Genomic DNA, 57,671 nt, shown 5'->3' with positions numbered 1-57,671 from the left:
AAAGCCTAAAGCAAATACAATGAACAACGTTTACATCATAGACTACATCAGAACACCAATTTCAAAATTATCCGGAGGGCTTTCAGAAGTTCGTGCGGATGATTTGGCAGCGGTAGTTATTAAAGAAATCATGGCAAGAAACCCGGAAGTTCCCGTGGAGGAAATTGAAGATGTTATTTTCGGGTGTGCCAATCAAGCAGGTGAAGATAACAGGAACGTAGCGAGAATGGCGCTACTTTTGGCTGGGCTTCCTTATAAAATTGGCGGTGAAACGGTAAACAGACTTTGTGCTTCGGGAATGTCGGCGGTGGCTAATGCTTTCCGTGCCATTGCTGCAGGAGAAGGCGAAATTTATATTGCGGGCGGTGTAGAACATATGACACGCTCACCTTATGTAATGTCAAAACCAAGTGCGGCTTTCGGTAGAGACAGCCAGATGTTTGACACTACTTTCGGATGGAGGTTTGTCAACCCCAAAATGAAAGAAATGTATGGTGTTGACGGTATGGGAGAGACGGCTGAAAATTTAGCTGATATGCACAACATCAGTCGTGAAGATCAGGATAAATTTGCCCTTTGGTCACAGCAAAAAGCAACAAAAGCACAAGAAAGCGGAAGATTGGCAGAAGAAATTGTAAAAGTTGAAATTCCGCAGAAAAAAGGTGATCCTAAAGTTTTTGATACTGATGAATTCATTAAACCGACTTCCTCAATGGAAGGATTAGGAAAACTTCGTCCGGCTTTCAGAAAAGAAGGAACAGTAACCGCAGGAAATGCTTCTGGAATGAATGACGGTGCGGCGGCTCTAATTTTAGCAAGCGAAGAAGCCGTAAAAAAATATGGTTTGAAACCTAAAGCTAAAATTTTAGGATCAGCCGTTGCCGGTGTAGAGCCAAGAATTATGGGAATTGGTCCTGTGGAAGCAGCTCAGAAAGTGTTGAAAAGGCTGAATCTTTCATTGGACGATATGGACATTATCGAATTGAATGAGGCCTTTGCCGCTCAGGCTTTAGCCGTAACAAGAACATTAGGATTACAAGATAACGATTCCAGAGTTAATCCAAACGGAGGAGCCATCGCAATCGGTCATCCACTCGGCGTTTCCGGTGCGAGAATCGTAGGTTCTGCTGCCATGGAATTGCAGAAACAGAATAAAAAATATGCCTTGTGTACCCTTTGTATCGGTGTCGGACAAGGTTATGCGATGGTGATTGAAAAAGTTTAAATCAATTTGAAAATGAGCTAATTTGAGAATTTGAAAATGATATTTAAAACAGGATAAATTTTCAAGTTAGCTCTTTAAATTAATCTTTAACCTTTGCTGAGTTAAATCTGCGATTCGACGAAGCCAAACACCTTTGCGAACGAAAAGGATGCAGGAAAATTTTCAAAAAAGCTTTGCGTTAAAAATAATTTTCAAATTAGCTCATTCTCAAATTTTCAAATTAAAATTATGAATATTTACTCATATCACGGAATTCGACCTATCATAAAACCTTCTGCTTACATTCATCCACAGGCGGTAATTATCGGGAATGTGGAAATCGGTGAAGAAGTTTATGTGGGCCCCAATGCGGTAATCCGTGGCGACTGGGGAAAGATCATCGTTAAAGATGGTGCCAATGTTCAGGAAAACTGTACGCTTCATGTTTTTCCGGGAATTGAAACCATTTTGGAAGAATCTGCGCACATTGGTCATGGCGCAATCATTCATTCCGGACATATCGGGAAAAACTGTTTAGTGGGAATGAATGCTGTTGTGATGGATAAGGCCGTTATTGGTGATGAATGCATTATCGGGGCTTTAGCTTTTGTTCCTGCAAATTTTACATGTGATCCAAGAAAATTAATCGTAGGAAGCCCGGCGAAAATTATCCGTGATGTTTCAGATGAAATGATCAAATGGAAAACGGAAGGAACAAGATTATATCAGGAATTGGCGAGAGAAGGAAAAGAAGCCATTTTACCTTGCGATCCTTTTACGGAATACGTTCAGCAGACTCCTACAAAAGTTGTTGATTATAGCATTTGGGATGATATTAAATAATTTTTTGTTCTTTACTAAACCTCATAGGTTTCCAAAACCTATGAGGTTTGAAATATAAAAACACAAATGAAAAAAAAATGTCAAACACAGAAAATTTTGAATGTGAATATGTATACCATATCTACACTCATGCAAATGGAAAAGATTTAATTTTTAGAGAAGAAGAAAATTATAAATATTTTTTAGATAAGCTTGTAAAATATATTGTTCCAATAGCTGAAATATATGCATACTGTTTAATGCCAAATCATTTTCATCTATTTGGTAAGATTTAAAAATCTGAATGATCTTCTTAATGAAGACGAGCATAAATATTTAATGAAACAATTTAGTAATCTGTTGAATGCTTACGCAAAAGCTTATAACAAAAGATATAACCGAAAAGGTTCTCTCTTTCTTGATTATCTGAAGAGAAAAAGGATAAACGATGAAAAATATTTTATTAAATTACTTCACTATATCCATAATAATCCTGTCAATCATGGATTTGTTGAAGATATTGGTAAGTGGAAATATTCATCTTATCATTCTTATATTAATTTGGCTAAAGAAAGTAAAATTGAAAGAACTGAAATGATGCAGTATTTTGAAACAGTAAATAATTTTATAGAATATCATAAATCAAATATAGAATATGATTTTCTATCAATTGAATAAATTATAGTAAAACTCAAACCTCATAGGTTTCTAAAACCTATGAGGTTTAAAAAGCGATTAACAACGAAAAAGTATGATCAAAAAACTTCTCATTTTCTGTAGTATTTTGTTTGTATTTCAGAATGTGATTTTAGCACAAAATGGGAATATAAAACCGCTTACTATTGGAGAAATCAGAACGATTAAGTCTAAAATTTTAAACGAAGACAGAGTTTTAAACATTTATCTTCCACAAAATTTTAATAAAGCAAAATCTTACCCCGTTATTTACCTCTTGGATGGAAGCATGAATGAAGATTTTATTCATGTGACGGGTTTAGTTCAATTTTTTAATCAAATGTATTCCATGCCGGAAACGATTGTGGTGGGAATTGCAAATATTGACAGAAAAAAAGACTTCACTTTTCATACCGATTTAAAGGATTTACAGAAAGATTATCCCACGACGGGACATTCTGATAAGTTCATCAGTTTTCTTGAAAAGGAACTAAAACCTTATATCGAAAGTCAGTTTAAAACAACTGATAAATACTTATTCGGACAATCATTGGGCGGACTTTTAGCGACTGAGATTTTATTGAAAAAACCTGAAATGTTTACTCATTATTTTATTATCAGTCCGAGTTTATGGTGGGATGATGAAAGCCTTTTAAAACAAGCAGGCCAGCTATTAACGAAAATTCCTGATACTAAGAAATTTATTTACATTTCTGTCGGAAAAGGCGAACATCCTGTGATGGTAAAAGATGCAGAAGATTTGTATGATGTTCTTAAAAAATCGAATAAGAAAAATTGGACGGTAGAATATAAAATGATGGAAACAGATAATCATGCAACGATTCTTCACAGAAGTTTGTATGAAGGACTTTTGAAATTGTTTCCGTACAAAGAATGACAAATTAAATTACAAAATATAATATGGCCAATATAATAATAAGAAATAAAAGCCTTTGGCATTCACAATTAGATTCAAAATTTAAAACTTATTCAGACGAGTCAGAATGGAAAGATTCAGATAATAGATTTGTAGCGTTCTTAGATATTTTAGGATTCAAAAAATTAGTTGAAAACTCGACTCATGAAGATCTCATGGCAAAATTTGAGTTTATAACGGAGAAAAAAAATATTGTAAATAATGGTAAAAGTGATAATATTAAGCCAATTAATATTGTAGCATTTTCTGATTCTATTGTAATTTTTTCCAAAAATGACTCTTTTGAAACCTTTGAGGTTTTTCTATATGCCATTTCGTGGATTTTTTCTGAAATTATAAAGCAACAAATTCCAATAAAAGGTTCTTTTGCTCATGGATTAATGACTGTTGACTTTAGCAAAGAAATATTTTTTGGGATGCCCTTAATTAAAGCATATGAAACGGAAGAATTAACCCATTTTATGGGATTAGTTCCTCATGAGTCAATAATTAATTACTTGGATGGTGCTGAAAATAAGTTAATTGATAATGTTTTTATTACTCAAAAAATCAATATGAAGACTGAAAAAGGAGAAAGTTATGAAATAGAGAAATTAGTATTAAATGCATATCCTTTTTTTGTAATTGATAAAAATGAACAATTTTCAGAAATTATGCAGAAGATGAGTGAGTCTATATATAAAGATAATTCTTTGAAAATTTATAATGAATTTATAAAAATTAAATAATGAAATTAAAAAACTATATCCACGGCGAATGGATAGAAGGTACCGGAAACGGAATTCCTTTGTACAACGCTGTGACAGGAGAACAGGTTGCTGTTTCCGATACGGAAGGTTTGAATTTTGAACAGGCGTTGGACTACGGAAGAACAGTAGGCTACAAAAACCTTTCCTCCATGACGTTCTATGATCGTGGGGAAATGTTGAAAAAAGTAGCGCTTTACCTATTAGAAAGAAAGAAAAAATATTACGATTTATCTTATAAAACAGGAGCAACTCATGTAGATTCGTGGGTAGATATTGAAGGAGGTTTCGGTACTTTTTTCACCTACTCAGGTTTAGCAAAAAGAATGCTTCCAAATACACCTTTTTGGGTAGATGGAGATACACAAAAAATTTCAGCAAACGGAACTTTTTTGGGAACACATATTTTAACACCGAGTGAAGGGGTTTCAATTCAAATCAATGCGTACAACTTTCCGGTTTGGGGAATGTTGGAAAAGCTGTCGACTTCACTGTTGGCAGGTGTTCCATCCATTGTGAAGCCATCTCCGTTTGGATCTTATTTAACGAATGCTGTTTTTCAGGATATGATCGAAAGCGGAATTCTTCCGGAAGGAGCTGTGCAATTGGTGTGTGGTGAGCCAGGAAATATTCTGGATTATGTTCAGGATGGAGATTCTGTGTTGTTTACAGGTTCTGCAAATACAGGAAGAAAGTTGAAATCTTTACCGTCAGTTGCAGGAAATGCAGTTCGTTTCAACATGGAAGCAGATTCTCTGAACTGTTCAATTCTAGGTTTGGATGCAAAACCGGGAACTCCGGAATTTGATTTATTCATCAAAGAAGTTCGAAACGAAATGACGACGAAAGCAGGACAAAAATGTACGGCAATCCGAAGAATCATTGTTCCTGAAAATTTAATCGGAGATGTTCAACATGCTTTGTCTAAAGCTTTAGATCAGACCAAAATCGGAAACCCATTAAGTAGAGAAACAAGAATGGGTTCTTTGGTAGGAAAACAGCAATACGATGAGGTTTTAAGAAAGATCAATCTACTGAAAGCTGAAACTGAGCTGATTTACGACGGACAGCACGAACTGGTAGATGCCGATTATGAAAGCGGAGCATTTATGAGTCCGAAATTATTCTTAAACGACAAACCTTTTGAGAAAAATATCTCTCATGATGTGGAAGCCTTCGGACCGGTTTCTACATTAATGCCGTATAAAGATGCAGAGGAAGCAGCTGCTTTGGCAAAAAGAGGAAAAGGAAGTTTGGTAGGTTCTATCATCTCTCACGACGACAATTTTGTTGCTGAAACTTCGTGGAAAATGGCTTCTCAGCACGGGAGAATTTTCGTGCTAAACAGAGACAGTGCCAAAGAAAGTACAGGTCATGGTTCGCCGCTTCCGACTTTAATGCACGGCGGTCCCGGAAGAGCAGGAGGTGGCGAGGAAATGGGTGGACTGAACGGTCTTCATTTCTTCCTTCAGAAAACAGCGATTCAGGGTTCCCCGGATGTATTAACCGCAATTACTAAAATTTACCAGCAGGGCGCTGAAAAGAAATATTCAGATAAACATCCTTTCCAGAAATATTTTGAAGAAGTGGAAGTTGGTGATTCTCTGGAAACCGCAGGAAGAACCGTTACGGATGCCGATATCGTGAATTTCTCTAATGTTTCGTGGGATCATTTTTACGCACATACTGATGCGACAAGACTTACAGGAACTATTTTCGATAAAACGGTTGCTCACGGATATTTCATCCTTTCTGCTGCGGCAGGATTATTCGTTTCCGGTAAAAAAGGTCCGGTTATCGCAAATTACGGACTGGAAAACTGTTCTTTCTTCAAGCCGGTCTATGCAGGAGATACGATTACGGTTTATTTAACAGCCAAAGAAAAAATCAACCGCGGAGTGAAGGGTAGAAATATTCCTTCGGGTGTGGTAAAATGGCTGGTGGAAGTGGTGAATCAAAGGGAAGAAGTAGTTTGTGTGGCAACAATTTTAACATTGGTGGCGAAACAGTCTCCTTTCATTGATTTAAATGTAAAAAGCATTCAGAAAACTTTAAATGGTTTAACGGAATCTACCCAGCCAAAATGGGGGAAAATGTCTCCTCAGCAAATGATCGAGCATTTGGAACACGGTATTTTGGTGAGTCTTGGTGAACCTGAAGCGGACAAATGTTTTATACCTGAAGAGCATTTGGAAAAATGGCAGGATTCTCTGTATAATCACAGAAAAATGCCGAAAGATTTCCCTGCTCCGTTCTTAGTGGAAGATGAAAAGCTTTTGGAATTAAGACATAAAAACCTGGAAGCGGCTAAACAGTCATTCCTGGAAAATCTTAAGAGATTCGTAATCTATTATAAAGAAAATCCGGAGGTAGAACACATGAATTTTGTCTTCGGAAAATTAAATAAAGAAATGTGGGAACTGATGCACCGAAAACATTTTACGCATCATTTTGAGCAGTTTGGATTGATTTAATTCAAAATGAAATATAAATTTATTATCCCTTTTGGTTTTGGCTGAAAGGGATTTTTTATAATCTTTCGTTAAAATAATTTGGAATGTTTGATTCAGAAATTTTTATTCACTATTTTCAATAATTAAAATCAATTCAAAAAATATTTAATAATGAACGAAAACTGGATGCAGAAGTATGAGGAAGTAAAAAATATATTGGTTTGTCCGACCGATTTGGAAACCTATTTTACTTCAAATGAAATTATGGAGCAACAATTAGAAACCATGGAAATCGGAAATGTTTCTCTTCCTTCGGGAAAAGTGGTAGTGAGAGATCCGCTGGTTTATCTGAATGCCAATCAATCACCTTATTTTGTTCAGGCTCCGAAAGGTGATTTTCCTGTGACGATTGCAGTCGTGAAATCCGAGGATTGGGGCGATCGATATGCGGTGGTAAAAGTGGAATTCACCAAAGAAAAACCTGTTGTTTACAGGGAAGCTTTAGTCGGAATTGAAGAATTGGCAGGTGTAACTGAAGACGATTTTTTTGGTTTCGCAGTAGATGCCGGCTTGGGGTGCATTACCGATGCAGAAGTGCTTCCGTTTGTAGATAAGTTTGCAGATGAAGCGGATGTTGATAATCTTTACGACGATTATTTTGCCGAAATTTTTGCACAGAGCTACAAAGATAATCCTAAAAATCAAAGAGATGCGGGGGATTGGATCAATTGGAAAGTTCCAAATACGGAGTATCATATTCCAATGTTTGCCAGTGGTTTTGGTGATGGTGAATATCCTGTGTATTTTGGATATGATTCTAATGAGAATATTTGCGGTTTGTATATTCAGTTTATTGATATTGAATTGGCTCTAAGTGAAGAAGGTGACGATGAAGATGTGGAATAAGATATGAATAAAACCTTTGCCAACCAAGTTATTACATTCAATCGAAATTTAAAATATGATGGAAATCTTCCCAGCGATTTTCAGGTTTTGAATCCTTATTTGGATAATCCTGAAACTATGGAAGTCATGCAGAAGTTTTATCAGAAATATTATAACGATTCAAATCAAAGGAAATTTATTATCGGAATTAATCCAAGTCGTCATGGTGCGGGAGTAACAGGAGTTCCATTTACCGATACTAAACGTCTGGAAAGTGTCTGCGGAATTCCAATGACTTCTGCACGCACACATGAAGTTTCTTCCGTTTTTATCTATGATATGATTGAACAGTATGGTGGAGCAGAAGCCTTTTATAATGATATTTATATTAATTCACCTTTTCCACTGGCGATTGTAAGGAAATCAAAAGTAAGCTGGATTAATGCGAATTATTATGATGATAAAGTCCTTTTTAATGAGGTTAAAGATTTTATGATCGATTCCTTGAAGAAACATATTAGTCTTAATATTGATACTTCACAAGTTTTTATCATGGGTAAAAAGAATGCGGATTTTGTCTCAATGCTCAACGATGAAGCAGATTTATTTGAAAAAATGACTGTGCTGGAGCATCCAAGGTACATCCAGCAATATAAATCGAAAGAGAAGCAATTGTATATTGACAAATATATTTTAGCTTTGAAAAAATAAAAAATCCCCTGAAATAAATTCAGAGGATCTTACATCACACACTTATGTATTAGAATCTTATAGGTATAATCTTTAAATCAGAAGTTTTCGTGGTTATTAGCCTTGGGTTGATGTAGATAGTTGTATGACTACCTTTTTATTATCTTATACGATTCTGAAGAGGATTTTACCATATAAACTCCTTTTGGAAGCTCACTGATATCTGTTTCATTTACTCCTTTTCTTGTCTCAATGGTTTTCACCAGCTGTCCGGATTGGCTGTAAACTTCAAATTTAGAATTCTCTGCAGTTTCAATTGTAAGAGGACCGCTCGTAGGATTCGGATACATTTTGATTTCCTTTTTGGAAGCTTTTACATCGTTAGCAGATAATACCAAGCCACTGTCTTTTACCCATGTGAATGCATCAAGTGCAAGATACTGGAAATTTCCACCGGCGGTAATCTGTATTTGATCTATGACGATGTTGCTGTAGTTCTGGCCATTCAAATTTGTAAGGTCAATCAAAGTATATCCATTGGCAGTACCTGTTGTTGCAGTAAATCCTGTCGTTTTAGTTTGTGTAAACTTTGTAATTCCTGAAAGTTTTCCTGTAATCGTAAGCGTACCTGCAACCCCCAGTGTTCCGTTCCCTGCAGCTGCATACACCCAGAATCTGTTTACTTTAAAAAGGTTAGAAGTGGTTTTGATACTGAAAGATGTTCCTGCAGATTGGTTTCCTAATCCTGAGTTATCAATATACCTGTTATCAGATGCGGTACCATTCCATCCTGTATTAGGATAAGCTGCCTGTATGTCGTAGGTATTAACATTTGAGATGATGTTGAAAATCACCCCGTTATCCGTGAAGCTAGCGCTTCCGTTAGATTCTGTCTCGAACTGTTCTGTGCTAGTCTGTCCAAACGAAAAGATCGAAATGAAAAGGGCACAGATGGTAGAAAGTAAAGTACTTTTCATGATTTTAAATTTATAGGTTGATAATTATTGTCTTGAAGGATAAAGGCCAACTACACAGATAATATAGTTAAGTCCTAAATATGGAGGCATATTATTGATTGGTACATTCTGCCCTGTAAAAGTTACTGAAGCCTGATTAATTACCGTGTCCGGAGCAGCATCTACAAAACTCGGAACTTGTATAAAATCTCTTCCCGCATAGGTTCCGGAAACAGCAATTGAAGAAGCGGAGGAAGGAGTTGCCGTAGTTGCATTCGATGTGGAAACTCTTAGCTGGCTTATCATTGAAGGAAGGTTTGAATTTAGTAAAGAAGTCGTAGGTGTTCCTGCGGCTTCTCCCAAAACAACACTTTTACCAGTGTTTGAAGTTCCGACTCCAATTGGCATACGACCGTTAAGGTTAGGCAAAGCAAATGTTGTTTTTCCGTCACCTCCATAAGTCGTACCCAGAATTGAGAAAAGCGCCTGATTCTGATTAACACTCAATAATGCACCATTGCATAGCATATATCCTTTAGGTGCAAAATTTCCTGCAAATAATTTGATGGTTCCAATTAATTCTTCGTCCATGATTATAATATTTTGTTGTTAGTATTTTTTAATGTAAAAATTATGGTCTTGGAGGATAAATACCTTCTACACAAATAATATAGTTGATTCCTAAATAAGGAGGCATATTGTTCACGGGTATATTCTGACCGATAAAAACAACCGACTGCGGATATAGCATGGTATCCGGAGCCTGATCTACAAAGCTCGGAACTTGTATAAAATCCCTTCCGGCATACGTTCCGCTTACAGCAAGAGATGTTGAAGGGCTTGGCGTTGCCGTGTTTGCATTGGCTGAAGATACTTTTAGTTGGCTTGCAAAACTCGGAAGATTGCTAGAAAGAATCCTATTTGAAGGACTTCCTGCCTCTTCACCTAGTTCGTAAGATTCTCCTGCGCTTGAAGTTCCTGCACCAATTGGTAAGCGACCGTTTAGGTTTGGCAATGCAAATGTTGTTATTCCATCGCCGCCATAGGTAGTTCCTAAGATGGAAAAAAGAGCCGTGTACCGTGCGATACTCAATAAATTTCCGTTGCAGAACATATATCCTCGAGGTGCAAAGTTTCCTGAGAATACTTTAATTACGCCCATTAATTCGTCGTCCATGATAATTAATTTTTTTCAGTTTTAAATTCCTACTCTTTACTGGCTTTTCGGATGCCGCCTTTGGTTACATGAATTATTATAATATTCACAGGTCAAAGTAACAACAATCATAAGTGCTCAGATAGAGTAGAAAATACCAAATTGAGCATTACGTATTTCTACGGATGCATTACAAATGTATCAATAATTTGTTAACAATTGTTAATTGTTGGTAAAATATTTCAATTTTTGTTGAAATATTTTTAATGATAATTATTTTATTTAATTCTCGTACTGAAGATTTATCTTTATTAAAAGGGTTTTGTGATTAAAATGATGAGTAAGTTGAGATAAGCATTTTTAAATAAAATTTGCGTAAATTTTTTATTAATAAGTTTATTCTGAAAAGAACTCTTTCTATTTTATTATTTTTGTAGTAATTCAATTAAAAATTAAAATGAACGAATTCGTAGTATCTGAACAGAAAAACAATATTGCTGAAATCACTTTCGGAACCCCGAAAAGCAATTCTCTTCCCGGAGCAATTCTGGAAAAATTAGCCCAAACTATTCTTGATGAAGGAGCAAAAGACGAAATAAAAGCGATTCTTATAAAAAGTGAAGGCGAAAAAGCATTCTGCGCCGGAGCTAGTTTCGATGAGTTGTTGGAAATCGAAGAATTGGAAAAATCGACAAAATTTTTCGGAGGCTTTGCTAAAGTTCTCAATGCCATGAGAAACTGTGGGAAAATTGTTGTTGTAAGAGTTCAGGGTAAAACAACAGGAGGTGGAGTAGGCATCGCGTGTGGAGCAGATTACTGTTTTGCAACAAAGGATTCTGCACTGGCATTAACGGAAATAAACTTAGGAATAGGTCCGTTCGTGATCGGTCCGTATGTTGAAAGAAAAATCGGAAAATCACAATTCTCTGCAATGGCCATTGATGCAGATTTCAGGTCAGCGGAATGGGCAGAACAGCACAATATTTATCATTCAGTATCAGAAAATATTGAAGAAATGGATGTTAAACTTGAGAAATTTCTTCAGACCCTGGCTTCAAGAAGCAATGATGCTTTAGCTTTGATAAAAAAAGTTTCCTGGGAAGGAACAGATCATTTTAACGAGCTGATGCCCGCAAGAATTCACATGAGTGCCAGTTTGATTCTTGAAGATTCTGCAAAGAAAAATATCCAGGCTATTAAAGAAAGGCTGAGAGCGAAATAGTTTTTTGTTTCTAAAATATTTACCGTTGGATTTTCCGGCGTTTTTTTTATGGGTAAACACAAACGGTAAATTCGCTTTAAAAGTAAACTTCTGAAATTATTGAGTTTAAAAATACGCTGATTCTTATTTTAGAAACAAATCAGGATTTGAGTTTCATAGATAAAGATCAGCGTATTTTTGTATTTTAACAGCATCATGCGAGGAAATTACTCCCACAGTTCTGAATTCATTCTTATATCAATTGGATTTTTTTGATTTAATCATAGCTTCCAGGGCATCCCACATTTCCTGCGGAATATCTTCAAGCATGTTAAATTCACCGGCACCCTGTAACCATTCTCCTCCGTCTATCGTAACCACCTCACCGTTCATATAGGCAGAATAATCAGATACCAGATACGCTGCAAGATTGGCCAGCTCCTGATGTTCTCCGACTCTTCTCAACGGAACTTTTTTCCTCATATCAAATTTTTCCTGAAGATCTCCGGGAAGTAGCCTATCCCAAGCTCCTTTAGTAGGGAAAGGTCCCGGTGCAATAGCATTAAAACGTATTCCATATTTTGCCCATTCCACAGCAAGAGATCGCGTCATCGCCAGGACACCTGCTTTTGCGCAGGCAGACGGTACAACATAAGCGGAACCCGTCCACGAGTATGTTGTTGCAATATTTAAGACTGTTCCGGGTGTTTTAGAATCGATCCAGTGTTTACCGACAGAAAGTGTGCAATTTTTTGTTCCTTTTAAAACAATATCCAAAATAGAATCAAATGCCGAATGGGTAAGTCTTTCTGTAGGAGAAATAAAATTTCCGGCCGCGTTATTCAATAGAATATCTATTTTTCCAAATTCTTTTAAAGCGGCTTCTTTCATAGCTTCTACCTCATTCCAGTTTCTGACATCGCAACTTACACAAAGAATTTTACCTCCCGTCTCTTCTTCCAGTTCTTTAGCAGTTGCCTGTAATTTTTCCAGATTTCTGGAAGTAATGACTACTTTTGCACCCAGTTGAAGAAAATATTTCGTCATCGCTTTTCCAAGACCGCTTCCGCCACCTGTTACGATAGCAACTTTATCTTTCAGGGCATCTTCCCGTAACATCGGTTGTGTATATAGATTCATAATTTTATTGTTTCAGTAAATTTAAGATTTTAAGTTATTCAAAGCGTTATAAATAATATGCGTACAATAGGAGCTTTTCTTTGGATTTCTGCGGCGGCGAAGCCGCCGCAGAAATAAACCGATTATAAGATCTCTTTATTACATTTTAAATTTAACTAAATTTACGTTCCTGTAAAAAATATTTATTTATGAAAAAGCCAGAAGTTTCTGTTTTTCTATTTCTTTTGTTTTTCAGTGTATATTGTAAAGCTCAGCATTTCGAAGAATTAATTCAGTATGTGAATCCTCTTATCGGAACAGAAAAGATGGGACATACGTATCCCGGTGCCACCGCTCCGTTTGGAGCCATACAGCTAAGCCCTGAAACCGATACAATCTCTTATGCTCTGAACGGTAAATATAATGGTGAGGTTTATAAATATTGTGCGGGATACCGCTATGAAGATAAAACGATCGTAGGTTTTAGTTCGACACACTTTAGTGGTACTGGACACTCTGATCTGGGAGATTTTTTAATAATGCCGACTGTCGGAAAATTAAAACTGAATCCCGGAACGGCGAGTCATCCTGAAAGTGGCAACAGAAGTAGATTTTCACATCAAAACGAAAAAGCAGAAGCCGGATATTATAAAGTAAAGTTAGAAGATCATAATATTCTTGCAGAGCTTACGGCAACAACAAGAGTCGGAGTTCATCGCTATACATTTCCAAAATCTGATCAGGCACATATTATTCTGGATCTGATGGCCGGAATTTACAATTATGACGGTAAAAACATATGGACTTATGTTCGTGTAGAAAACGGAAATACCATCACAGGATATAGACAGACCAACGGCTGGGCAAGAACGAGAACGGTTTATTTTGCCATGACATTTTCAAAGCCTTTTAAATCGTATGGTCAAAAGAATTATGACGGTAAAAAAGTTTATAATGGATTCTGGAGAAAATTTGACCAGACGAAAAACTTCCCCGAAATCGCCGGAAAAAACCTTAAAATGTATTTTGATTTTGATACCAATGAAAATGAAGCGCTTGAAATCAAGCTGGCTATTTCACCAGTGAGCCAAGCCAATGCTTTGGAAAATTTACAGAAAGAAACCGAAAACTTATCGTTTGATCAGATCAGGGCGCAGACCCAGGAAAGCTGGAATAAAGAATTGAATAAAATTGTCATTAAAGCCTCAGAAACCGATAAAATAAATTTTTATACGGCGATGTATCATACTTTTATCAATCCTACAACTTACATGGATGTAAACAGCGAGTATAAAGGATTAGACCAAAACATTCATAAAGCAGAAGGTTTTACCAATTATACTACTTTTTCGCTTTGGGATACTTATCGCGCGCTTCATCCTTTCTTTAATATTATTCAACCCAAAAAGAACGAGGATATGGTAAAATCGATGATGGCACATTACGATCAGTTTTCGATGAAAATGCTGCCGATCTGGTCGCATTATGCTAATGACAACTGGTGTATGAGCGGTTATCACAGTGTGAGTGTTGTAGCTGATGCTATTATTAAAGGAAATTATGAAGGTGATGCAAAAGAAGCGTTGAAAGCCTGTATCGCTACAGCTAACAAAAGAGATTACGAAGGAATCGGACAATATATTGATTTGGGATATATTCCTGCTGAAAAAAGCGGAACTTCGGTTTCCAATACACTGGAATATGCCTATGATGACTGGGCGATTGCTCAACTGGCAAAGCATCTCGGAGAAACGGAAATTTACAATCAGTTCATCAAACGTTCTGAAAACTGGAAAAATAATTTCGATAAATCGACTGGTTTTATGCGGCCACGGCTGGCAGATGGAACCTTTAAGAAAGATTTTAATGCGCTAAGCACACACGGACAAGGCTTCATTGAAGGAAACTCATGGAATTACAGCTTTTTCGTTCCACAAAATCCTGATGAATTAATCAAAATGATGGGCGGAAAGAAAAAATTTGCTTCACGGCTGGATGAATTGTTCACGATGCACTTGCCCGACGAGTTTTTTGCAGATACGGAAGATATTACGAGAGAAGGAATTATCGGAGGATACGTTCACGGAAACGAGCCGGCACATCATGTAGCTTATCTTTACAACTGGGCAGGACAGCCCTGGAAGACGCAGGCGCAGATCAGAAGGATTTTGGAAATGCAATACAAAGCAACACCCGATGGATTGGGCGGCAATGATGATGCCGGACAAATGAGCGCTTGGTATATTCTGAGTTCGCTAGGCTTTTATCCTGTTGCTCCGGGTTCGGAAGATTATGCAATTGGAAGTCCGGTTATAGATCATGCAATACTGAATCTGGAAAACGGAAAAATGTTTGAAATTGAAGCGATCAATCAAAGGCCGATGAATGTGTATGTTAAAAAAGTTGTTTTAAATGGAAAAGAAATTAAAGACTTTACGTTAAAACATTCTGATATTATGAATGCTGGAAAATTGACTTTTTATATGACTGCTAAGCCCAAAAAGTAATCTTGTAAATATGAATTTTAATCTTACTTGATTTTCACAGATGATTCTGTTGTAATTTTTTTTATTGTTAATTAAATTCAAAAAGAACAATCCGTAATTTACATACGACAATCGTTGTTTTGCATACATCAGCTTTTTAATTTCTGTAGAACTTTGTATCAACAAAAATCAACAGTATGAAATTGAAACAAGTAAAATTAGGAAGTCAGGGACTCATCGTTCCGAATATCGGTTTGGGGTGTATGGGAATGACGGGTTTTGGAGATGTAGATACATATGGTAAAACCGACGAAAAAGAAGCTATTGCAACCATTCACCGTTCTCTCGAATTGGGTGGTAATTTTCTCGATACTGCCGATCTATATGGACCTTTTAAGAATGAACAATTAATTGCAAAAGCGATTGAAGGAAAGCGTGATGAATATATCATTGCCACAAAATTCGGATGGGAAATTGATGATAACGACCAGATAACCTGGAAGATTAACGGAACCAAAGACTATGTGAAAAAATCTGTGGAACGATCTTTAAAAAACCTAAAAACAGATTACATCGATCTTTATTATATGCACCGTCTGGATAAAAATACACCGATAGAAGAAACTGTTGGAGCAATGAGCGAACTGGTGAAAGAAGGAAAAATCGGTTATATCGGGTTATCGGAAGTATCTTCAGAAACAGTAAAGAGAGCGCACGCTGTGCATCCGGTTTCCGCCGTACAAAGTGAATATTCTTTGTTTGAAAGAACGGTGGAAGAAAAAGGAGTCCTCAACACGTTGAATGAACTAGGAATTGGTTTTGTGGCCTACTCGCCTTTAGGGAGAGGTTTCTTATCTGGTCAGATCCGCACGATTGATGATCTTCCGGAAAATGATTTCAGAAGAGGAATTCCACGATTCCAGGAACAGCATTTTTATAAAAATATCGAATTAGTAGATGCTATTGAAAGTCTGGCTAATGAAAAGAATATCACCTCATCTCAACTGGCTCTGGCATGGATTATCAGCAAAGGAATTCTTCCTATTCCGGGAACGAAGCGCAGAAAATACCTTGAGCAAAATATTGAAGCTGCCAATATTCAGTTAAGCGATTCAGACATTCACAAACTGGAAAGCATTATACCTTTAGGAACAGATACCGGGGCTACCTATGATGAATTCGGAATGGGTCTTTTGGATTATTAATGTACCTTTAATTATTTAAAAATTAATTCAAACCTGACAGGTTTTTTTAGGCCTGTTAGGTTTTATGACGGAAAAGGCGCTATTAAATAAATATTTGAAATCATGAACACCATACAATCTATTTCGGCATTTCACAAGCTACTATCTCTTCCAGAGCCGAAGCATCCGATGGTAAGCGTAATTAACCTTTATGAAAGTATTTTTATTGAAGATGAGGTTTGGAATGGCTTCGTCAGCAAGCATTATTGTGTCGCCCTCAAACGTAATGCAAAAGGAAAAATAAAATACGGGCAGCAGCATTATGATTACGACAAAGGTGTTCTGAGCTTTACTGCTCCCAATCAGGTTCAGTACTTGGATCTGAAAACGATGGATTGCGAAAATACAGGATATCTGTTGGTTTTCCATGAAGATTTTCTGCTCAGGCATACTTTGGCAAAAACCATTTCTTCTTATGGATTTTTTTCCTATGCCGTGAATGAAGCTTTGCATTTGTCGGAAGAAGAAGAAAATGATTTGCTTGAAATTATGTTTAAAATTGATAAAGAATGCCAGCATATCGATCATCATACCCAGGAAATTATCTTGTCGCAAATTGAATTGCTGCTGAATTATTCTAAACGTTTCTATGAGAGACAATTCATTACAAGGAAAAGCGGCAGCCATCAGCTTTTAACGAAATTTGAATCTTATTTAAATGATTATTTTAATAAAGAATCGTCTGAAAAAGGGCTTTTAACAGTTCAGCAAATTGCAGACGCAATGAATCTTTCTCCGAATTATTTAAGTGATCTTTTGAGAATTCATACCGGGCAAAATACCCAACAGCATATTCATGAAAAGTTGATTAACAAGGCAAAAGAGAAGCTTTCAACAACAGAACTTTCGGTGAGTGAAATTGCTTACGAACTGGGATTTGAACATTCGCAGTCTTTTTCGACGCTTTTTAAAAAGAAAACAAATATGTCACCGCTGGAATTTCGGCAGTCTTTTAATTAATTTTTCTTATTTGAATTAAAGTGAACATTATTATAGCAAAATAAAACATTAAGATTTGTATTAAAAAATTTTGTGTATTCAAAAAAAACAATAACTTTGTAATTCAAAGTTCTTTTTATGGAATCGAAAAACTATTACGAAGACTTATCACATATTCGTTCTATGATGGAGCGTTCTTCCAGATTTATCTCTTTAAGCGGGTTATCGGGAGTTGTTGCTGGTTTAGCAGCAATTGTCGGAGCTGTTTATGTATATTTTGTTTTTAAAAGAGAAGGGATTGATTATTTTGACGGAGACCGAAACATTTTCGGACCTTCTTTGGTAAAAGAGCTCGTAATCATCGGAACTGCAATTCTTTTGGTAGCCGTTTTCAGTGGTTATATTTTTACCGCCAATAAAAGTAAAAAGAACGGATTAAAAATTTGGGATGCTACAACCAAAAGACTTTTAATTACCTTTGCAGTTCCATTAGTCGCTGGAGGTTTCTTTTGTCTGGGGCTTCTTTACCATCACCTTTTTGTATTCATTGCTCCGGCAACATTGGTTTTTTACGGGTTGGCTTTGGTAAGTGCAGAGAGATATACCCTGACAGATGTGAAATATTTAGGTTACTGCCAGATTATTTTAGGGATTTTTTCCATGTTCTTTTTAGGATGGGGACTTGTTTTCTGGGCTATTGGTTTTGGTGTACTTCATATTGTTTATGGAATGATAATGCATGTTAAATACAAATAACAATCACTTTTTACAGAGCTGTATAGTATAATGATAAAGATAAATCAACTCAACAAAGAATTTGAAAGCCGTGTAAGACTAGGCATTATGTCTGTTCTGATGGTCAACGACTGGGTTGATTTTTCAGAGATGAAAAATCTGCTGGAAATTACAGATGGAAATCTGGCAAGCCACAGCAATGCACTGGAAAAAGTGTCATATATTGAAGTGAAGAAAGAATTTGTAGGAAAAAAGCCCAAAACGTCTTATCGTGTAACGCAAAGTGGAAGAAGTGCTTTTACTGAGCATCTAAACGCATTGGAAAAATTGCTGGGTAGATAACTAAATTTTTTTATATTTTAACTTTGAATTGCAAAGTACTTTTAAATAATAAAACTAAAATTATGATTTTAAAAAAGCAAAAAACGTCAATTATTTTCGCTGTTCCTTCTTTACTCTTGGCTGCAGCATTTCTCGGAAATATTTTCATAAAAGACTGGAACTGGTCGGTATTTGATTTTATAATTGCTGCGGATATTCTTTTTGGGAGCGCTTTCTTTATAAATCTTGTTGTGCTTTCAAAAAAGCCTTTTATAATGAAAGTGTTGATTTCATTTATCATCCTGATGATATTCTGTCTGATATGGATAGAGCTGGCAGTCGGAATTTTTGGGAGCCCTTTTGCTGGGAATTAAGTCAATCTTAAATTTAATTCTTTATGAAAAAAATACGCGTGCAATTCCTTCTTTTCGTGTACGATAAAACCCAGAAACTTTACAGGAAATATTTCAAGAAAAAGAAAAGACAGTGGGAGTTTACCGAAAAACAGCTGTTGGAATTTCAGGAAGATTCTTTAGGGCGGAAATTAGGTGAATTTTACAAAAAACATGGTTTCAGCATGATTCCCAAAATGGAAAATCATGATGTTCATCATCTTATTACCGGTTGCGGAACTAATTTCGAGGATGAAATCGCCATGCAGTTCCTGCTTTTAGGAAACGGAAAACTCAACGCTCATCTTTTGGCAGCTATTGTTTTGGGAAGTATTATTTTACCCGAATATTATAAAATCTACATCAAAGCTTACAAAAAAGGACAAAGTATGCGCCCTTTCTATCATTGGGATTTTGAAGCGCTACTCTGGCAGAATTTTGAACACATGAAAAATTTTATTCAACAAAAAAATATTGAAGTTCACTTTTAAATATTAAATAAAAAACTATGAAAACACATCACTATATCTTCCTTACAACCGTTTTATTTATCATTCTGTTTTACGACCAAAATATCGGAATGAATCTTGGAATTATAACTATAATCTATTCTGTCCTTACATTTTTCAGAACACCTGCAAAAAATAAAACAACCACTTTCTTTTTTCTTTTTATTTCAAGTTTATTATCGGCGGCGGCGTTTGCCTGGTACGGAGATTTTCCCTCATTTCTGGCTGTTGTAAGCTCAGTGGTTTTGTTGGGTTACCGATCAAAAAACAGAAGAATGAAAATTCTTTTGCTGATTCCCGTTATTGTTACCAACTGTTCTACATTTTTATGCAGGTTTTTCAGTTTTGACAAATGGCTTCCCAAGAGAAAGATTCCGGGATTCTGGCAGAAAATGTTTGCGTTTATATTTATTCCGTTACTGCTGATTTTTGTTTTCTTTGGAATTTACTCTGCAGGAAGCGATCATTTTGCGAATTTATTCACCAATATTGAATTCGATATTAATTTCTGGCAGCTCATCGCCATTACTGCCTTGGGACTTTTTGTGGCATTTAATTATTGGAATTACGTTGTTGAAAAAAGCATTTATAAAACCAATTCCATTTTAAATAATGATTTTAATGAAAGGGATAAAACTCTGAAACCTACGTATTCTTTTTTTGATCTTGATACGGAAAGAATGAGCGGCGTGATCTCCTTACTGGCTTTGAATATTTTATTGATATTTTTTATCGTCACTTACAATTATGAACAATTTTTTGAAACCGTAAAAAGTCCATCACAGCTTTCTCAGGAAACTCATGATAGAGTTAATGTTGTGATTATATCCATCGTTATGGCCATTTTTGTGATTATGTTTTATTTTAAATCCAGTTTTAATTTTGATCCTAAAGCAAGTTTAATGAAAGTTTTTGCAAAAATATGGATCTTCCTGAATGCTGTTCTCGTAATTTCAGCATTGGTGAAAAACTCGGAATATATTGATAACTATGGCTTTACTTACAAAAGGCTCGGAGTGTATGCTTTTCTGATTCTTTCATTCATTGGTCTCATTATGACCGTCATTAAAATCCAGTTCAGGAAAAAAAATGCTTTTCTTTTCAATACGATGATGTGGTATGTTTACGGTGCAATTCTGCTTTGCAGTTACATCAACTGGGGCGGAATCATTACTTATGAAAACATGAAGCGAAAAGATTTTGATGTAAATTATAATAAGACACAAATCAATTTCAATGAAAAAAAATTACTGGAATATGCTGAAGAAAAGCATGATAATCATTTAAAAAAAGAAATTCTAAATCTGCAAAGAATAAAGTTTCAGCAAAATGAAAAATTTCTTTCCAAAGTTTTGTATTATCAGAGAATAAAGTAAAATTTAATGTAAGCCTGAGAACTTTTTGAAGTTATCATTTTTTAATAAATTTATTATTCAAAAAACATGAAAAAATATTTGAAGTTACGATCAATGGAATAATTTTAGCTTCAAAATATAATCAAAAACCAGATAGGTTTTTATCTTTTTAAAATAATTATTATGAAAAAATCCTTATTGCTAATTCCACTGATTATCATTTCCTGTAAAAAAGAATCGAAAACAATGGAAACGCCAGATACAGATTCGGTAGTAGTTTCAGAACAGACGGCTCCTGTGGAAAAAACAGATTCGGCAGCATTGAGAATGAAGGATTCTATTATTAACAATGCTCCCAAAACAAAAGAAGTCCTTCGTACAGGGGTAATGCGCGAGGTGAAAGATGGACAGATCATAAGAACCATAGACGGGAAACGTCTGCCTGTGACTTTGGGCGAAGAATTTACAAGGGATGGGCAGGAACTGATTCTAAAAATAACCGATTTTGAAGATCCGACACTGAAAGCAAAAATTTCAACAAAAGAAAAGGATTTTAATATAAGATTCAACCAGATTAAGTTGCCGAATGGTGATTATGACGGACCTTTCGGGAGAGATCTTACCTATGAAATAAAGAATAAAGGCGAAGTATGGCTCATCATCGGAAAAAGCAATATGGCTTCAGGAAATACCAAAGGGAATTTCACGGTAAGTATAGAGTAGTTTTAACAAATTGGTATAATTTCTGCTTGCAAAAACTTAAAATTTATCATTATGAAAAATATAATTTTGACAGCGGCAGTGGCCTCGCTCGCTATGGTAAGCTGCGGAACAGTGCAGTCGTTGGTTCAGAATACATTTCCTTATACAGCTAATGTTTTGATTTCAACAGGCGTTCCTGCAGATAAAGAAGTTTCTTCTACCGCAACTGCATCCAACGTGCAGACATGGTTTGGAGGAAACAACAATGCAAAAATAAAAGATGTAAGGATTTCGGATGCGAAAATTTCTGTAGTGTCGCCTTCTGGTGGGAATTTAAGTGCTTTTAAGTACATTAAAGTTTATATTTCATCCAGCGGAACCGGCGAACGTCTTGTCGCCTCTAGAGCGAATATATCAACAAATGCATCGAGTTTAAATCTTGATCTTGAAAATTCAGGATTTCTTGATGAAGTCGTGAAAAGTACGGGAGTTACCGTAAGAACGGTTTATGAACTGAAAAATCAGACAACTTCAGACATGAATCTTAAAGTAGCACTTAATTTCAGCAGTATTCCTGCTAATTAATTTTTTATAAAAGTTTTATTTGAAAAAACGTCTTTCAGCGATGAAAGACGTTTTTGATTTTTATGAATTAAATTTTATTTGAAATCCACCAGTTCAACGTCAAAAATAAGTGTTGATCCTGGAGGGATAATATTGCCTGCGCCATTATCTCCGTACGCCAGTTCAGCAGGAAGGTAGAATCTGTATTTTGCACCCTTGCTCATAAGTTGTATCCCTTCTGTCCAGCCTTTTATTACTCCTGCAAGACTAAGTTCTGCCGGCTTTCCGCCGTTTTTCTCCGTAGAATCGAAAATTGTTCCGTCTATCATTTTTCCGGTATAGATTACCGTTGCTGTACTGGTAGCCGTTGGTTTAGCTTTGCCGTCACCTTCTTTCAAGATCTCATACTGAAGGCCGCTGACGGTAGTTTTTATATTTTTATTCAGCTTGTTTTTAGCCAGAAAATCATTGCCTTTCTTTTTATTTTCTTCTGCTTTTGCTTTTTCGATAGCCATTCTTTTTTCATTCTGCTTTTGCATAAAGCCCTGCATAAAAGCACTCATTTCTTCCTTAGGAAACAATTTTGTTTTATCTCCAAATTCATCTTTCATAGCTTGGGCAAGTAAATCAGGATCTACGTTGAACCCTTGTCTTTTCATGTTCTGGGCGATATCCAAACCAATATAGTAAGATGCTTTCTGATCTTCCGTATAGGTTTTCTGTGCATATACAGAGCTTATTCCGGTGAGAATAAGTAAAGTAACGAATGTTTTTTTCATTTTTTGTTAATTAAAAATTCGGTGCAAATTTAAGATTTTATTGCAGAATCCATCACAATTGTTACAGGTCCGTCATTAATTAGTGAAACTTTCATGTCGGCTCCGAAAATTCCGCTCTCGGTTTTTAATCCTGATTTTGAAATTTCATCTTTAAAATAATCAAATAGCGGAATCGCTTTATCTGGCTTTGCAGCTTTAATGAATGAGGGGCGGTTACCTTTTTTATAATCGGCAATCAACGTAAACTGGCTGATACAAAGTATTTCTCCTTGAACGTCCTGAACAGAAAGATTCATTTTTCCTTCATTATCTCCGAAAATTCTAAGGTTTAATATTTTCTGTACGAGCCAGTCGGCATCACTTTTTTCATCATTTTCGTCAATGCCTACAAGAAGCATTAATCCGTTTCCGATTTCCCCGACTATTTTTTCGTCTACTTTTACATGGGATTCGGAAACCCTTTGTACGACAACTTTCATTTAATAATAAATATTTAAAATTTTCCCCGAAGGATCATAGTTATAAAGATAAGTTTTCGGCGGAACATTAGCCACTGCGGTAGGCTGTCCTGTTAATAAAATCCATTGTGCATTATCTTTTGGACAAACTACTCTGATGTTGTCCTGAACTTCAAGTGTTGTGTTATTATCCGGGCAAATATGTGGTGCGTTTCTATCGTAGATTTTAAAACCCGCATCTGATGCTCTCACCACAATAAGGCCTCTAGTTCCAGATTGTTGTTCATTAATATATACCCATCCTCCCACTTGGTTAAGGGAATAATATGCAGGGAGATTAAGATTAAGTGTGACGTTAATAGGACTGCTGGGGAAACAACTTACCGTATCTTCATGGCTTCCGCATGATTTTATAGCTAAATTACTGAATATCAATAGTGTGATTAAAGATAATATTGAAAAAGTTTTTTTCATTTCAATTTAAATTTTTATATATTTGTAAAAATTAAACGATTACAACTCGAAAACATTGTCCGGCAAATGTCGGATTATTTTTTTATACTAAAACTAAATTTTGAAAATTATGGCAAGCTATGTTACAAAGGAGGGATTAGACAAAATGAAAGCTGAGCTGGAACAGTTGGAAACTGTGGAAAGACCAAAGATTACTCAGCAGATCGCAGAAGCCAGAGACAAAGGAGATTTGTCTGAAAATGCGGAGTATGATGCAGCCAAAGAAGCTCAGGGAATGCTGGAAATGAGAATTTCTAAGCTGAAGGATATTATTGCCACTTCGAAAATCATAGATGAAAGTCAGTTGGATACTTCAAAAGTTTCAATTCTTACTACGGTAAAGCTAAAGAATAATGCAACACAGCAGGAGCAGGTGTTTACTTTGGTTCCTGATAATGAAAGTGATCTTAAAGCAGGAAAAATTTCTGTAAATACCCCGATTGCAAAAGGCCTTTTAGGTAAAGCTGTCGGCGAAACCGCAGACATCACACTTCCAAACGGAAATAAACTTTCTTTTGAAGTGTTGGATATTACTTTATAAAAAAATCTGACGGCTAATCTCTAAAAATATTTAGAAAAAATGAGCACAATATTTACAAAGATCATCAATGGCGAAATTCCCTCTTACAAAATTGCCGAAGATGAAAAGTTTATCGCTTTTCTGGACGCAATGCCTCTCGTAAAAGGACATACGTTGGTAGTTCCCAAGAAGGAAGTTGATCTTATTTTTGATCTGGAAAATGAAGAGTATAAAGATCTTTGGAGCTTTGCACAGGAAGTTGCTAAAAAGATTAAGAGTGCAATCCCTTGTGTAAGGGTAGGAGTGGCAGTTGTGGGACTTGAAGTGCCTCATGCCCATATTCATTTAATTCCTTTACATAAAATGGAAGACATGAATTTCAGAAATGAAAGGCTAAAACTTACTCATGAAGAATATGTCGAAATTCAAAACTCAATTATTAATTCTTAAAAAATAATAAACTCGTAAATTTTACGAGTTTTATTTAATTTATATTTATTATACATAAAAATGAATTCAAACCAGTGTTCTTTCTGCGGAAGAAAGAGAAATGAAGTGCAGATGCTGATTTCCGGTCAGAATGGTTTTATTTGCGAAAATTGTATTGAGCAGGCTCATGCTATTGTAAAAGACAGTTCCGCAAAAACAGGATTTTCTCCTGCCGAAAATATAGAAGAATTAAAAAAGCCAAAAGAAATAAAAGTATTTCTCGATCAATATGTTATTGGCCAGGATCAGGCAAAAAAACAATTGTCTGTTGCGGTTTATAACCATTACAAAAGATTACTTCATGCTCAGGACGAAAACCGCGAGGTTGAGCTTGAAAAATCAAATATCATCATGATCGGCGAAACCGGAACTGGAAAAACCTTGCTGGCAAAAACAATCGCCAGGGAACTTAATGTACCGTTCTGTATTGTAGATGCTACTATTTTAACGGAAGCAGGATATGTAGGAGAAGATGTTGAAAGTATTCTGTCCAGACTTTTAATGGTAGCAGATTACGATGTAGAAAAGGCAGAAAGAGGAATTGTTTTTATTGATGAAATCGACAAAATCGCAAGAAAATCAGATAATCCTAGTATCACGAGAGATGTTTCAGGAGAAGGGGTACAGCAAGGTTTGTTGAAGCTGCTTGAAGGAAGTATTGTGAACGTTCCGCCTCAAGGAGGAAGAAAACACCCTGACCAGAAATACATTCAGGTAAATACACAGAATATCCTGTTCATAGCTGGTGGAGCATTCGACGGAATCAAAGAAATTATTGAGCGAAGAATGAACAAGCAGGCCATCGGTTTTAGTGCTGAAAAAATCAATAAGACAGATGAAGATGAATATATTTTAACGAATATTAATGCAATTGATCTTCGTTCTTTCGGCTTAATTCCAGAGCTTTTAGGTCGATTTCCTATCATCACTTATCTTGATAAACTCACCAAGGAAACTATGGTAAGAATAATGAAAGAACCTAAAAATTCTATCGTTAATCAGTTCATAGAACTTTTCAAAATGGATGGTACAAAGCTCGTATTTACAGATGGAGCTATTGAGAAAATTGTGAAAGAAACTATTGAAAAAGGATTAGGAGCAAGAGGATTGCGAGGAACAACGGAAAAGGTGCTTGAAGACTATATGTTTTCTATTGGTGAAGAAAAAGAAATTGTATTAACTGAAGATAACATTTTTGTTAATAAGTAAAATATTTTTGTTTTTTAATGAAAAAAATATAACTTTGCAATTGAAATATTGTATAACACACAAATAATTACATACAATGAGAAAAAATTTATTTGCTATTGGCTTAATAGCAGCTAGTTGTTCTGTTCAGGCGCAGAATATATTAGTGCACGTTGATGACACCGCTGTTGCTTATGTAGGGAAAGGGACGCTTTTTTATACGGGTGGAGGTTTACAAACTAAGAAAACAGGTACTATTGAAAATCATGGCAATTTCATGATTGAAGGTACTACAAATGACACTTTTAGAACCATTGATGCTTCAAACAATGATAAAACGGAGGCGAACGCAGGAGGTAATTTTATCAATAAATTGAACGAGCCGGATAATGTTGCATTATATAATGACAACAGTGCAACAGAGACTCCTAAATATACTTATGGACAGTTGTATATCTCGGGACTTAAACAAGATAGTATTAGGGGTATTGTAGATCAGGAATTTAGAGCCATTTCGCATGGTACATATCAACAAATAGGACTACCTTTCTATTATAAAAGAGTAGGAAGTTTGAGTGCCGAGTTGGGTAAAACCTTTAATAATTCGAGACGTCAACAAAACGATGTACTCATGGTAAATAACGCTACTGCTGTTCCAATGAGTGTTAGCGTCTCTTCATACATAGGAAGTCCTGAATATCCTGGTATAGCTTATTATATGTTGGGGGCATCTGGTCTGAATGTCACTGATGTAACCAGAACAATCAAAGGACGTCCTTTAAGTGAAGGCAATGTCATTACGCTTCAAGATGCTGCTGCTAATGTAAATTTTGGTGTTAATGGTAATGCTCAAAATCAATATAATGAAAAGTATTATAGTTATCTTCAGGATGAATTTGTGACAACACCTTGGTCCGGTACATACGGAAGATATATGTATCAATATGCAAATCCATTCTTAACAAATCTTGATTTATCACAAATAGCTATAGATGATAGTAACGGTGATGGTGTCAATTTAAAAACAATTCAAGGTGTAAGACTGGAGGTTTCTGGTGGTGCCGTTCAGACTACATCAGGAGGAACTTTTGCATTAGGAAATGGTGCATATAAATATATTACATTTATGTCTGGCGTTCCGACGGGTGATATAGACTATGTAATGGTAAGGCCGCTGGGAACTTTTGTTATTAAACTTAGCAGTAATACCGTAGTTGATCCAAATGATAATAAGATTAATTTCGCAAATCTTAGAAGATTCAATTATTATAGCAGAAGTGCAGGTACGGACTATAATGTCACGGCCAATAGAAATACATTAACTAATACAGTAAAACAATTAGGTGTCATTGGTCTTGATGCTAATGGTAACGAGGTGGCAAGAACTTACTATGTTGTTTATTCTAATGGAACCACAGGGCATTCTACTACCGGAGCTTTAACACAAGTAAAGGCAAGTACCTCTGATCTGTTAGGAACATTTGAAGAAGCACCTACAGGTGGGTATGATACAAATTATATGAATCAGTATTGGTTATATATTAATGAAGCAAATGAGAATAACTTTACAGGAAAAAATATTAAGATGGTAAATTATGATCTTAATAAAATAAAATCCTACAAGTTCGAGATCAGAGAAAATGCTAATTTAGTAGCTAATGGAACTCATGCATTATCTTCAGGAATCGGTTTCTACTATAAACCTCAAAATGGAACCGTTCAGCAGGCTGTTCAGGGAGCAGTAATTCCTGTAAATACAACAGAATTTGATCTTTACTATGGAGAACCAAGCAATATTGTACTATCAACAGCTGATGAATCAACGTCTACACCTTCTCGTACTATGGTCGTTTATAATCCTGCAATAACCAATTATATCGTAAGATTTGATCCTAACTGGAAAAAGGCCGATATTGATGTTTATGATATGAGCGGTAAGCTGGTTATCACTAAAAAAGCTGTGGATACTTCAACAGATTTTGTCATTGAACTGGATAATAAAATTAAAAATGCTTATTTAGTAAAAGTTGTTTCCGAAAAAGGAGAAATCGTTACTGCCAAAATCTTAAAATAATAAATATGAAAGCAATAAATAAATTTATTCCTGTTTTTTTTCTATTCGGATTTCAACTTATCATTAATGCTCAAGATAAAGTTCCGCCACCTAATTCTAGTGCAAATGCGAAAGGAATTGTAGGGCCTGGAGTACAATCTTCACCAGTCGATATGTATGTGTACATTTTAGGGATTATAGCAATTATGCTAATAATATTCTTCAGTAGAAAGTATACAACCAAGAAAATATAAATTTTATTAAAATAATATTAAACTCTCTGATTACTCGGAGAGTTTTTTTATTTTTACCTTATGAAAAAGATTTTTACATTACCGGCTTTAATAGCTGCATTTTCATTACAGGCACAGTTCACCGTTACGATTCAGGCTCCTGCTGATTTTAAAGATCAAGATGCCATTTTATATACTTTAAATGGCTCCAAAGATATTATCTTTTCAAAAGAGCAAAGTAAGAATAGTAGCTGGACATTTAAATATCCCAAAAATTATATGGGAATGATGAAAGTCTATTTCCCGGGTTCAAACAATACATTTAATTTCATTTCTGAAAATATGAATGTAAGCGTAAAACTTGATACACAGGCTAATAAAATTAAAGATATTATTTATCTTGATGAAGCTAATGATCTCATGAGCAAATTTCAGGAAGGTTCTCAGAAAAAAGAACTTATACTTCCCGCGCTGGCTCAGATAAAAGAATATTATAAAGACAACACAGATTTTGGCAAAGCACTTAAAACTGAGATCAACAGATTAAGCGGAAGTTCTGAAGGCATCGATCAGGCAAAACATCCTTTCATTTATTATTACAATACAAATTACAGTAAGTTTCTTTCTAATGATGCTTCTAAAAAAGTAAGTCAGGACGATATTATTAATTTTATTGATAAGTCGAATGATATGCTGGAAACATCATCATTGCTGAGGCCGGTTCTCGTTTCCTATCTTAATTCCGGAGGCAATACCAATGTCAGCACATCTGTAGATAAATTGCTCGACAGATTAAAAGTGGAAACTCCAAGAGGACAGACGGTTCTTTCTGAACTTATCGATATTTTTGATGTCTACGATATGCAGGATTTTAAAGATAAATATCTGGGATTGGCTAAAAATCTTAAATGTACGATTACAGATAGATTGGCCTCTACTTTAAAGTCAAACGCTAATGTCGAAATAGGTGCTGTTTTTCCTAATTATAAATTTCAGTCTCCTGTAAATACAACCGCTAAAACGCTTCATGATATAAAAGCCGATAAAAAAATTGTCATATTTTGGTCATCTACCTGCTCTCACTGTGAAAGTGAGCTTCCGCAGCTTTTGGCAAAATATAATGATTTGAAGGCAAAAAATATTCAGGTTGTTGGTTTGTCATTGGATGTGGACAAAGATTCTTACACTAAAAAAATCAGTGCTTTTCCGTGGGTAAATGATTCTGAATTGAGAGGATGGAATAGCAGCTATGCAGATACTTATAATGTTCATGCGACACCAAGCTATTTTATTTTAGATGCTAACAATAAGATTATCAGTAAACCAGAGCATGTGGGCGATGTTTTGGAATATTTTAAGTTAAAATAATTTTGGTTAGTTGTAAATATTTTCTATATTTGCACCACCAAAACGGCGAGGTAGCTCAGTTGGTTAGAGCGCAGGATTCATAACCCTGAGGTCACGGGTTCAATTCCCGTCTTCGCTACAAAAAAGTCTGTAAGAATTTCTTGCAGACTTTTTATTTTTTTGTGAAACAGTTCATCGAATGATAAAAAAAAGCTGAAACATTTGCCCCAGCTTTCAATAATCGTATTTTAAGTTTGATATCCCAGCAATTTTCTCATTTGGTAAAAGAATCTTTCGATTAACCGTAAATCCTGCGTTACAATTTCAGCATTGCCTTTTAATTCCTTATCGAAAACCAGATTTTTATTATAAGAAGTTTTCAGGCCTTTAGGAAGAGCAACATCTACATAGTAATTTCCATCTTTATCTGGTGACAATGAAATATTCTGCACTTTACCCTCTACAATACCATATTCCTGATAACGGTAATTATCGAGTTTAATGAGTACTTTTTCGCCTGCAACAATTTTCCCTGAATTAGCCGCAGGCACAGACATTCTTCCCACGAGTTTTTCTTTATTATCTGGTAAGATAGATAAAATAGCATCTCCGGCTTTTACAAACTGATTCTCGCCGAAAAACTGCTGAAAGCTGGCTTCCCCATCAGTGTTGGAAATGATGAGATAATTTTGTTCCCATTGTTTCAGCGATTTTCTAAGCTGTTCAAAGAGCTGTAAAGTTTGTGAAGAATACGTAATCTTATCCTTTTCTGTATTAATAGCCGCTCCGCTTTTTGTTTTGTTAACATTGGAAATTCCTTCTTCAATCTGTGAAAGAGAAAGATTTATATTTTCGAGATTCTGCTGTGCCTGAAGAAACTTTATTTTTTCATTTTCCAGTTCTACGGCAGCGATGATCCCTTGTTTGAATAATTCCTGGGAACGCTGATAGTTCTTTTTTGTAATTTCATATTTAGCCTGTTCCAGGCTTTTTTGTTGTTTAAGAGTCGATATTCTTATCTTATATTCGGAAAGGCTTTGATTAGCAGCCAGGTTTTCAGGTGCGTACGGTTGAAGTCTTTTAAATAAGGCTTCATCCTGAAATGCTTTTGCAAAACTGTTATAATCTCCTTGCAGTTCACCGAGCTTGAAATGTGAAGTTTTGTTTAATGGGAATTTTGCAAGTTGATCCGGTGTGATAGAATCAATCATTTTTTTCAGTGCCAGTACATCTTTGTAATTGGCAGTCGACTGCATGACCATCAAAACATCATTCTTTTTAACATGCTGATGATCTTTTATAAATATTTTCTCAATCTTTGAATTGGTACGGGCTTCCAACTTCTCCGGAGGGTTTTGAGAAGTTACCACAATCGAGGCTGGGATAAATTCAGGATAGCGTATAATGTAGCTCATTATAAGAATGAGTACAAGAATTAAAAATATAATTGTGTTTCCCCATCGGATCATCCAGTGAGGGGGCTGTGTAAGTATATCCTGAACACTTTCTGAGCGAAGTTCAATATTGTCTAAAACGTCTTTTTCCATATAAAAATAAAACTCAATAATCTTCAAAGCTGAAGATTATTGAGTATGTTTTAAAATAATCTTATAGCGGCAGGGTATAATCACACTTTGGATTATTGCCAGTCTCTACTCCGGGAATGTCTCCATCGGGACAGTAACGGTTGCATGCATTCCACTGTTTTACATTGTTGATGTAGCAGAAACAATTACACGGAAATACGGGAACAGGTCCTGCACCATGAATTTCTCTGAGTTTTTTTCTTTCGATTTTTTGTAAATTTTTCATAACTGATAGATTTTGAGTTGGTAATGGTTTAAAGTTAGTGAAAAACTTATCAGTTTCCAAGCTCGAGCTGGTTTTTTACAAGTCTGTAATATTCACCCTTTATAGCAACCAATTCAGAATGATTTCCCTCTTCAACCACTTTACCTTTATCTAAAACGATAATTTTATCGGCGTGTTTTACTGTAGAGAGTCTGTGAGCTATTACAATTGCTGTTTTCCCTTTAAAAAACTGCTCAAGATTTTCCATAATGACTTTTTCATTGTTGGCATCAAGTGCTGAAGTCGCCTCATCAAAGAAGATGTAGTCGGGTGATTTGTAGACGGCTCGGGCAATAAATAATCTTTGTTTCTGGCCGCCACTTACGCCGAGCCCTTCATTTCCTATTTTAGTATTGTAGCTTAAAGGAAGTTCTTCAATAAAATCCTTTATATTGGCCATTTCCACAGCTTTTCTCAGCTTTTGCTTATCAACATAATCTTCACCAATGGCAATATTATTGGCAATGGTATCATTAAATACATACCCTTCCTGCATCACAACACCGCAATGATCTCTCCAGAATCTAGGGGAAACGTTTTTCAATTTAGTATTTCCCAGCCTTATTTCGCCTTGTGTAGGTTCGTAAAACTTCATCAGTAGTTTTAATAATGTTGTTTTTCCACTTCCGCTGGCACCCACAATGGCGGTTGTTTTTTGGTAAGGTATATTTAAATTTAAATTTTCAAAAACGTAAGCATCTGAACCAATATATCTGAAGGAAAGATTTTCTATTTCGATATCTTTTTGTGGAAGATCATGAGTATATTGTTCGTCTTTGCTTTCTTCATCATCTTTATTATGGATTTCGCCCAATCTTTCAAGAGAGATTTTGGCATCCTGTGTTTGTTTAATAAAATCTATTAATTGTAGCAAAGGACTATTAAGCTGTCCAATGATATATTGTACAGAAAGCATCATTCCAAGGGTAAGATTGCCGCTGAGTACCAGTTTAGCCGAAAGAAAACTTACCAGAATATCTTTCATCTGGTTAATAAAATTTCCACCGACAGACTGCCATTGTTCAAGAGACAACGATTTTATTCTTATTTTAAATAATTTTACCTGCAGAAATTCCCAGTCCCATCTTTTTTGTTTTTCAGCATTATGCATTTTTATTTCCTGCATTCCATTAATCAGCTCAATGACCTTGCTTTGCTCCTGAGAAACCTGAGAAAACCTTTTATAGTCAAGTTCTTTTCTTTTTCCAAGGAAAAAGCTGATCCATCCGATATAAGCCGCCGCTCCGACAAGATAAACGACAAACAGCCTGTAGTCGTAAAATAAAAGTACAATGCTAAATATAATGAGGTTAACTAAAGAAAATAGCGTATTTAAAGAAGAACTGGTTAAAAGTTGTTCGATTCTGTGATGATCGTTGATTCTCTGCATGATATCTCCTGTCATTCTTGTATCAAAGAAACTTATTGGAAGTTTCATTAACTTAATAAAGAAGTCAGAAATGATAGAAATATTAATTCTTGCAGAAAGATGTAGCAAAATCCAGCTACGAATTACCTCAATTCCCATTCTTCCGACAAAGAGCATGATTTGAGCGAGCAGAACCAAATAAATGAAATTCAGATCCTGATTCTGGATCCCGACATCTACGATACTCTGGGTTAGGAAAGGGAAAATCAGTGATAATAAACTCCCTGCTAAAAGTCCTACAGCCAGCTGAATGACAAGTGATTTATACTTTAATAAATATTTAGAAAGAAAAGAAAAGCTGGCTTTACTTTCCTGGTCATCAAATTCAGTCTGAAAAAAAGCAGGTGTGGTTTCCAATATTAAAACAATACCTTCTTCGGTTTTTTCATCAGCATTTTCGCCGATCCATAATTTTATGAATTCTTCTTTTGTATAAGTAATTAAGCCATAGCCGGGATCAGAAACATAGACTTTGTTATTCTTGTCAATTTTATATACGACGACGAAATGATTTTTGTTCCAGTGTACAATACACGGCAGTGGAACTTCTTCGGAAAGAGATTCAAAATTGATCTGAACACCTAATGAACGGAAGCCCAGATCTTCGGCGGCATCGCTCAACCCCAGCAGGCTGCTTCCTTCGCGGGTCGTTTCCGAAAGGTTACGGATTTGCTGTAAAGAAATGCTTTTGCCGTAATGTTTACTTACGATTCGCAGGCAGGTGGGTCCGCAGTCTTTGGAATCCGGCTGGCGGTAAAATGGGAATTTCTTCATTAATAATTAAAATAAAGGCTGTAAAATCAGCCTTTAAACGTTTTATATTTTTGATTATTATAAAGATCCACATTCTGCAGGAACTGGATATACAGGTGAGTAGCCACATGGCATAACATTAGTAGCACCTGATGGAACCTCCGAACCTGAATGTTGAACAGGTATTCCTGTACTTCCCATAACATCACCTGGAATTTGGTAACAGTACGTTACATTATAACAAGTCGTTAAGCTTGGATCAAAATTAATCTTTTTACCCCCATCTATTTTTCTTAAATAATTACGGGATAGTTTTTTTAAATTTTTCATGATAAAATAATACTTGATTTTCCTACTCTATTTAGCTTTTCGGACTCCGCTTAATTTTTTCCTAATTTAGTGAATTTTGAATTATGAAAAAACTTTTCATAAAATCTCTTCATCCTCTGCCAATTCATCGATAAAATAATAAATGTCTTCACGGTCATATTTATCCGGAAACTGGTATCCATTAATTAAAATGATTGGTGTGAAGTTAAGTCCTGCATTTCTGTTTTCCGCTGACATCTCAATGAGTGGAGTCAAATCTTCATCGCTTGAAGTTGCTCCTGTCTTTTGTCTTATTTTATTTTCATCCTTGTTTTCAAACCAAAATTCAATAAGTTTTAAAAATTCCTGTTGAGTTTTATGTTTATAAGTGTACATGAAATCAGAGATAAGGTTCGTAAATTTTTCATTCTGTTTATCGGGCGAATAATTGAATCTTATCTGAACCGAAATTTCATCGGGATATTTTTCAAGCAAATTTTCCATGATTTTGTGTGCGTCTTTACAAAAGCCACAATACGGATTTGAAATGATAGAAAGATGAATTTTTGCCTCTTTATTTCCTACAAAAAAAGTTTCATTGTCACTGAAGTTTAACTTTTCTGTTTCCAGAAGCTCTCTTTTAAAAAGATCGTAGTTTCTTTTGAACCGCAAGTTTTTAGCATTCGATTTCTGCAGACTTTCTTTTGCTTCAAGTGTAGTATTAAGGTATAAGACTGAAGAAAATAGAACAACCCATAAAAGGATGCTTAATAAGGCAATTCCTGTGTCGAAATAGATATTTCCAAACAGAAATGTGCTGATGAAAAGCTGAGCTAAAAGAACAGAAATAATTAAAAGGCAAACTCTACAGAAAGTCTTTTCTACAAATCCCTGAATATAGAGAGAATAGCCGATAGCAATCATTGAAGCAAATGAAAAACCTTTCACCACTAAAGATGTTGCTGGTAGAAATAATCCTAAAACCGTAATTCCTGTAAAATAAATCAGTGAGAAATCGGAAAATTTAAGTCCGAGAATACTCGTTTTATCTTGTGTAATTATTTTATTACACGAATTGGCAGACTGATTACCTGCTGTATCACCACAAATACTCCCGATGACGGCAGATGTATTTCCGAATTTCTGATTGAAAATTTCAAGAGAAATGTAGACACCAGCCAGAGAAAGGATATTAAATACAGTCTCATACCAAGTAAGTGTAACAAGAGAATATATAAATATAATTGCAAAAATAGCATAAACAAAAGGTTTATAACTTGTAAAAGATTTACTTTCTGCTTTATCTTTTTCAAACAATAAGACAAAGTCTGTTGCTTTTTGGTAAAGTTCCTCTTTGTTTATAATTTTTGTCTTATCGGAATAAATGGAGTATTGATTGCCTGATTTTTTTACTACAGAAAAGGAATTATCAACAATAGCAATAAATTCTTCAGGAAGCTCTCCCCAATATTCTTTGTCAAGCTCATAAGCATCGTTTCTCACTCCCATAAAATTAAGAGTGTCACTAAAAGCTAATGCTGAAGGGTAATTTGGATGAGAATTGAACTGAAAAAGAAACTCTTGTTTGTCGAGCTTGAGATGATTAATGAGTTTTTCCAATAGCATATTAATATTTTTGTCTAAAATAGGGAGATGTTTGAAAAAAACAAACTTTTTTTTCAATTTTCCGGGATATATCGTATTTTGTTTATGAATATTTATTTACAAATATGATTTGTTTAAGAAGTTATATTTAAAATAATAAGAAATATTGATTATCTTTTCTTAATTAGGTTCTGCATTCCATAATGTTGTATTGCTTTTTGTTTTAATGGATTAGTACTCCATTCCTGCCATTCACCAGTATAAGGATTATAACCACATTTTAGGGGTTTTGAAATATCTAATCTGTCTGCGTTTGTATGAGTTCTTTCTGTATAAGCTCTGCAATCTGTACAGATGTAGCGAAACTCACAATCTTTACAGACTTCAATCTGGTCTTTTGTAAGATTCCAGTATTTTTTGAAATCTGGATGCTGTAAGGCTTCTTCTAAAGTCGTGTCTTTTATGTTGCCGAAGTTTTGTGGCATAGAAGGACAGTTTTTGATATTTCCCTCTGCATCAACTGATATTTTTTTATGAAGACAGGAGTTGTGGTGAAGGGATTCTGTAAATATCTGAATGTTTGGAGAAAAGTATTGGGGGCTAATTTTGCCACAACATCTATTATCCGTAAAATTTTTAATTGTGAAAAAGATATGACGGCCATCTTTACTTTCAGATTCAATATAATATTCTGTCGGAGAGTTATATATTGTAACTGATGCTAATCTAGTAGTGTTATTCAAAATTTCCTTCAGAACCAATTCATCTAAATCCGTTGAAAAATTTATAATAATAGAAATTGATGAAATTATCATTTCATTAAATGCTATATATTCTAAAATATTTTTTATACTATTTACAGATAGATTATTTTCGATTCTAACTTCAATAGATTTACAATTAATATCATTTAACTTTAACAGAATATCAAATATAAAATCATCCGATGAAAGTTCAATTATTGCATTAGAAATTTCAAAAGGATAGTAAAAACCTTGATCTAATTTTGGAAAATACTTTGGATAGTAAGTTAAGAAAACAAACTCTTTTTCCAGTAAAAAATTGAAATATTCATCTATAATATCATCATATTGATTTTCAAAAATATGTTTTATTTCCTCAATTGTTTTCTTGCCGTTGTATTTTTTTAATATGTTATATAAGTCGTTAGGGACGTACTCATAATTACATCTTTGTAAATCACAAATTATACTTCTGTTTTTTCCTTTTACAGGTAAACAATTAGAATATAATTTAAATTTTTTTTTCATCAGATTTTAGAAATAGGTTTGTAAAAAGAATTATAAGATACTTTATTTGATTGTATTTTTTTTATTGAAAAAAAAATATTGGAATTCTTGCCTGTAAACTTGTTTTTACTAGTTTGTTGAAGTAAAATTGATAACTTACTTAAATCTTTTTTTAATAATTTTTTCATCATTAATCATTAATTTCTCTGCAATAAATTTTTCTATATAATAATTACAATTCTTAGATACCCAGCCAAACTGCCCTTGTGGGTTTATTTCTAAAAACACAAACTCGTTTTCTGGTGTAAGAATTAAGTCTATTGAACAAGTATTTATTTTTTTGTGTTTTAGTAATTCTTTTAATTTCTTTTGTATAGTATTCTCCAATTTGAAAGGAATAAACCTGTTTTGCTTTGCATAATTATAATTTCTAAAATCTATTTTAGTTCTCTCGTCATTTTGAGAAAAAATTGCCATTGAAAAGAAAATCCCGTCAAAATAAAAAATTCTAATCTCAATTTCTTTTTCGATATATTGTTGAAAGATTGAAATTGCAAAGTTCTCATCTAAAAAATCAATATGTTCTTGCTCTATTAGAAAAGTTCCGGGTGAAGAGTATATATAATTTTTATTTCGAAACCTTATAAGATCTTTGATAGGCTTCGTGATTATTTTAGCATAATCTTTTTTAAATGCCTTTAGTTCAGATTTTTTATTAGTGATTATTGTGTCTGGCACTATCAAACCAATTTTTTTTGCTAAATATAAATCGTATAATTTGTTATGCTGACTTTCCTCAATATAGCCTCCATAATAAATGTTATTTTCAAAATAATTTTTCTTTTCAATAAATTTATTTACAACATCTTGTTCATCTAATATCTTGTAAGTAAATGGATATTTTTGAATTTCAGAAGGATTTAGCTGCTTAAAAGCTCTTCGGTGCCATATAACTTCACATTCAGATTCTTTTGTGTTTGAAATAGTTTCGCTAAAACTTGAAAAAATATCTGAATTGATTCGTCTAAACCTAACTCCTGCAGCTAACAAATATTCTATTACTTCATTACTAACCTGATCTTTACTTTCCGTTATAATTTTTATCATGGTATTGCTTAAAATAATCTTCAAAATTTATTTTAATACTTTTTTTCCTTAAATTCTCTTCTTCTTCTTTACCGAGAAATAATGTTACTTTATAAAAAGGTTCGAGTTTATATTTAGGGTTTTCTTCATTGTATAATTTATATAAAACATTACGAGATAATGATGTTAATCCGATCTCACTTCGCCTTTTCTCTGCATTTTGTATTTCTTGTTTTTTTTGTTGATCCCTATATTCTGGATAAATACTTTTGTTTATTAAACAGCATCCGTCATTTAGCATTATAAGGGGAAAGTAATTGTACTCTTTCTTTACAAATGCAAACTCCACTAGAGCTGCATAATCTTTATTTCTCATTTTGCCTTCTTGCACAGCTTTATATAATAATGGCTCAAAATCTACATGTTTGTATTTACCCATTTTCTGCTGATGGATAATGATGGCTTGATATTTAAAATTGGCGTACAGAGAAGAGTTGTCCATACCAATTAAATATTCATTGGGAAAGCCATATTTTTCAATTATTTTTTTTAGTGTAAAGGCATTGATACTGTCATTCTTAATAAAAATTTTACGTTCTTCAGCATTTAGATTTTGTACACTACCAGTACTTCTATACATTTGATCCCATTGTGCTAAGCTATCTAATGTTTTTCGAAGCTTATAGTTGAAATAATTTTTTGTACATATTATTTGCTCTATGAAACTTTTGTTCCTTTCCTGGAATTTTTCAAAAAAGACGAAAGCTTTTATTTCAGAAAAATTATATTGTAGGCATTTCAATTTTTTGTAATCTTGTTTCCCTCTTTCATCATTTTGTAATTCTGCATTTACTAAGAAACTATTATATATATCATCAAAAAAAGGATTTTCCTTTTCATTAAAAGCCTGATAATAATTGTCTGAAGCTTCCTGCTTGTTTCCCATTACAAGAGCGTACTCTGCTTTGTCAATACTTGCATAATACTTTTGTAGATTTTCGGGCAATTGACAATAGCTGAAAATTGCAAGTAAGCACAAAAGTAGAGTTAGTAGGATTTTTGTCATACGTTAAAATAAAAAATAATAGGACTTGATTCAAGCCCTATTTAAGTCTTTTAGTTACCTCCGTTACATCCACCCCAACCATAATAAGACCCATCGCTAAATATAAAGTCATCATTACAGCTTGTAGTTTCCCAAAGGTAGCATCCACTTGTGTATTGTCCATAATTTGGTGCAGTATATGCTGGTCCACCAATTCCTCCTATTTTCTTTTCCTTATTTTCGTTTTTTAATTGAAATTTTTTAAGACTTTCTAAATTTTTAACTTTCTTTTTTGCATTTGTCTAATTTTTAAATTAATATTTTTCAATTGCCATACAATCCCTGACATGGGCTTCTGATCAGTTTTAATTTATATTTGTACATATATAAATTAAATTGCTTAAAGCGCTTTATCCATATTGATTTTCAAAACTATAAAAAAACTATATCACATCGAATAGAAAAATTTGCAATTTTTTTGCAATTTTATGCAGATATTTGCGTTAAGTTTTAAAAATATTTTTAATAACCACGTTAGGATGATACAGCGAAAGTTGAGGAATCTCAGAAAGCAGAAATGTATGTCGCAGGAAAAAATGGCTAAAATATTATCTACAGATATTTCCAGCTATTGCCGCAAAGAAAATGGAAAGTCAAAGATTCATGATGATGAATGGGAAAAGTTAGCCAAAGCCCTTAATGTTTCGGTTGATGATATTAAAGAATCGAAAAATTCAGTATTTGTTCAAAATGATAATTCAACTTTCAACGATAATTCAGGAAATTACGAATACCAAAAATTCAATATACCGAATTCTATATTAGAAAATCTCCAAGACTACATCAAAATTTTAAAAGAACAAAATGAATCTCTAAAAAGAGAACTGGAGAGTTTTAAAAATAGTAATTAAAAATACTCAATATATTGAATGCCCCTAGAAGCGTCTTGCCTTTTAGGGGCATTTTCATATTAGTTACTAAATGAATTCTTTGAAATTTTAATATAAGTTTAAATTTCATTTTAACGATAAATATTTCACTGGAAAAATTAGATATAATCACCTTTTAATGAGTAATAGTGCAAGTTTAGAAGGAGAAAAACAGCTTTACAGAACGCACGGGTTGAGATTTGATGATTTGAATTCTCATAAATTTGTGAAAAAAAACTTTAAAATATTTTTGTATTTACAAAATATGTTGTAATTTTACAACGCCTTGAATGAGGGAACAAGTCAAGGTAATAAATTTTTTTTCATCATTTGTGTTTTTAGAATCGTATCGCCTGATACGGTTCTTTTGTTTTTTAAACCTTTTCATAATTGAGCAGAAGATCTATAAAATAAGAATACGTCACAGAGCCTTCCTGTTGATTACTTTTAAGGAAAATATTATTGGTAAATCCGAAAAAATCATCCAGTAATCCCTGATGTTTTAGGATGAAAGCCTTTTCGTATGCTCTATCTCTTTTCATTTCGGAAGAATAATTCCGGAGTACATTTTTTACAAATTCAGGATCTTTATCGGCTATATAATTTAATAAGCTTTTCAGTGTAAAATATTCTGTGCTGTAACGTAATTCTGAATTTTTTGAATTAATTCCTATTAAATATCCGATAAAATTAGCCTCCTGTTCTCTGGCAAATCCCAGCTGATGCGAGCTTTCGTGAGCAGATGTAAAAGGAATAAGTGTATTTGGTAGTTGTGAATTAAATTGTGATTCTGCTGTAAAGGGATTATAGTATCCCAAAATCCCGGTAAAGCTCATGATATTTTTAAAGAGACTTGGCTTGAAAGAATTAATCCCTAGAGCTTTTTTTGCCGAGATGTTTTCAGGAAGTAAGGTTTGTCGATATAAAATTTCTTCCTGAACAGATTTCAAATTAGTTATAATGAATATTCCGTTTTTATCTTCTTTTGTAAGTTTTCTAGTTTCTTTGCATTTCTGCAGATATTTCAATGCTAAAATTTTTGCTTTTTCGACAGTTGGCTCGTTTTGGCTTGTCAGTTTTTTGAGAATCAGAGTCTGAAAATACAGCATTCCCCAAAATATCTGATAGAGAAAATAAAAGATGTTTACTGATATAAAAATTTTTAATAAAGAACTTTGCCTGCAACTTTTCCTAAAACTTCTGATGGTATGGAAAAGGAGAAAAATGCTGAGGAAAATGTACAGTATATCTCCAAAAGAAAAAGGTATCCAGGAAAAAATCATGAGATGTGCTTTCTTTTGAATTTCAAAGAAACGTTCAAAAAAAGAGATCATTATGGCAGATCTTGAGAACGCATAGAACAAAAGAAATTGGGCAAGTAATAAACCTGCCCAGAATCTTTTCTTATGTATTATTTTTGTATTGTTAGTGACCACTGCCTTTTGTGATTTTATCAAGATCAATTCCCTGTGCTTTAAGGATTCCGCTTACTCTTATGGCGTAGAAGGCAAGATATGCAAAACAGATTACCCCCACAATATAACTAAAGTGAATATTAGTAAGATCCGCAACATATCCCTGGATAAGACTTACAATTCCACCACCCATAATCATCATAATCAGAAGGCCTGATCCTTCATTGGTGTGCTTTCCAAGCCCATTGATAGCCAAAGCAAAGATACAAGGCCATAGAGTAGAGCAGAAAAGTCCTACACTTGTAAATGCATAAACCGAAACCATACCAGTTGTAAACATACCGATTAATAAGGCTGCAATACCTGCAACAGAGAATATAAGCAGCATTCTTGCTGGGTTACCTTTACTCATGATGTCACAGATAATCATTGCGATAATAATCAATCCGTACACATAGAAATGTGAAAGATCGTGCTTTGCAATAGAATTCACCAGTAAGAAAACCCCAAATGCAAGATAAGGTGCCAAAAATCTTAATATTTTTTTGAATCCCGCACTTACATCAAAAGCTTCTACAGCTCCTGTCCAACGTCCGATCATCAAAGAGGCCCAATAAAGAGAGATGTAAGGAGCTATATCTTTAGTTTCAAAATTTAAGCTTTTTTCCATATAAGCGGGAAGATTACTTGCCGTAGAAACTTCCACTCCCACATATACAAATATGGCAATCATTCCCATAAAAAGTTGTGGATACTGAAAAGCTGATTTTCTATGTTCTCCGGGAACGGCATCATCCGTATTTTCAGTAACGGTTGGTGTAATGGCCGGAAGAGAAGAAAATTTCAACATAATAGCAACCAGAACAAAAGCCACTCCTAATATAAGATAAGGAACCTTTACGCTTTCAACGCTTACGTCTGTCGTAGCAGCAGCTGCAGAACCGAAAATTGCGAAAGATACAATAAGCGGACCTATCGTCGTTCCCAGATTGTTTATTCCTCCAGCCATCGTAAGTCTCTGAGAACCTGTCTCAGCAGGCCCTACTTCAATAGCAAGCGGATTAGCAACAATTTGCTGCAATGAAAATCCAAGTCCTACAATAAAAAGTCCAGAGATCATCAAAGTGAAAGAATGCAGGTTGGCTGCAGGATAAAATAGAAGTGTTCCTGCTGCAGAAATAAGAAGTCCTACAATAAGACCATTTTTATAACCGATTTTATTGACCAAATCCTGTTTAATACCTTTGGAAACAGCCATATAAATTAAAGAACCTACGGTGTATGCCACATAGAAGCATATCTGCACCAGCATACTTTCGGTTTGTGATAATTTAAAAGCTTTTTGGAATACCGGGATCAAAATGTCATTACTTGCTGCCACAAATCCCCAGAAGAAAAACACAGTAACCAATGGGATGAATTGTCCCCAATTGGTTTGTTTAGAATAATTTGACATATTTGTTGAAAATTTCTGAAAACAAATATATATTATTTCTTTTAATTATAGTGTTTTAGCAATGTTTTTTTTATTGTCTCAAAAGAAGACAATTTAAGTTCTTTTGGAGATGCGGAAGGGTATAAAATTCCGTTAAAATATACTTTTGCTTTACCGGGATAACCTTTAGAATTGTCAAACGGAAAAATTTCCTTTAATCCGACGAAAGTAAAGATCACGATCGGGGAATTATGCTTGGAAGAAAGCGTAAAAGCACCATCTTTAAATTCGTCCAGAATGATTGATGTATCATCCGGAACACCTCCTTCGGGAAAGATCACAATACTGTTTCCTTCTTCCATTTTCTCTGCGCATCTTCGGTAAACATCTGCGCGGCTTCTGGCGCTTTTACGGTCTACCATTACACATATCCTTTTATAGATCGTTCCGAAGATCGGGATTTTCACGAGTTCTTTTTTTCCTACGAAACAGATAGGATGATCGGCACACAGAATACACATCAGCATAATATCCATAATCGAAGTATGATTGGAAATAAAAACATACTGTTGATTCTTATCAAGTTTTTCATTGGAGAGTCTGGTAAGTTCGTAGCGTAGCCCCATGCCGTAAAAGATGCAGTAGCTCCAGTATCTTACAAAACGATAGGCATATTTATAATGCTTTTTATTAAATGATAACAGGTAAACAGGAAGTCCGAAAATTAGAGTAAAAACAAATGCCAGTATCAGAAGCCATGCCCGCCAGAGATAGTTTAGAGTTTTAGCTGTCATTTTTATCCGTTAAAAATTACTTTTTTCTTGATCGAATAATTAAGAATGGAAACCAATAAAATCGCTGCAATCTTACTGATAATTTCAGGACTCAATGTATATACGATGAGATCAATGGTATCTTTAAAAACGAAGCTGTAAAAAATCTGGAAAAAGCCGAGACTCAGTAAAGTTGAAATAAAAGAAACTACCATAAAGTAGGCAAATTCCTTTCTTTTGGAGTGTTTTCCTCTTTCAAAAACAAACCAGATACTCAGAAAATAATTCGTAATAATCCCACAGCTTGTAGAAAAAATATTACTCAAAGGATAATGGATTCCATGAAAATCTGTTTCACGAGGGAAGAACTGTGGTATTGCAGTACTGAACAGCTTAAAACTCCCAATTTCAACGACAGCGCTAAGCCCTCCAGCGATAATGAAGAATAAAACCTGTTTCTGCCGTAATAGTAAATCTCTCATCCGATTGATATAATGTGCAAATTTATAACTATATGTTAAACACTGAAAAAAGTTGTTAAAAATTTTTTTAGATTCAAAATAATTTCTAATTTTAGTTTTCAGAATGATGTAAACCCCACCTGATAATAAATTCATTTTCAACTCTTTGTGTTGATGGTTTTTTCTATCTTGTAATATGATTAAATCATACGATCCAAAAAATTTTACGACCACATTTTAATAATATTTGTATGAAACGTCAAAACAAATACAGAAAATTCCAGCTTCAGCAGAAAAATATTGAAGCTCTAGAAAAAGACAATTCACGCTTTAAACGTGTCTATTCCGAGTATGAAAATATGTCTGAGGAACTCTGGAATCTTGAGAATTCCGATAATGAACCTGTTCCCGATGATTTTATTAACGCTATGATCCTTCAGGCTTCTTATCTGGAAGATGAAATCGAAGACTGGCTCATACAGTTTAACGATAGAAAAAAGGAGATAAAGCAATAAAGATGAATTTGAAAACAAATTATTAAAGAGAGTTGAAAGTAAATTTAACTCTCTTTAATTTTTTTGTAATCCTTATAATATGAAACACACATATGTCATGTCAATTATCCCACATCTTACAAGATAAATTCATAATTTAGCATCCTTAAACTAAAATGGAAAATATGGTTGCTATTGTTGATAGTGGTTCTACAAAATCAGATTGGGTTATTCTGGACGATTTTAAACAAATCTTCCTGAAAACAGAAACCATTGGCTTCAATCCGAACTTTATCAGCAGAGAACTCATCGTTCCCGAAATTGAAAAAAATACAGGCATCACGTCCGTTAAAAATTCCATTAAAAAAATATACTTCTATGGTTCAGGTTGTGGCGTTAAGCAAAACTGTGACACCATTATCGAAGAATTAGGGAAAATATTTACCTATGCAGAAATCATCGTAAAAGAGGACCTCACGGCAGCAGCTTATTCCGCTTACAGAGGAAAGCCGGCTATCGTTTGTATATTGGGAACAGGGTCAAATTCATGCTATTTTGATGGTGAAAACATAAAAATTCAATTACCATCACTAGGCTTTCTTGTCGGAGACGAAGGTAGCGGAAGTGCTATCGGAAAACAATTGGTACGCAGATTTTTTATGCAGAAACTTCCTGAAGATCTTTCCGGAGAATTTGAGCAAACGTATAACCTCACCCTGGATGAAGTGCTGAAAAACATGTACCATACCACCCGTCCTAATGCCTTTCTTGCAGATTTCAATAAATTTGTAGTGGAAAGAAAAGAACATCCTTATTTAAGGAAAATGGTATATGAAGAAATGCTGAATTTCTTCGACTATCAGGTGATTCCCTACAAAGAATCAAAAGAAGCCGAAATCAATTTTATTGGTTCTATAGCTTATTATTATGAAGATATTCTGCGTGCAGCAGCAGCACAACTCAATCTAAATGTGGGACAAATTGTACAGAAACCAATCGAGAGTTTAGTCGATTACCACATTCAATATATATTATAATCAAAAAAAACAAAATTCTATATGTCAAGTAAAAACCACCGCGACGAAAAGAACTTTAATCAGGCCGCGTTAGATTATCATAAAGCCGAACCTAAAGGAAAAATCGAAGTGATTCCTTCAAAACCGCACTCTTCACAGAGAGACCTCTCATTGGCGTACTCGCCGGGAGTTGCAGTGCCTTGTATGGAAATTCACGATAAGCCGGAAACTGTTTACGATTATACCGGAAAAGGAAATCTGGTAGCCGTTATTTCTAATGGTACAGCGGTTCTCGGATTGGGAGATATCGGTGCAGAGGCTTCAAAGCCTGTAATGGAAGGGAAAGGTCTTTTGTTTAAAATCTTTGCAGACATCAATGTATTTGATATTGAAATCGATGAAAAAGATCCCGACAAATTCATTGATATTGTAAAAGGAATTGCCCCAACTTTCGGGGGAATCAACCTCGAAGATATCAAGGCGCCGGAAGCATTTTATATTGAGCAACGTCTGAAAGAAGAATTAGATATTCCTCTAATGCACGACGATCAGCACGGAACAGCAATAATCTCCGCAGCTGCGCTTATTAACTCTCTTAAAATCGCCGATAAAAAGATTGAAGAAGTAAAGATGGTGGTAAACGGAGCCGGAGCTGCAGCGATTGCCTGTACCAACCTTTATATTTCTTTAGGGTTAAAAAGAGAAAATGTACTGATGTGCGACAGTAAAGGGGTAATTAACCAGAGAAGAGAAAACCTGACACCCGAAAAGCTGGATTTCATCGCGCAAACCGATATCGATACACTGGAAGATGCTTTAAAAGGATCGGACGTTTTCGTGGGATTGTCAAAAGGAAATGTAATGACTCCTGCAATGCTTTCAAGCATGAACGAAAATCCGATTGTATTCGCATTAGCCAATCCGGATCCGGAAATTGCCTATGATCTTGCCATTGAAACCCGAAAAGATGTCATCATGGCAACAGGAAGAAGCGATTATCCTAACCAGGTAAACAATGTATTGGGATTCCCTTATATATTCCGTGGGGCATTAGATGTGCAGGCAAAAACAATCAATGAAGAAATGAAACTGGCAGCCGTTCATGCCATTGCCGATTTAGCTAATGAACCCGTGCCTGAAGCCGTAATTTTAGCGTATAATCTTCAGAATCTTCAGTTCGGAAGAGAATATTTTATCCCGAAACCATTTGATAACCGTTTGATAACAAAGGTTTCATGTGCTGTCGCAAAAGCTGCCGTAGAAAGTGGAGTAGCAAGGAAAACCATCACAAACTTTGATGAATACGAAAACAGCCTTCTCGACAGAATGGGACGGGATGAAAAGCTGGTAAGAATGATGCAGAACCGCGCAAAAGCAAATCCTAAAAGAATTACGCTGGGTAATGCTGAAGAATATAATGTTCTGAAAGCTGCTCAGATCCTGTATGAAGAAGGAATTGCCTATCCGAGCCTTTTGGGAAGCAAAAAGTATATTAAAGAACAGATGGAACGCTTCGGAATCAGCCTCGATGTTCCGATTATCGATCCTAGTGATGAAGATCAGAAGGAAAACAGAAAAAAATATAGAGAAACCCTTTGGAAGCTTCGCCAGAGAAAGGGTATGAATGAGTATAAAGCTAAAAGATTCGTTCGCCAGAGAGATTATTTCGGGCCATTAATGCTGAAGCACGGCGATACGGATGGATTGATTGTTGGCTTCTCCAAAAACTACGCTTCGACGTTAAGACCTGTTCTGGAAGTGATCGAAAAAGATAAAGGTGTTGATAAGATAGCTGCCATGATGATGATCTTGTCTGAAAAGAAACCGATTTTCTTTGCAGATACTTCCATCAATAAAAATCCTACAGCCGAAGATCTTGTGAATATTGCTAAAATGGCAGAATTAACGGTAAAATCTTTTGCCATCGAACCGAGAATTGCAATGCTTGGCTTTGAAAACTTTGCTGCCATCTCCGAAACTTCTAAAAAAGTAGCAAAAGCGGTGAGCATCCTTCACGAAAAATATCCTAAAATGATCGTTGACGGAGAAATACAGCCGGATTTTGCAATGGATTCTGAACATCTGAGCGATTATCCTTTCTCAAAATTAGGAAATACGCCGGCCAATACTTTTATCTTCCCGAATCTTGAGAGTGCGAATCTTTCGTACAAAATTCTCAGAGGGATGAAGCTGGCTCAGGTCATCGGTCCTGTTTTAATGGGATTAAAGCAGCCTGTTCACGTATTGCAGATGCGTTCAAGCGTCGATGAGATTGTGAATCTTGCGACCATAGCTGTTCTTGACGCACAAAGAAGAGAATTCAAGGAAAAAAAATAAATTTGATGTAAGCTTTTCAAATTTAGAAATATCACAAATAAAGACTTCATTTTGGAGTCTTTATTTTTTTTGTTTTGAAGGGTAAAAAAAATTATCCATATGAATTGAAAGATTTATATGGATAAACCGGAAGATTTATATGGATAATTTCCTAAAGTTATATGGGTAAATTTGAAAACTTATTCTGGTCAATCGAAAATACATTCCCGGAAAGTAATTTTCAAGTCTTTCGTTTTTGCGCCTTATCTTTAAAATTCAAATTAAAAATTAAGTTAAAAGCCATTCGTGTATGAAATGAAAACATTAATTAGTTTAATTTGCTATATTTGGGAGTTTTAAAAATTAATAATGATATTTTCACTACAAGGCATTGTTCAGGAACTTACGCCTACCTACGCAGTAATCAACGTCCAGGGCGTTGGTTACTATGTAGGTATTAGCTTAATGACCTCACAAACCCTTACCATCAATCAGGAAACCTTTCTTTTTATCCAGCAGATTATCCGGGAAGATGCGCATTTGCTTTTCGGGTTTAAAACCAGGTCAGAAAAAGAGATGTTCAATCTGTTAATAAGCGTTAACGGAGTAGGTGCCGTATCTGCCCTTATTTTACTCTCTACTTTAGCCCTTGATGAGATCGCTTCCGCTATCCTTTCAAGAAACAGCGCATTGATTCAGAAAGCCAAAGGAATAGGTGCCAAAACAGCAGAAAGAATTATTGTAGACCTTAAAGATAAAGTCCAGAAATTCAGCAATCCGGAAGAAAATATTTCTACGCTGGCAAATAATAAAGTGAAGGAAGAATCGTTATCTGCATTAGAAGTTTTGGGTATTCCTAAGCGGATGAGTGAGAAGCTTGCAGACAGAATCATCAAGCAAAATCCCGAGATTTCAATCGAAGAATTGGTAAAACAAATTTTAAAAAACATTTAACATTTGGTGGCAAATATTAAGTATTTCAATATATTCCTGTTCCTGTCGTTCATGTGCATGTCAGTAATGACTTTTGCACAGCAGAGACCGGCGGTTCGGGACACAGCAATCATAAAAAAAGACTATCAGCTGGCAGATCCTACACAGTATGAAGCCTATTATGATATAAAAACCGGAATGTATTATGTATATCCGAAGATCGGAAATACCATTACCGGACCTCCTACAGCCATGTCTCCCGAAGATTATAAAGAATTTATGATGGCGGAGCAGACAAGAGCTTATTACAAAGAAAAATCAGACCGCTACAGCCTGATGTTCAGAAAGGATAAAAGTGATGCCGCCAGAAAAGGATTAATTCCTTCTCTTACGATCAATAATCGTCTTTTTGAAACGCTTTTCGGAAGCAACAAAATTGAAATTATTCCGACCGGATACGTCTCTTTCGACTTCGCAGGACTTTATCAGAAGATTGATAATCCGTTGATTCTGCCTCAGAACAGAACGAGCTTTACCTTCGATATAGACCAGAGAATTCAGCTCGGTTTATTAGGGAAAGTAGGGGAGAATCTTCAGTTGAAAGCCAATTACGATACACAAAGTGGTTTCGCCTTTGAAAACAGAATGAACCTTGTATGGCAGGCCAAAGGTAGCTGGAAAGACCTTCAGCAGAAGGGATTGAACGATGTTGATAAACCTAGTGCCGGCGGCGAAGATAAAGTCATTAAAAGAGTAGAATTCGGTAACGTTAATATGCCGCTTTCTACCAGTCTTATTCGTGGTTCTCAGTCTTTATTCGGGGTAAAAACAGAGTTTCAGTTAGGAAAAACTTATGGTACCGTTGTGCTTTCCCAACAACAGGGGGAAGCCAGAAATATTACCGTGCAGGGCGGCGGTGTTATGAATACGTTTAAACTGAACGCCATTGATTATGAAGACAACCAGCATTACTTTGTCGGGCATTATTTCCTGAATAACTATGATAATGCTTTACTGAACTATCCTCAGATCAACTCAAAGATCAGCATCACCAGAATGGAGGTTTGGGTACTGGATCAGGGAAACACTAATTTACAATATCAAAAAAGTATTGTAGGGGTTAGAGATCTCGGGGATGCTCCGGGAGCGCTTCCCAATAATGACCAGACAGGTTTCAATCTTTACTCGGCAGTCAACGGAATACCGGGATTAAGAGATGCCAGTACGGCTTATAATGCCATTAAAGGAGCAAATCTTCCTGTTGCTTCAGGAGGTACAGAAACCTATGTTGACGGAGAACATTTTATCTTTAATAAAAAGGCAAGGAGATTAAATACCAACGAATATATCCTCCAGCCACAATTAGGATACATTTCATTAAACCAGAAATTGAATGACAATCAGCTTTTGGCGGTGTCATTTTCATATACCGTAAACGGAAGCAACCAGGTGTACAAAGTTGGGGAATTCTCTGAAGAAAGTACTGTATTGGTAGCAAAACTTTTGAAGCCGAATACTACGGTGAAAACTTCTTCTCCGATGTGGGATCTGATGATGAAAAACATCTATTCTCTGGATGCGGGACAGGTAAATCAGGATGGTTTTATTCTTAATGTTCTGTACAGAGATCCGCAGTCAGGAGGTAAGTTGAATTATCTTCCGGTGGCTAATAATGCACAGGTAAACAATGTCCCTTTAATCAAATTGCTGAATTGGGACCGACTTAATGCCAACGGTGACTTACAGACCAACGGAAACACAACAGGCGACGGAATTTTCGACTTTGTCAATGGAATTACCATCAGACCGGAAACCGGGAGGGTAATATTTACAAAAACACAACCATTTGGTAATTATATTCAGACTCTTTTGGGAAGCAACGATACGCAGTATGTTTTCTCGGATCTCTACAGCCAGCAGAAACAGGTCGCTACTTCCAGTAACCTCGCCCAGCGATACACCATCGAAGGCCGCTACAAAGGAACGCAGGGGCAGGGAATCTCTTTAGGAGCGGTAAATGTTCCTCAAGGTTCTGTAAAAGTTTCCGCAAACGGAGTTCAGCTTACGGAAGGGATCGATTATACCGTAGATTATATGCTGGGTACGGTAACCATCATCAACGAACAGGTGAAGCAGTCCGGTCAGGCAATCAATATTTCATTGGAAAATCAACTGACATTTAATACCCAGAGAAAACGTTTTATGGGATTAAACTTAGAAAGAAGATTTAATGAAAACTTTATCTTAGGAGCAACCGTTGTAAATTATTCCGAATCGCCGCTTACCCAAAAGGTAAATTACGGTCAGGAAGCCGTTAATAATACCATGGCAGGAATCAACTTAATGTACAACAACCAGCTTCCGTTCCTGACAAGATTAACTGATAAAATACCATTAGTAAATACAGAAGCTCCATCGAATTTGAATTTCAAAATGGAAGCCGCATATTTACTTCCGGGTTTAAATAAAGGAATTAACGACCAGTCTTATATCGATGACTTCGAGCAGACCACTTCAAAGATTACCTTAAAAGAACCAACAGCATGGAGTCTGGCTTCAAAACCTGAAAAAAACCAAGCTGATCCTCTTTTTACGGGCGCAGGTAAAAATAACGATATCACAGAAGGCTATGGAAGAGGTTTGTTATCCTGGTATAACATCGACCCGAGATTCTGGGGAGTGGGAGGTAAAGCACCTACCGGTATTACCCCGCAATCGGTTTCAAACCACGCTTCGAGAAGGGTTCAGTTCTCCGAAATTTTCAATAACAGAGATTTTGTTGCCGGCGAACAGACGTACACCAATACTTTCGATATTTCATATTACCCTGCGGAAAAAGGCCCTTATAATGCTAATCCTGCAGCAGAAAGTACAGCACAAAGATGGGCAGGAATCATGAGGCCGATCTCGGTTTCAAACTTTACAAGTTCTAATATTGAGTATGTAGAATTCTGGATGATGGATCCGTATGCCGATGGAAATGCGTTAGGTGCAAATCCAAAACTTTTATTACAGTTAGGAAACGTATCCGAAGATATCCTGAAAGACGGACAAATGCAGTACGAAAACGGATTGCCTACGCCTTCTGCGCCATCGGTGACAACTAACTCTAATTGGGGAATACAACCGAAGCAGCCACCGATTTTGTACGCTTTCTCAAGTGAAGGAGCAGACAGAACAGCACAAGATCTGGGATATGATGGATTAAGTTCAGATCAGGAAGCTGCGTTGTTTGGAAATACATTTGTTAATCCTGTTACCAATATATCCGACCCTGCCGTAGATGATTTCGTATTTTATATGTCTAGCAAATTTACAGGAAGTCAGGCGGCATCTGTGGTGCAGCGATATAAATACTTCAGAGGTCCTGAAGGAAATTCTCAGAGTAACTCTCTGGAAGTTTCTTCGCAAACTCCGGATTCAGAAGATATTAATAAAGATTACAACTTAGATCAGAGCGAAAGCTATAACCAGTATGAAGTAAGACTGGATCAGGCAAGTTTAGCATTGGGACAAAATAATATCGTTGATGTTAAAACTGTTCAGGCGCAGTTCCAGAATGGGCAGACTTCTCAGGTAAAATGGTATTTATTCAGAGTTCCGGTTTCACAGTATGTAACCACAGCGGGAGATGCAGATCCTTCAATTTTGAATAATGTAAGATTCGCAAGATTACTATTAACAGGTTTCGACCAGACTTCTACATTAAGATTCGGAACAATGGATCTTGTAAGATCAGACTGGCGAAAATATCCTAAGAATGTTGCTGCCTTCGGAAGTAATACTACAGCAGATCCTTCTACAAATGAAGGCTCAGCTGATGATGTTACTATTAGTAATCTTGAAGTAGGAAGCGTAAATATTGAGGAAAATGCTTTAAACCAGCCTCCATATGTATTGCCTCCGGGAATCGACAGACAGATTCTTAGCGGTAATGCAGGTGCACAGAGACAAAATGAAGCTTCTTTATACTTAAAAGTTAAAGAATTGGCTGTTACGGAGGCGAAAGGTGTATTCAAAAATACCAGCCTTGATATGAGAAGATATAAAAAGTTAAAACTTTTTGTTCATGCACAGGACCCTACTAACCGTGTTCAGGGGCTTGATAAGAATACAAAATTCTTTATCCGTTTCGGAAATGATGCTACAGACAACTATTATGAGTACGAGTCTGCCTTGAAAATTACACCGAGTACTGCAACTGCACCATTGGAAATATGGCCAATAGAAAATGATGTAGATCTGAATATTCAGGATTTTGTAGATGCTAAAATAAGAAGAGATAAAAATAATCCGGGTGATATTAGCAAAAGAATAATGGATCCCTTATTTGATGAAGGGGGGACTTATAAGAAATTATATATTAAAGGACGGCCTAGTTTAGGAAATGTTACAACCATCATGATCGGTATAAGGAATGGTTATCAGAGAGGCGAGTTGGGAGCTGTTCCTATAGACAGAATCCTTTGGGTAAACGAAATCCGTCTTTCCGAAATTGAAAACGATGGTGGTTATGCAGGGAATGCAAGTTTAAACTTTAACCTCGGAGATTTTGCTACGGTAAATACAAGTGCATCCTATACATCTGTTGGTTTCGGAAATATCGATTCTAAGCCTGCAGAAAGAAACCAGTCTACACAGTCTGCTTTTAGTATCAATACTGCTATTAATGTAGATAAATTCTTACCTGAGAAAACAGGGGTGAAAATTCCGTTAAACTATTCATATTCCCAAACCATCGAAGATCCGAAATACAATCCGCTGGATACCGATGTTGAATTTAAAAAAGCTGCTAACAGAGAAGAACTTAAAAAAGTAGCGAGAACATATACGCAACAACGAAGCATTGGCCTTGTAAACGTACATAAAGAAAGAATGAACCAGAATAGAAAACCTAAATTCTATGATGTCGAAAACCTTTCTGTGACGGCTGTTTATAACGATGATTTCTACAGGGATATTTATACCAAAAGAAACTACAGACAGTATTTAAGAGGATATGTAGATTATAACTATACCTTTAAACCTTGGGTAATTCGTCCATTCAACAAAATGATTAGCGACACGGCAAAATCTACGAAATATCTGAAATGGGTAAAAGAATTTAATTTCAATCCGATACCAACAAGATTCTCTTTCAGAACAGAGATCGACAGAAATTATAATGAGCTGGAGTTCCGTAATATTGATGCCATTTTAAATGGAAACTATAATGACGATTTCGGAGCAATCAAAAACAGAAACTTCTATTTCGGCTGGCAATATGGATTAGGATTTAATTTCACCAAATCTTTAAAGCTTGAAATCAATTCCGCAACAAGAACTTTGAATGATAATGTGGATGTAAATACAATGGATAACAATTCAATTTTCGGAAATGTTTTCAGAGCCGGAAGACCTGTATTGTACAACCATAGAGTTCAGTTAAATTATAAACTGCCGTTCCAGTATCTTCCGTACTTAGATTTCATTGATGCAGAAGTGGGCTACGGATTTACCTATAACTGGAATGCAAGATCCACTGTTCTTTTAGCAAGTCCGGATGGAAGTTTAGGATCGATCGGACAGAATACCAATGTGATTCAGGCTACCGGTACTGCTGACTTTACTAAGTTCTTCGGCCAGTTTAAATATTTTAAAAATATTTCCGCAACCCTTCAGAAGCGCAAACAGGAAATTGATTCACTGAATAATGCTTATACTCAGCAATGGGAGAAAAACAGATATGCTTATAAAAAATATAAGTTTAAAAACAGGCTCACTCCGCTTCAGAGCATGGCGTATTTATTGACTTCAATGAAGCAGTTGGATATCAATTATTCCGAAAACAATGGTACCGTACTTCCGGGATTGCTTTCTGCACCAAACTGGTATGGATATGGGCAGACATTAGGCGGTCCTACCATCGGATTCTTATTCGGTTCACAGGCAGATATCCGAAGAACAGTAATGGAAAATGGTTGGGTAAGTGACTCGGAATTTATGACAGATCCTTATGTAAGAATGTCTACGAGAGAGCTTCGTGGTAATTTGCAGATAATGCCGATGAATGATCTTCGAATTGATATCAGCGCGCTGCATAATTATAATAGAAACTTTACACATACCGGATTTAATTATAGAGATGCTAATACGGGAATTGCTGACCCTAATTATACATTTGCCAATGATATGGTGACTTACTCCAATTCTGTGGTTTTATTGAAGACTGCTTTTAAAGATGGTAGTGCAATTTATCAGGCAATAAGACAAAATGCTATGGCGCTGTCACAGCAAATGCCGGGAGCTTTGGAGCCAAACGGATTTAAAGACGGTTACGGAATATCAAATGCATATATTCTCATTCCTGCTTTCAGGGCAGCAGTGGAAGGCAAAACCCCTAAAATGATGGGCAATCCTAAAAAAGCAGGGCTTCCGATTCCAAACTGGAAGATTACATACTCCGGGCTAAGGAATGTTCCTATTATCAATGGTCAGTTTTCTAAGTTTGATTTACTGCATGCTTATCAGGCGACCTATACAGCGACAGGAGTTCAGTCGAGCATAGATTATTTTAATACACTTAATAATTATAACGCGACACAACGAGATATCAACGATGATTACATCAATCCATTTACATTTGCTCAGGTGGGTTATGTAGAAAACTTCTCGCCACTGATCGGAGTAGATATGACGATGAGAAACAATATGCAGTTTGGAATCCAGTATAATAGATTAAGAACACTATTATTAGGATTAGTCAATCATACATTAACTGAAGATTCAAACAGTGAATATGTTGTAAGAGTAGGATATATCATCAGGAATTTCAGGCTGGGAATGACCAACGTCGGAGGAAGAGGAAAAGCTAAAGGAAGCGATCTCAATATCAGAGGAGATTTCTCGCTAAGAGACAGCCGAACAAGCATTACCAATATCCTGTTGGATGATTCACAGGTTACCGGAGGACAAAGGCTGATGAATATTAAAGTTTCTGCAGATTATAATGTATCAGAAAATCTTAACCTTAGAGTATTCTACGAACAGATGACTTCAAAATATAAAATCTCAACAGCATTCCCGCTGTCAACAGTAAGGGCAGGGATTTCTGCAACGTTTACCTTCGGAGATTCAGGAGGTTTCTAATGAGAACTAAAATAAATTTAAATGTCCTTCAATTTTGAAGGACATTTTTTTATATCCGATATTTGAAGCTTGTAGAATTTTGAATACATTTGTACAAAATAAAAAATTAAAAATGAACACACCATCAGAATTAAAGTACACTAAAGATCACGAATGGATTAAGATCGAAGGTAACGTAGCTACAATCGGTATTACAGACTTCGCTCAGGGAGAGCTTGGCGATATCGTTTACGTAGATGTGGATACTGTAGACGATGAGTTGGAAGGAGGAGCGGTTTTCGGAAGTGTAGAAGCTGTAAAAACAGTTTCAGACTTATTCTTACCAATTTCAGGAAAAGTGATTGAGTTCAATTCAGAACTTGAAGATCAGCCTGAATTATTGAACTCAGACCCTTACGGAAACGGATGGATCATCAAATTAGAAGTTGCTGAAGGTGCAGATCAGTCAGAATTACTTTCCGCTGAAGAATATCAAGCCATCATTGGATAAAATTTCAAAAATATTTAGTAAGATACTGCCCATTTATTGGGCATTTCTTACTTATATGCTTCTCAAACCAGGAGAGGAGAATCACGAGTACTGGTTTATGTTCAACGGGATCGACAAAGTCTTGCATCTTAGTATATTTGGCGCATTAGGCTTTTGCTTTATGGCGGCATTTCCCAAAATAAAATTTTACTACTTCTTTCAGATCATTTTGATCTATGCCTTTCTCACAGAAATTCTTCAGGAAGAGATGGGACTCGGCAGATCTATGGAAGCTTTAGATATTGTAGCAGATATCATCGGCTGTCTCCTCGGATACTATATATACAAGCTTCTTGTTAAAAGATTTTTCTAATCTTACTTTACAATCCTTCATTGCTTCCAAAGGAAACTCATCCACTCTCCGCCTCTCCAATCGATTACTCTCCAACATTTTTTCTTGTAGCTTTTTCCGGCTCTCTGCTCATACTCCTCGCGCCAGGCTTTCCCGTCTTCCTTCCGCTCTACCGCTGCTGGCTAAGGCTTTCTTTCCATGCTGCGGGGTACCGCTACGATCCGGGCTAGGTGTTTTGGTGTTTACTTTCGAGGATCATCTTTCAAAACAGATAGTGAGTTCTTAAAACAAATGATCTAAAACCGTCCACTACCTTCTTAGAATAAAAAAGAATAAAATCAGAATCTGCGTTCTCTGCACAATCTGCGAGGGATTATAAACTTGTTTAAACTAATTTCAGAATTAACCACAAAGTCACAAAAGATAATTATTACGCAATGATTATAGTATTTCAAGTTCATAAAAGAATAAAAATCGAAGCTTTTTTAAGCTATTGTGAACTTTTTCATTTGTAGTTATAAACTTTAAACAAAAGCATAAACGGGCTTTCCAAGCACCAATATTTTCCGAGACTCCTTACTTTGAGCTCAAAAACCAAACATTAGTTTAAAATTATTGTATTTAATTTTCAGGAAGTTAAGATTAAATGTGAACGAAATGTAAATTTTCCGTTAAATAAATTAGGATTGTAATGTAATAAGTTTCTATTTTTGCCGCACTGAAAACGAGAGATAGTAGGTAGCGCAGAAGAGCTTTTAGATAAGCAAAAAAAGAATCTCATGTTTATTAAGGTTAAAATAACCAAAGTAAATAGGTACGGATTAATATTTATAAAGCGGGATATATTTTAGAAAATTTTTTTAAAATAAATGTTGCGTGATAATAAAATATTAGTATCTTTGCAGTCCCAATTAAAGGGAGCGCAGGAGATTATTGATTAAGGTTTAGAGA

General features: G+C 35.3%; 53 protein-coding genes and 1 tRNA gene. 35 read left to right on the top strand and 19 right to left on the bottom strand.

The window, feature by feature from the left end; translation table 11 throughout:
• Positions 1-19 precede the first annotated feature (19 nt).
• The 9 genes from pcaF to BLR30_RS05670 all read left to right on the top strand — a co-directional run bounded on the left by pcaF (position 20) and on the right by BLR30_RS05670 (position 8,433).
• Positions 20-1,225, top strand: coding sequence for a 3-oxoadipyl-CoA thiolase (gene pcaF, locus BLR30_RS05705; RefSeq protein ID WP_089856046.1), 1,206 nt, complete (start codon positions 20-22; stop codon positions 1,223-1,225).
• A gap of 228 nt (positions 1,226-1,453) precedes the next feature.
• Entirely contained in the window at positions 1,454-2,047 is a 594-nt protein-coding gene (locus tag BLR30_RS05700; protein ID WP_089856044.1) for an acyltransferase, read from the top strand.
• A 77-nt stretch (positions 2,048-2,124) separates the two neighbouring features.
• The gene (locus tag BLR30_RS17865) at positions 2,125-2,322 is read left to right on the top strand and encodes a hypothetical protein (RefSeq protein WP_228400724.1); all 198 of its coding nucleotides are present in this window, start codon (positions 2,125-2,127) and stop codon (positions 2,320-2,322) included.
• Positions 2,323-2,365: 43 nt separating this feature from the next.
• Positions 2,366-2,704, top strand: a complete 339-nt coding sequence (locus BLR30_RS17860) for a hypothetical protein (protein WP_228400723.1) — start codon at positions 2,366-2,368, stop codon at positions 2,702-2,704.
• Between the two features lie 73 nt (positions 2,705-2,777).
• Entirely contained in the window at positions 2,778-3,599 is an 822-nt protein-coding gene (locus BLR30_RS05690; protein ID WP_089856042.1) for an alpha/beta hydrolase, read from the top strand.
• A 23-nt stretch (positions 3,600-3,622) separates the two neighbouring features.
• Positions 3,623-4,366, top strand: a complete 744-nt coding sequence (locus tag BLR30_RS05685; RefSeq protein ID WP_089856039.1) for a hypothetical protein — start codon at positions 3,623-3,625, stop codon at positions 4,364-4,366.
• Positions 4,363-6,858: a phenylacetic acid degradation bifunctional protein PaaZ gene (gene paaZ / locus BLR30_RS05680; protein ID WP_089856036.1), complete on the top strand. Its 2,496-nt coding sequence runs from the start codon at positions 4,363-4,365 to the stop codon at positions 6,856-6,858. Before BLR30_RS05685 ends, paaZ begins: the two co-directional genes overlap by 4 nt.
• A gap of 150 nt (positions 6,859-7,008) precedes the next feature.
• Positions 7,009-7,743, top strand: a complete 735-nt coding sequence (locus BLR30_RS05675; RefSeq protein ID WP_089856033.1) for a DUF4241 domain-containing protein — start codon at positions 7,009-7,011, stop codon at positions 7,741-7,743.
• 3 nt (positions 7,744-7,746) lie between these two features.
• A complete protein-coding gene (locus tag BLR30_RS05670; protein ID WP_089856029.1) occupies positions 7,747-8,433 on the top strand; it encodes an SMUG2 DNA glycosylase family protein in 687 nt (228 codons plus the stop codon).
• Between the two features lie 128 nt (positions 8,434-8,561).
• Here BLR30_RS05670 and BLR30_RS05665 read toward each other — a convergent pair whose 3' ends face one another.
• The 3 genes from BLR30_RS05665 to BLR30_RS05655 are packed head-to-tail and all read right to left on the bottom strand — an operon-like array spanning position 8,562 to position 10,545.
• Positions 8,562-9,389 (bottom strand): T9SS type A sorting domain-containing protein, encoded by an 828-nt coding sequence (locus BLR30_RS05665; protein WP_089856027.1) that lies wholly within the window; start codon positions 9,387-9,389, stop codon positions 8,562-8,564.
• 24 nt (positions 9,390-9,413) lie between these two features.
• Positions 9,414-9,959 (bottom strand): phage tail protein, encoded by a 546-nt coding sequence (locus tag BLR30_RS05660; protein ID WP_089856025.1) that lies wholly within the window; start codon positions 9,957-9,959, stop codon positions 9,414-9,416.
• Positions 9,960-9,999: 40 nt separating this feature from the next.
• Positions 10,000-10,545 (bottom strand): phage tail protein, encoded by a 546-nt coding sequence (locus tag BLR30_RS05655; RefSeq protein WP_089856023.1) that lies wholly within the window; start codon positions 10,543-10,545, stop codon positions 10,000-10,002.
• A gap of 436 nt (positions 10,546-10,981) precedes the next feature.
• Between BLR30_RS05655 and BLR30_RS05650 the strand changes: the two genes are divergently transcribed.
• Positions 10,982-11,746 (top strand): enoyl-CoA hydratase/isomerase family protein, encoded by a 765-nt coding sequence (locus BLR30_RS05650; RefSeq protein WP_089856020.1) that lies wholly within the window; start codon positions 10,982-10,984, stop codon positions 11,744-11,746.
• Positions 11,747-11,983: 237 nt separating this feature from the next.
• Here BLR30_RS05650 and BLR30_RS05645 read toward each other — a convergent pair whose 3' ends face one another.
• The gene (locus BLR30_RS05645) at positions 11,984-12,865 is read right to left on the bottom strand and encodes an SDR family oxidoreductase (protein ID WP_089856017.1); all 882 of its coding nucleotides are present in this window, start codon (positions 12,863-12,865) and stop codon (positions 11,984-11,986) included.
• A 188-nt stretch (positions 12,866-13,053) separates the two neighbouring features.
• Between BLR30_RS05645 and BLR30_RS05640 the strand changes: the two genes are divergently transcribed.
• The 10 genes from BLR30_RS05640 (at position 13,054) to BLR30_RS05595 (ending at position 22,112) form a co-directional block, all read left to right on the top strand.
• Positions 13,054-15,351 (top strand): GH92 family glycosyl hydrolase, encoded by a 2,298-nt coding sequence (locus BLR30_RS05640; RefSeq protein WP_089856016.1) that lies wholly within the window; start codon positions 13,054-13,056, stop codon positions 15,349-15,351.
• Positions 15,352-15,527: 176 nt separating this feature from the next.
• On the top strand, positions 15,528-16,535 hold the full coding sequence (locus BLR30_RS05635) for an aldo/keto reductase (protein WP_089856014.1): 1,008 nt from the start codon (positions 15,528-15,530) through the stop codon (positions 16,533-16,535).
• A gap of 102 nt (positions 16,536-16,637) precedes the next feature.
• Complete coding sequence (locus BLR30_RS05630; RefSeq protein ID WP_089856012.1) at positions 16,638-17,534, top strand: helix-turn-helix domain-containing protein; 897 nt, start codon at positions 16,638-16,640, stop codon at positions 17,532-17,534.
• Positions 17,535-17,651: 117 nt separating this feature from the next.
• The gene (locus tag BLR30_RS05625) at positions 17,652-18,269 is read left to right on the top strand and encodes a hypothetical protein (protein ID WP_089856010.1); all 618 of its coding nucleotides are present in this window, start codon (positions 17,652-17,654) and stop codon (positions 18,267-18,269) included.
• Between the two features lie 30 nt (positions 18,270-18,299).
• Positions 18,300-18,590 carry a winged helix-turn-helix domain-containing protein gene (locus tag BLR30_RS05620; RefSeq protein WP_089856008.1) on the top strand — a complete coding sequence of 97 codons (291 nt, stop codon included), beginning with the start codon at positions 18,300-18,302 and terminating at the stop codon, positions 18,588-18,590.
• Between the two features lie 62 nt (positions 18,591-18,652).
• The gene (locus tag BLR30_RS05615) at positions 18,653-18,943 is read left to right on the top strand and encodes a hypothetical protein (protein WP_089856006.1); all 291 of its coding nucleotides are present in this window, start codon (positions 18,653-18,655) and stop codon (positions 18,941-18,943) included.
• A gap of 23 nt (positions 18,944-18,966) precedes the next feature.
• Complete coding sequence (locus BLR30_RS05610; protein ID WP_089856004.1) at positions 18,967-19,452, top strand: Coq4 family protein; 486 nt, start codon at positions 18,967-18,969, stop codon at positions 19,450-19,452.
• Between the two features lie 17 nt (positions 19,453-19,469).
• Complete coding sequence (locus BLR30_RS05605) at positions 19,470-20,846, top strand: DUF4153 domain-containing protein (RefSeq protein ID WP_089856002.1); 1,377 nt, start codon at positions 19,470-19,472, stop codon at positions 20,844-20,846.
• A gap of 162 nt (positions 20,847-21,008) precedes the next feature.
• Positions 21,009-21,548: a hypothetical protein gene (locus BLR30_RS05600; RefSeq protein WP_089856000.1), complete on the top strand. Its 540-nt coding sequence runs from the start codon at positions 21,009-21,011 to the stop codon at positions 21,546-21,548.
• A gap of 51 nt (positions 21,549-21,599) precedes the next feature.
• Positions 21,600-22,112 carry a hypothetical protein gene (locus tag BLR30_RS05595; RefSeq protein ID WP_089855998.1) on the top strand — a complete coding sequence of 171 codons (513 nt, stop codon included), beginning with the start codon at positions 21,600-21,602 and terminating at the stop codon, positions 22,110-22,112.
• Positions 22,113-22,186: 74 nt separating this feature from the next.
• Here the strand turns inward: BLR30_RS05595 and BLR30_RS05590 are convergent, their stop codons facing one another.
• From BLR30_RS05590 to BLR30_RS05580, 3 genes are read right to left on the bottom strand one after another with little or no spacing between them, the layout of a single operon-like run.
• Positions 22,187-22,870 (bottom strand): FKBP-type peptidyl-prolyl cis-trans isomerase N-terminal domain-containing protein, encoded by a 684-nt coding sequence (locus BLR30_RS05590; protein ID WP_089855996.1) that lies wholly within the window; start codon positions 22,868-22,870, stop codon positions 22,187-22,189.
• 29 nt (positions 22,871-22,899) lie between these two features.
• The gene (dtd, locus tag BLR30_RS05585) at positions 22,900-23,349 is read right to left on the bottom strand and encodes a D-aminoacyl-tRNA deacylase (RefSeq protein ID WP_089855994.1); all 450 of its coding nucleotides are present in this window, start codon (positions 23,347-23,349) and stop codon (positions 22,900-22,902) included.
• Positions 23,350-23,802 carry a hypothetical protein gene (locus tag BLR30_RS05580; RefSeq protein WP_089855992.1) on the bottom strand — a complete coding sequence of 151 codons (453 nt, stop codon included), beginning with the start codon at positions 23,800-23,802 and terminating at the stop codon, positions 23,350-23,352. It lies immediately after the preceding gene.
• Between the two features lie 109 nt (positions 23,803-23,911).
• On the opposite strand from BLR30_RS05580, the gene greA reads away from it, so the two are divergent.
• The 7 genes from greA to BLR30_RS05545 all read left to right on the top strand — a co-directional run bounded on the left by greA (position 23,912) and on the right by BLR30_RS05545 (position 29,810).
• Positions 23,912-24,382, top strand: a complete 471-nt coding sequence (gene greA / locus BLR30_RS05575) for a transcription elongation factor GreA (protein WP_089855989.1) — start codon at positions 23,912-23,914, stop codon at positions 24,380-24,382.
• Positions 24,383-24,421: 39 nt separating this feature from the next.
• Positions 24,422-24,811 carry an HIT family protein gene (locus BLR30_RS05570; RefSeq protein ID WP_089855987.1) on the top strand — a complete coding sequence of 130 codons (390 nt, stop codon included), beginning with the start codon at positions 24,422-24,424 and terminating at the stop codon, positions 24,809-24,811.
• 60 nt (positions 24,812-24,871) lie between these two features.
• Positions 24,872-26,059, top strand: coding sequence for an ATP-dependent Clp protease ATP-binding subunit ClpX (gene clpX / locus BLR30_RS05565; RefSeq protein WP_089855985.1), 1,188 nt, complete (start codon positions 24,872-24,874; stop codon positions 26,057-26,059).
• 76 nt (positions 26,060-26,135) lie between these two features.
• Entirely contained in the window at positions 26,136-28,112 is a 1,977-nt protein-coding gene (locus tag BLR30_RS05560; RefSeq protein WP_089855983.1) for a T9SS type A sorting domain-containing protein, read from the top strand.
• 5 nt (positions 28,113-28,117) lie between these two features.
• Complete coding sequence (locus BLR30_RS05555; RefSeq protein ID WP_089855981.1) at positions 28,118-28,345, top strand: hypothetical protein; 228 nt, start codon at positions 28,118-28,120, stop codon at positions 28,343-28,345.
• Between the two features lie 60 nt (positions 28,346-28,405).
• Positions 28,406-29,692, top strand: coding sequence for a peroxiredoxin family protein (locus BLR30_RS05550; protein ID WP_089855979.1), 1,287 nt, complete (start codon positions 28,406-28,408; stop codon positions 29,690-29,692).
• Between the two features lie 44 nt (positions 29,693-29,736).
• Positions 29,737-29,810 (top strand) — tRNA-Met (locus BLR30_RS05545).
• Between the two features lie 109 nt (positions 29,811-29,919).
• On the opposite strand, the gene BLR30_RS05540 is transcribed toward BLR30_RS05545, so the two are convergent.
• The 8 genes from BLR30_RS05540 to BLR30_RS05505 all read right to left on the bottom strand — a co-directional run bounded on the left by BLR30_RS05540 (position 29,920) and on the right by BLR30_RS05505 (position 39,020).
• Positions 29,920-31,218, bottom strand: a complete 1,299-nt coding sequence (locus BLR30_RS05540) for an HlyD family secretion protein (RefSeq protein WP_089855978.1) — start codon at positions 31,216-31,218, stop codon at positions 29,920-29,922.
• 61 nt (positions 31,219-31,279) lie between these two features.
• Positions 31,280-31,483: a hypothetical protein gene (locus BLR30_RS05535; RefSeq protein WP_089855976.1), complete on the bottom strand. Its 204-nt coding sequence runs from the start codon at positions 31,481-31,483 to the stop codon at positions 31,280-31,282.
• Positions 31,484-31,532: 49 nt separating this feature from the next.
• On the bottom strand, positions 31,533-33,725 hold the full coding sequence (locus BLR30_RS05530) for a peptidase domain-containing ABC transporter (protein WP_089855974.1): 2,193 nt from the start codon (positions 33,723-33,725) through the stop codon (positions 31,533-31,535).
• Between the two features lie 57 nt (positions 33,726-33,782).
• On the bottom strand, positions 33,783-34,034 hold the full coding sequence (locus BLR30_RS05525) for a bacteriocin-like protein (RefSeq protein ID WP_089855972.1): 252 nt from the start codon (positions 34,032-34,034) through the stop codon (positions 33,783-33,785).
• Between the two features lie 96 nt (positions 34,035-34,130).
• A complete protein-coding gene (locus BLR30_RS05520; RefSeq protein ID WP_089855970.1) occupies positions 34,131-35,639 on the bottom strand; it encodes a thioredoxin domain-containing protein in 1,509 nt (502 codons plus the stop codon).
• A 149-nt stretch (positions 35,640-35,788) separates the two neighbouring features.
• The gene (gene gwsS / locus BLR30_RS05515) at positions 35,789-36,889 is read right to left on the bottom strand and encodes a grasp-with-spasm system SPASM domain peptide maturase (protein WP_089855967.1); all 1,101 of its coding nucleotides are present in this window, start codon (positions 36,887-36,889) and stop codon (positions 35,789-35,791) included.
• A 135-nt stretch (positions 36,890-37,024) separates the two neighbouring features.
• Positions 37,025-37,975, bottom strand: a complete 951-nt coding sequence (locus BLR30_RS05510; protein WP_089855965.1) for an ATP-grasp domain-containing protein — start codon at positions 37,973-37,975, stop codon at positions 37,025-37,027.
• On the bottom strand, positions 37,950-39,020 hold the full coding sequence (locus BLR30_RS05505) for a hypothetical protein (protein WP_089855963.1): 1,071 nt from the start codon (positions 39,018-39,020) through the stop codon (positions 37,950-37,952). The genes BLR30_RS05510 and BLR30_RS05505 overlap by 26 nt, the downstream gene beginning before the upstream one ends.
• A gap of 467 nt (positions 39,021-39,487) precedes the next feature.
• On the opposite strand from BLR30_RS05505, the gene BLR30_RS05500 reads away from it, so the two are divergent.
• Entirely contained in the window at positions 39,488-39,910 is a 423-nt protein-coding gene (locus BLR30_RS05500; RefSeq protein WP_317041386.1) for a helix-turn-helix transcriptional regulator, read from the top strand.
• Between the two features lie 392 nt (positions 39,911-40,302).
• Here BLR30_RS05500 and BLR30_RS05495 read toward each other — a convergent pair whose 3' ends face one another.
• From BLR30_RS05495 to BLR30_RS05480, 4 genes are all read right to left on the bottom strand, one after another.
• Positions 40,303-41,262: a DUF3810 domain-containing protein gene (locus tag BLR30_RS05495; RefSeq protein ID WP_089855961.1), complete on the bottom strand. Its 960-nt coding sequence runs from the start codon at positions 41,260-41,262 to the stop codon at positions 40,303-40,305.
• A 91-nt stretch (positions 41,263-41,353) separates the two neighbouring features.
• Positions 41,354-42,799 carry an MFS transporter gene (locus tag BLR30_RS05490; protein ID WP_089855959.1) on the bottom strand — a complete coding sequence of 482 codons (1,446 nt, stop codon included), beginning with the start codon at positions 42,797-42,799 and terminating at the stop codon, positions 41,354-41,356.
• Positions 42,800-42,840: 41 nt separating this feature from the next.
• Positions 42,841-43,572, bottom strand: coding sequence for a lysophospholipid acyltransferase family protein (locus BLR30_RS05485; protein WP_089855957.1), 732 nt, complete (start codon positions 43,570-43,572; stop codon positions 42,841-42,843).
• A 2-nt stretch (positions 43,573-43,574) separates the two neighbouring features.
• Complete coding sequence (locus BLR30_RS05480; protein WP_089855955.1) at positions 43,575-44,033, bottom strand: GtrA family protein; 459 nt, start codon at positions 44,031-44,033, stop codon at positions 43,575-43,577.
• Between the two features lie 230 nt (positions 44,034-44,263).
• On the opposite strand from BLR30_RS05480, the gene BLR30_RS05475 reads away from it, so the two are divergent.
• The 7 genes from BLR30_RS05475 (at position 44,264) to BLR30_RS05445 (ending at position 56,741) form a co-directional block, all read left to right on the top strand.
• Entirely contained in the window at positions 44,264-44,527 is a 264-nt protein-coding gene (locus tag BLR30_RS05475) for a hypothetical protein (RefSeq protein WP_089855953.1), read from the top strand.
• 164 nt (positions 44,528-44,691) lie between these two features.
• Positions 44,692-45,543, top strand: coding sequence for a BadF/BadG/BcrA/BcrD ATPase family protein (locus tag BLR30_RS05470; protein ID WP_089856514.1), 852 nt, complete (start codon positions 44,692-44,694; stop codon positions 45,541-45,543).
• A 21-nt stretch (positions 45,544-45,564) separates the two neighbouring features.
• Positions 45,565-47,859, top strand: a complete 2,295-nt coding sequence (locus BLR30_RS05465) for an NADP-dependent malic enzyme (RefSeq protein ID WP_089855951.1) — start codon at positions 45,565-45,567, stop codon at positions 47,857-47,859.
• Between the two features lie 348 nt (positions 47,860-48,207).
• Positions 48,208-48,792 (top strand): Holliday junction branch migration protein RuvA, encoded by a 585-nt coding sequence (ruvA, locus tag BLR30_RS05460; protein ID WP_089855949.1) that lies wholly within the window; start codon positions 48,208-48,210, stop codon positions 48,790-48,792.
• A gap of 51 nt (positions 48,793-48,843) precedes the next feature.
• Positions 48,844-55,899: a T9SS outer membrane translocon Sov/SprA gene (gene sov, locus BLR30_RS05455; RefSeq protein WP_449390417.1), complete on the top strand. Its 7,056-nt coding sequence runs from the start codon at positions 48,844-48,846 to the stop codon at positions 55,897-55,899.
• A gap of 112 nt (positions 55,900-56,011) precedes the next feature.
• Positions 56,012-56,389, top strand: coding sequence for a glycine cleavage system protein GcvH (gene gcvH / locus BLR30_RS05450; protein WP_089855944.1), 378 nt, complete (start codon positions 56,012-56,014; stop codon positions 56,387-56,389).
• Positions 56,390-56,414: 25 nt separating this feature from the next.
• Positions 56,415-56,741, top strand: a complete 327-nt coding sequence (locus BLR30_RS05445; protein WP_089856512.1) for a VanZ family protein — start codon at positions 56,415-56,417, stop codon at positions 56,739-56,741.
• The last annotated feature ends 930 nt before the right edge of the window (positions 56,742-57,671 follow it).

This window comes from Chryseobacterium taeanense (genome assembly GCF_900099685.1).
Classification (GTDB): Bacteria; Bacteroidota; Bacteroidia; order Flavobacteriales; family Weeksellaceae; genus Chryseobacterium; species Chryseobacterium taeanense.
The sequence above is the reverse complement of the archived record's forward strand: the minus strand, read 5'-3'. Positions and strand labels throughout refer to the sequence as shown.

Excerpts from the sequence above, each read along its gene's own strand:
- BLR30_RS17865 (WP_228400724.1), top strand. The coding sequence starts at position 2,125 with ATGTCAAACACAGAAAATTTTGAATGTGAATATGTATACCATATCTAC.
- BLR30_RS05530 (WP_089855974.1), bottom strand. The coding sequence starts at position 33,725 with ATGAAGAAATTCCCATTTTACCGCCAGCCGGATTCCAAAGACTGCGGA.
- BLR30_RS05480 (WP_089855955.1), bottom strand. The coding sequence starts at position 44,033 with ATGAGAGATTTACTATTACGGCAGAAACAGGTTTTATTCTTCATTATC.
- BLR30_RS05525 (WP_089855972.1), bottom strand. The coding sequence starts at position 34,034 with ATGAAAAATTTAAAAAAACTATCCCGTAATTATTTAAGAAAAATAGAT.
- BLR30_RS05475 (WP_089855953.1), top strand. The coding sequence starts at position 44,264 with ATGAAACGTCAAAACAAATACAGAAAATTCCAGCTTCAGCAGAAAAAT.
- BLR30_RS05665 (WP_089856027.1), bottom strand. The coding sequence starts at position 9,389 with ATGAAAAGTACTTTACTTTCTACCATCTGTGCCCTTTTCATTTCGATC.
- BLR30_RS05540 (WP_089855978.1), bottom strand. The coding sequence starts at position 31,218 with ATGGAAAAAGACGTTTTAGACAATATTGAACTTCGCTCAGAAAGTGTT.
- BLR30_RS05520 (WP_089855970.1), bottom strand. The coding sequence starts at position 35,639 with ATGCTATTGGAAAAACTCATTAATCATCTCAAGCTCGACAAACAAGAG.
- BLR30_RS05550 (WP_089855979.1), top strand. The coding sequence starts at position 28,406 with ATGAAAAAGATTTTTACATTACCGGCTTTAATAGCTGCATTTTCATTA.
- BLR30_RS05655 (WP_089856023.1), bottom strand. The coding sequence starts at position 10,545 with ATGGACGACGAATTAATGGGCGTAATTAAAGTATTCTCAGGAAACTTT.
- BLR30_RS05630 (WP_089856012.1), top strand. The coding sequence starts at position 16,638 with ATGAACACCATACAATCTATTTCGGCATTTCACAAGCTACTATCTCTT.
- BLR30_RS05505 (WP_089855963.1), bottom strand. The coding sequence starts at position 39,020 with ATGACAAAAATCCTACTAACTCTACTTTTGTGCTTACTTGCAATTTTC.
- BLR30_RS05625 (WP_089856010.1), top strand. The coding sequence starts at position 17,652 with ATGGAATCGAAAAACTATTACGAAGACTTATCACATATTCGTTCTATG.
- BLR30_RS05600 (WP_089856000.1), top strand. The coding sequence starts at position 21,009 with ATGAAAAAATCCTTATTGCTAATTCCACTGATTATCATTTCCTGTAAA.
- BLR30_RS05485 (WP_089855957.1), bottom strand. The coding sequence starts at position 43,572 with ATGACAGCTAAAACTCTAAACTATCTCTGGCGGGCATGGCTTCTGATA.
- BLR30_RS05590 (WP_089855996.1), bottom strand. The coding sequence starts at position 22,870 with ATGAAAAAAACATTCGTTACTTTACTTATTCTCACCGGAATAAGCTCT.
- BLR30_RS05645 (WP_089856017.1), bottom strand. The coding sequence starts at position 12,865 with ATGAATCTATATACACAACCGATGTTACGGGAAGATGCCCTGAAAGAT.
- greA (WP_089855989.1), top strand. The coding sequence starts at position 23,912 with ATGGCAAGCTATGTTACAAAGGAGGGATTAGACAAAATGAAAGCTGAG.
- BLR30_RS05685 (WP_089856039.1), top strand. The coding sequence starts at position 3,623 with ATGGCCAATATAATAATAAGAAATAAAAGCCTTTGGCATTCACAATTA.
- BLR30_RS05555 (WP_089855981.1), top strand. The coding sequence starts at position 28,118 with ATGAAAGCAATAAATAAATTTATTCCTGTTTTTTTTCTATTCGGATTT.
- BLR30_RS05470 (WP_089856514.1), top strand. The coding sequence starts at position 44,692 with ATGGTTGCTATTGTTGATAGTGGTTCTACAAAATCAGATTGGGTTATT.
- BLR30_RS05650 (WP_089856020.1), top strand. The coding sequence starts at position 10,982 with ATGAACGAATTCGTAGTATCTGAACAGAAAAACAATATTGCTGAAATC.
- BLR30_RS05510 (WP_089855965.1), bottom strand. The coding sequence starts at position 37,975 with ATGATAAAAATTATAACGGAAAGTAAAGATCAGGTTAGTAATGAAGTA.
- BLR30_RS05580 (WP_089855992.1), bottom strand. The coding sequence starts at position 23,802 with ATGAAAAAAACTTTTTCAATATTATCTTTAATCACACTATTGATATTC.
- BLR30_RS05620 (WP_089856008.1), top strand. The coding sequence starts at position 18,300 with ATGATAAAGATAAATCAACTCAACAAAGAATTTGAAAGCCGTGTAAGA.
- BLR30_RS05690 (WP_089856042.1), top strand. The coding sequence starts at position 2,778 with ATGATCAAAAAACTTCTCATTTTCTGTAGTATTTTGTTTGTATTTCAG.
- BLR30_RS05615 (WP_089856006.1), top strand. The coding sequence starts at position 18,653 with ATGATTTTAAAAAAGCAAAAAACGTCAATTATTTTCGCTGTTCCTTCT.
- BLR30_RS05610 (WP_089856004.1), top strand. The coding sequence starts at position 18,967 with ATGAAAAAAATACGCGTGCAATTCCTTCTTTTCGTGTACGATAAAACC.
- BLR30_RS05535 (WP_089855976.1), bottom strand. The coding sequence starts at position 31,483 with ATGAAAAATTTACAAAAAATCGAAAGAAAAAAACTCAGAGAAATTCAT.
- clpX (WP_089855985.1), top strand. The coding sequence starts at position 24,872 with ATGAATTCAAACCAGTGTTCTTTCTGCGGAAGAAAGAGAAATGAAGTG.
- BLR30_RS05675 (WP_089856033.1), top strand. The coding sequence starts at position 7,009 with ATGAACGAAAACTGGATGCAGAAGTATGAGGAAGTAAAAAATATATTG.
- BLR30_RS05605 (WP_089856002.1), top strand. The coding sequence starts at position 19,470 with ATGAAAACACATCACTATATCTTCCTTACAACCGTTTTATTTATCATT.
- dtd (WP_089855994.1), bottom strand. The coding sequence starts at position 23,349 with ATGAAAGTTGTCGTACAAAGGGTTTCCGAATCCCATGTAAAAGTAGAC.
- BLR30_RS05640 (WP_089856016.1), top strand. The coding sequence starts at position 13,054 with ATGAAAAAGCCAGAAGTTTCTGTTTTTCTATTTCTTTTGTTTTTCAGT.
- BLR30_RS05570 (WP_089855987.1), top strand. The coding sequence starts at position 24,422 with ATGAGCACAATATTTACAAAGATCATCAATGGCGAAATTCCCTCTTAC.
- BLR30_RS05495 (WP_089855961.1), bottom strand. The coding sequence starts at position 41,262 with ATGATCTCTTTTTTTGAACGTTTCTTTGAAATTCAAAAGAAAGCACAT.
- gwsS (WP_089855967.1), bottom strand. The coding sequence starts at position 36,889 with ATGAAAAAAAAATTTAAATTATATTCTAATTGTTTACCTGTAAAAGGA.
- BLR30_RS05700 (WP_089856044.1), top strand. The coding sequence starts at position 1,454 with ATGAATATTTACTCATATCACGGAATTCGACCTATCATAAAACCTTCT.
- BLR30_RS05490 (WP_089855959.1), bottom strand. The coding sequence starts at position 42,799 with ATGTCAAATTATTCTAAACAAACCAATTGGGGACAATTCATCCCATTG.
- pcaF (WP_089856046.1), top strand. The coding sequence starts at position 20 with ATGAACAACGTTTACATCATAGACTACATCAGAACACCAATTTCAAAA.
- sov (WP_449390417.1), top strand. The coding sequence starts at position 48,844 with ATGTGCATGTCAGTAATGACTTTTGCACAGCAGAGACCGGCGGTTCGG.
- BLR30_RS05560 (WP_089855983.1), top strand. The coding sequence starts at position 26,136 with ATGAGAAAAAATTTATTTGCTATTGGCTTAATAGCAGCTAGTTGTTCT.
- BLR30_RS05595 (WP_089855998.1), top strand. The coding sequence starts at position 21,600 with ATGAAAAATATAATTTTGACAGCGGCAGTGGCCTCGCTCGCTATGGTA.
- ruvA (WP_089855949.1), top strand. The coding sequence starts at position 48,208 with ATGATATTTTCACTACAAGGCATTGTTCAGGAACTTACGCCTACCTAC.
- BLR30_RS05670 (WP_089856029.1), top strand. The coding sequence starts at position 7,747 with ATGAATAAAACCTTTGCCAACCAAGTTATTACATTCAATCGAAATTTA.
- BLR30_RS05465 (WP_089855951.1), top strand. The coding sequence starts at position 45,565 with ATGTCAAGTAAAAACCACCGCGACGAAAAGAACTTTAATCAGGCCGCG.
- BLR30_RS05660 (WP_089856025.1), bottom strand. The coding sequence starts at position 9,959 with ATGGACGAAGAATTAATTGGAACCATCAAATTATTTGCAGGAAATTTT.
- BLR30_RS17860 (WP_228400723.1), top strand. The coding sequence starts at position 2,366 with ATGAAACAATTTAGTAATCTGTTGAATGCTTACGCAAAAGCTTATAAC.
- BLR30_RS05500 (WP_317041386.1), top strand. The coding sequence starts at position 39,488 with ATGCAGATATTTGCGTTAAGTTTTAAAAATATTTTTAATAACCACGTT.
- BLR30_RS05635 (WP_089856014.1), top strand. The coding sequence starts at position 15,528 with ATGAAATTGAAACAAGTAAAATTAGGAAGTCAGGGACTCATCGTTCCG.
- gcvH (WP_089855944.1), top strand. The coding sequence starts at position 56,012 with ATGAACACACCATCAGAATTAAAGTACACTAAAGATCACGAATGGATT.